A 57,671-nucleotide genomic window follows, 5' to 3' on the forward strand; every position below is an offset into this window, starting at 1 on the left:
AAACGGCGAACGAAACCGAACGCCGTTATGCGGCGTTTGCTCATTCCGCCAGAACCAGTACGCGGGAAACCAGCTTATCAATGCCACTTGCTGCTTCCGCAATGTTCTGTGCCAACATATACGCAGGCGTGGTAACAATCTTATTGTCTTCATCAACGACAATATCATCTACCGGACATGGCACATGCTCCGCGCCCATCTCTTCCAGCACTTCTGCGGTATCGATATCTGTACCGATAGTCAAACGCAGCGGGAAATTGAAGATTTTCGGCAACATTGCCGGTGCAATACACATAAAGCCAAGCGGTTTTCCGGCCTGATGCATTGCCAGCGCCAGCGCCTTTAACTCACGGTCTACGCTGCATTCACTGCCAAGACTAGCAAAGTTGCTTAAATTCTTTGCCGCGCCAAATCCACCCGGCACAATTAACGCATCAAGTTCGGCGGCATCAGCCTGTGCCAGAGGACGGATCTCACCACGCGTAATACGCGCCGCTTCAATCAACACATTGCGCGTTTCCGCCATTGCTTCACCGGTTAAATGGTTGATGACATCAACCTGCTGCTTATCTGGAGCAAAACAAACTGCCTGCGCGCCGCTGCGAGATATCGCTAATAACGTCAATACCGCTTCATGAATTTCAGAACCGTCATAGACGCCGCATCCGCTCAGAACTACGCCAATTTTCTTCATTGTGATCATCCTTTCGCAATTGACTGAAACACATTAATTTTTTTAATAAAAACGCTACGCATCACACATTTAACTGATTCATGTAACAAATCATTTAAGATTTGCTATCTTAACTGCATGCGGCCTGAAAAACAGTGCTGTGCCTTTGTTACTTATCATAAAAAATTACGGCGCAGCCAAGATTTCCCTGGTGTTGGCGCAGTATTCGCGCACCCCGGTTTAGCCGGGGTCATTTTTTAGCGGCTTTTGCCACCCACGCTTTCAGCACTTCTACGTCGTGACGCCACTCTTCTTTCATCTCTTCAATCCATTCACCAACATTATCTTCCCACGCAGGAAGATCGGGAGACTGAATTTGCTGCCCCAGCTGTTGTAGATGGCGTAACCCCACTGAGCCCGCTGCGCCTTTAATTTTATGTCCTTCCTCAACGATGCCTTTTTTGTCCTGTGCCGTCAGGTTCGACTCCAGTACGCTGACATAGCCCGGCATCATCTTCTCAAACACGGCCAACCCGTCGGTAATCAGCTTCGGTCCTACAAGTTCGAGATACTGTTCCAGCATGGGAATATCGAGCAATGCTTCTGATTTATCACTCTCTTCTGTCGTCACCGTGCTCTCCTCATCATCCTGGGTATCCCAGAATTTCTTGATCATCGCGGTTAGCGCCGGAACAGAAAGCGGCTTACTCAGCACATCATCCATTCCAGCATTGAGGTACTCTTGTTTGTCTTTCAGCACGTTGGCGGTTAAGGCCACCAGCGGTGGTAAATCTTCACGCGGATAACGCTTCGTCAGTTCGCGAGATATATCCAGCCCGGTCATATCTGGTAACTGAATATCCAGCAATACAAGGTCGTATTCGCCCGGCTTAAACATCTCCAGTGCTGCCTTACCAGACATAGCCACATCAACGCTGTTGCCCAGTTTTTCCAGCACCGAACGGGCAACGATGACGTTCAGCTCAATGTCTTCTACCAACAGCACATTCAGCGCCGGTAAAGGCATATCATCTTCATCAAACGCGTCATCCACTTCTTCCGCCACCGACGGCGCGTGGATCGTCAGGGTAAAGGTCGAGCCTTTACCTTGTTCGCTGGTGACTGTGATATCACCACCCATATTTTTCGCCAGTCGACGAGAAACCGCCAGGCCAATACCCGTACCGGTTGCAGGTTTGCCACCGTGGCTGTCTTTCACCTGGTAATACATGGCGAAAATTTTATCCAGTTCATTCTGTGGAATACCGATGCCGGAGTCTTCCACTTCAAAATGCAGCATGTCGCCTTCGTCATAACGTACGCGAACAGTCACCTGGCCCTTCTGGGTAAATTTCACAGCGTTACTGATTAAGTTCCACAGGATCTGGCGTAAGCGAGTCCCGTCGGTAATCACCTGATGCGGCAACGGCAGTGTTGGTTCAAGAACAAAGCGCAAGCCTTTTTGTTGCGCCTGCAGTGCGGAGAGGTTTTCCAGATCGGCCAGGAAACTGGTGAAATCAACCGGCTGGTTATCGAGCTGAACTTTACGTCGCTCCATCTTATCCATATCAATAATATCGTTGAAGATATTCCCCAAAGTGATGGCGGAAACATGGATAGTTTTGAGATATTTTTCCTGCTCGGCGGTGAGCTCTGTATCCAGCAGAATTCGGCTTAAGCCGACGATACCGTTCAGCGGCGTACGCAACTCATGACTGATGGTGGAGATAAAGGTTGTTTTGTCGCGGCTGGCGCGTTCTAGCGCATCCTGATAACGCTTACGCTCGGTAATGTCGCGGCCGAACCCCATCAAGCCGTGGCGTTTACCCACGCGGTCGTAGTACGGCACTTTACGGATTTCAAAGCAGGCTTTGCGTCCATCCGGATAATCCAGCCACTGTTCATAGGTCAGTGACACATTATGACGGAACACCTTCTCGTCGGTTTCAATGACTTTCGCTGCGGCTTCCGGCGAGTAAACGTCCGCAGGTTTCAAATGCACCAACTGTTTTTCGCTTTTCCCGGTCAGCAGTTCCATCGCACGGTTACAGCCGGAAAACTCTTTATCTTCGTTACGGTAAAAAACCAGATCGGGTGAAGCATCAAGGAAGGAACGTAAGAATGAAGATTGTTGCTCGAGCTGAATTTGCGTCTCTTCGCGCTCTTTGATTTCAATTTTTAGCTGACCGAAGGTTTCCTGCAATTCGACTTCTGCTTTTTCGCGAACGGCAATTTCCTGATTAAGCTGGGTGATATTATCTTTCAGCTGTACGTTGAGGCTTAGATCGCGCTCGCGCATCTCCTCCAGCTTTTGTACCAGGCGTGACAGGCGTTGCCGTGACTCCTCAAGTTGCTCAACGACTACTGAAAGAAAGTAGACCGCCCATGGCGTAATCAACAAACCAAAGAAAATAGAGCGGATAACATCAATGCTTTCGACCTGACCATGCAGCACCATGGTTACCGCCATTTGTACCACAATGGCAAGAACGACGAGGGCCAGCGCCAGCAACATTGAGAAGCGCACCAGACCTAACTTCATCATCAGGTCAACATAGTACTGCGCCAGCAGACGAATTTGCTTCATTAGGGGATTCCTTCACGACAACCTGCCCCAATAATACCCAATTCTGGCAGTTACGTTATAAATTGTGTGAGAAATGCGGAATTCCCCTCAATGGCCTACGCCGTTGGAGGTAGCCACGGACGTCCCAGCGCCGATCCCTGTACGCCATGTTCAGTAAGATAGCGATCCAACTCAACCATACCCGTCCAGCGATTTTCACACCATAGCGGTGCAAGTAGCGTCGGGCGACGGGCGCTGGCGGAAATGCGGTGGTAGATAACTTCCGGCGGCGTATGGCGAATCATTTCTCCGGCAGTGAGCGTGTAATCCTCCAGTTCAATACCGTTCAAACGCCCCGCTTCCCAGGCTTTCGCCATAATGCTGCCTTTCACAATATGCAGCGGATGCAGCTTTATGCCGTCCACGCCGGTTTCAACCACTCGCTCCAGCGTTTGCAAACATTCAGCCTGCCCTTCGCCAGGCAGCCCGACAATTAAGTGAGAACACACCTTCAGACCGCGCTGACGTGCCAGCTGGGTTGTACGCTGATAACAGGCAAAATCATGGCCGCGATTGATGCGATGCAGCGTTTTGTCGTGTGCGGTTTGCAGCCCCAGTTCCAGCCACACTTCATAGCCCTGGTCTTTATATTCACAAAGCAAATCAAGCACCGCATCTGGCACGCAGTCCGGGCGGGTACCAACACACAAACCAACGATATTGGCCTGGCTTACCGCCTGTTGATACATAGAACGCAGCACCTGAACTTCAGCAAAGGTGCTGGTATACGCCTGAAAGTAGGCCAGATAGCGTTTCGCGCGGTTAACTAAATTCGCCTGGTGCGCCAGTTGCTCGGCAATGGAACGATGCTGCTGCGCTTCGTCGGCAAACGAGGCAACATTACAGAACGTGCAGCCGCCGCGCCCGATGGTACCGTCACGGTTAGGGCAGCTAAAACCGCCGTGCAGCGTCAGTTTATGCACCTTTTGCCCGTAACGACGGGTAAGATCACCACCAAACATATTGACTAATTTCTGTAACTGCATAATCTGATAGACCGCGCCTTGAAAAGAGGCCAAAGCCTGCCATTTTTAGCTCAATTCGGCGATGACCTGGATCAATCGCCCTGCCCTGCTTTTATCAACTGCATAATCAATCACAATTAATGAAATTCCATGCAGAACAACATGAATTACTTTTGCTTATCTGGCATCGGATTTTTTTATCTCCTTATAGATTTTAGGCAAAAACAGTAGCATGAAACGCCATTGCCGATTAAAGCAGTATAAAATACTGGCTTCTCTGCCTGTTCAAGGCAGGATAAGGGCTATCACGCCTCTAAGGCAGTCAGGAACTGAATGTTTCCCTTATGAGCATCGCATTAAGCCCAAAGAACATATATTCTTTAATTTCAATTAATTAGCAAAGAATTTTGCGCCAAAGCACATTTCCAGACCAATAAGCTTGCCATTTGACCTGTATCAGCTTTCCCGATAAGTTGGAAATCCGCTGGAAGCTTTCTGGATGAGCAGCCTGCTCATCATATTTATGCAGTAATTGAGATCCCCTCTTCACCGTATTAACCGATGCGAAAAGGACAAAAAAGGGGGCGAATGCGAGGTAAGCGTATGACACGCAAACCCCGTCGCCACGCTCTTTCTGTGCCCGTGCGCAGCGGTTCGGAAGTGGGGTTCCCGCAGAGCCTGGGGAGGTTCACTGATATGTTGTACGATAAATCCCTTGAGAAGGATAACTGTGGTTTCGGCCTGATCGCCCACATAGAAGGCGAACCTAGCCACAAGGTAGTGCGTACTGCAATACACGCACTGGCCCGAATGCAGCACCGTGGCGCGATTCTCGCCGATGGTAAAACCGGTGACGGTTGCGGCCTGCTATTACAAAAACCGGATCGCTTTTTTCGCATCGTTGCGCAGGAGCGCGGCTGGCGTTTAGCAAAAAACTACGCCGTCGGGATGCTCTTTCTGAATAAAGATCCTGAACTCGCCGCTGCCGCACGCCGCATCGTTGAAGAAGAACTGCAACGCGAAACCTTGTCGATTGTCGGCTGGCGTGATGTCCCCACTAACGAAGGCGTGCTGGGTGAAATCGCCCTCTCTTCTCTGCCACGCATTGAGCAAATTTTCGTTAACGCTCCGGCTGGCTGGCGTCCGCGTGATATGGAGCGCCGTCTGTTTATCGCCCGCCGCCGCATTGAAAAGCGTCTCGAAGCCGACAAAGACTTCTACGTCTGTAGTCTGTCGAATCTGGTGAACATCTATAAAGGTCTGTGTATGCCGGCGGATCTGCCGCGCTTTTATCTGGATCTTGCGGACCTGCGTCTGGAATCAGCCATTTGCCTGTTCCACCAGCGCTTCTCCACTAACACCGTACCGCGCTGGCCGCTGGCGCAGCCGTTCCGCTATCTGGCGCATAACGGTGAAATCAACACCATCACAGGTAACCGCCAATGGGCGCGTGCGCGTACCTATAAATTCCAGACACCGCTGATCCCTGACCTGCACGACGCCGCGCCGTTCGTCAACGAAACCGGCTCTGACTCCAGCTCGATGGATAACATGCTGGAACTGTTGCTGGCTGGCGGGATGGATATCATCCGCGCTATGCGTCTGTTAGTGCCGCCCGCCTGGCAGAACAACCCGGATATGGACCCGGAACTGCGCGCGTTCTTCGACTTTAACTCCATGCATATGGAGCCGTGGGATGGTCCGGCGGGCATCGTGATGTCTGACGGTCGTTTTGCCGCCTGTAACCTCGACCGTAACGGTCTGCGTCCGGCGCGCTACGTCATCACCAAAGATAAGCTCATCACCTGCGCCTCTGAAGTCGGTATCTGGGATTACCAGCCTGACGAAGTGGTCGAAAAAGGCCGCGTCGGGCCAGGCGAACTGATGGTAATCGACACTCGCAGTGGGCGTATTCTGCACTCGGCAGAAACCGATGACGATCTGAAAAGCCGCCATCCATATAAAGAGTGGATGGAGAAAAACGTCCGCCGTCTGGTACCGTTTGAAGATCTGCCCGATGAAGAAGTGGGTAGCCGCGAACTGGACGACGACACGCTTGCCAGCTACCAGAAACAGTTTAACTACAGCGCGGAAGAGCTGGACTCTGTAATCCGTGTGCTGGGCGAAAACGGTCAGGAAGCCGTCGGTTCGATGGGCGACGACACTCCATTCGCCGTGCTCTCCAGTCAGCCGCGCATTATTTACGACTACTTCCGTCAGCAGTTTGCCCAGGTAACCAACCCGCCAATCGACCCGTTGCGCGAAGCGCATGTTATGTCACTCGCCACCAGTATCGGTCGTGAAATGAACGTCTTTTGCGAAGCAGAGGGCCAGGCGCACCGTTTAAGCTTTAAATCGCCGATTCTGCTCTACTCGGATTTCAAACAGCTCACGACGATGAAAGAGGAGCACTACCGCGCAGATACGCTGGATATCACCTTTGACGTCACCAAAACCACGCTCGAAGCGACGGTCAAAGAGCTGTGTGACAAAGCCGAAAAAATGGTACGTAGCGGCACTGTGCTGCTGGTGCTCTCCGACCGGAATATCGCTAAAGATCGCCTGCCGGTTCCGGCCCCGATGGCGGTTGGCGCGATCCAAACTCGTCTGGTCGATCAAAGCCTGCGTTGCGATGCCAACATCATCGTCGAAACCGCCAGCGCCCGCGATCCGCACCATTTCGCCGTGTTGCTGGGCTTCGGTGCGACGGCTATTTATCCGTACCTTGCCTATGAAACGCTGGGCCGTCTGGTAGACACTCAGGCGATTGCCAAAAATTATCGTACCGTGATGCTGAACTACCGTAACGGCATCAACAAAGGCTTGTACAAAATCATGTCCAAAATGGGCATCTCCACCATCGCCTCTTATCGCTGCTCGAAACTGTTTGAAGCGGTCGGTCTGCACGATGATGTCGTGGGCCTGTGCTTCCAGGGGGCGGTCAGCCGCATTGGCGGAGCAAGCTTTGAAGACTTCCAGCAGGATCTACTGAATCTCTCGAAACGTGCCTGGCTGGCGCGTAAGCCCATCAGCCAGGGCGGCCTGCTGAAATACGTGCACGGTGGCGAATACCACGCCTACAACCCGGACGTGGTGCGCACGCTGCAACAGGCGGTCCAGAGCGGCGAGTACAGCGACTATCAGGAATACGCGAAGCTGGTTAATGAGCGTCCGGCAACCACGCTGCGCGATCTGCTGGCAATTACGCCGGGTGAAAACGCGGTCAACATCGCTGATGTTGAACCGGCAAGCGAACTGTTTAAACGCTTTGATACCGCCGCGATGTCTATCGGCGCGTTAAGCCCGGAAGCCCACGAGGCGCTGGCGGAAGCGATGAACAGCATCGGCGGCAACTCGAACTCCGGTGAAGGCGGTGAAGATCCGGCGCGCTACGGCACCAACAAAGTGTCGCGCATCAAGCAGGTGGCTTCCGGTCGCTTTGGGGTTACTCCGGCGTATCTGGTCAATGCCGACGTCATTCAGATTAAAGTCGCTCAGGGCGCGAAGCCGGGCGAAGGCGGTCAGTTACCGGGCGATAAAGTCACGCCTTACATTGCCAAACTGCGCTATTCGGTGCCCGGAGTGACGCTGATCTCCCCGCCGCCGCACCACGATATCTACTCCATCGAGGACTTAGCGCAGCTCATTTTCGACCTCAAGCAGGTTAACCCGAAAGCGATGATCTCCGTGAAGCTGGTTTCCGAACCGGGCGTAGGCACCATCGCGACTGGCGTGGCAAAAGCTTATGCGGACTTGATCACCATCGCAGGCTATGACGGCGGCACCGGCGCAAGTCCGCTTTCATCGGTGAAATACGCAGGCTGCCCGTGGGAGCTGGGGCTTGTTGAAACACAACAGGCGCTGGTTGCCAACGGCTTGCGTCATAAAATCCGTTTGCAGGTCGATGGTGGCCTGAAAACGGGTGTCGATATTATCAAAGCGGCGATTCTTGGCGCGGAAAGTTTTGGCTTCGGCACCGGTCCGATGGTGGCGCTCGGCTGTAAATATCTGCGTATTTGCCACCTGAACAACTGCGCAACGGGTGTGGCAACTCAGGACGACAAACTGCGTAAGAATCACTATCACGGCCTGCCGTTCAAGGTGACGAATTACTTTGAGTTTATCGCCCGTGAAACCCGCGAGCTGATGGCACAGCTGGGCGTAACGCGTCTGGTGGATCTGATTGGTCGCACCGACCTGCTGAAAGAGCTGGACGGTTTCACCGCCAAACAGCAGAAACTGGCGCTGTCGAAGCTGCTGGAGACTGCCGAGCCACATGCAGGTAAGGCACTCTACTGCACCGAAAACAACCCGCCGTTTGATAACGGCCTGCTGAACGCGCAGTTGCTGCAACAGGCGAAACCGTTTGTCGATGAGCGCCAGAGCAAAACCTTCTGGTTCGATATTCGCAACACCGACCGTTCTGTCGGCGCGTCGCTCTCAGGCTATATCGCCCAGACGCACGGCGATCAGGGGCTGGCTGCCGATCCTATCAAAGCGTACTTCAACGGCACCGCAGGCCAGAGCTTCGGCGTGTGGAACGCAGGCGGCGTAGAGCTGTACCTGACCGGCGATGCCAACGACTACGTCGGTAAAGGCATGGCGGGCGGCTTAATCGCCATTCGTCCTCCGGTTGGCTCAGCCTTCCGCAGCCATGAAGCAAGCATTATCGGCAACACCTGCCTGTATGGCGCGACCGGTGGTCGTCTGTATGCCGCAGGCCGCGCGGGTGAACGTTTCGGCGTGCGTAACTCCGGTGCTATCACCGTGGTAGAAGGCATTGGCGATAACGGATGTGAATATATGACGGGCGGTATTGTCTGTATTCTGGGTAAAACCGGCGTTAACTTCGGTGCGGGTATGACCGGCGGCTTCGCTTACGTTCTCGATGAAAGTGGCGATTTCCGCAAACGCGTTAACCCGGAACTGGTCGAGGTCTTAAGCGTTGACGATCTGGCGATCCATGAAGAGCATCTGCGTGGTCTTATCACCGAGCATGTTCAGCATACTGGCTCTCAGCGCGGTGAAGAGATTCTGGCGAACTGGTCAACCTTCGCCACTAAATTTGCGCTGGTTAAACCGAAGTCCAGTGATGTAAAAGCACTGCTGGGTCACCGTAGTCGTAGCGCAGCAGAGTTGCGCGTGCAGGCGCAGTAAGGGGTAGCAACAATGAGTCAGAATGTTTATCAATTTATCGACCTGCAGCGCGTTGATCCGCCAAAGAAACCGCTGAAGATCCGCAAAATTGAGTTTGTTGAAATTTACGAGCCGTTTTCCGAAGGCCAGGCCAAAGCGCAGGCTGACCGCTGCCTGTCGTGCGGCAACCCATACTGCGAGTGGAAATGTCCGGTACACAACTACATCCCGAACTGGCTGAAGCTCGCCAATGAGGGGCGTATTTTTGAAGCGGCGGAACTGTCGCACCAGACCAACACCCTGCCGGAAGTGTGCGGACGTGTCTGCCCGCAGGATCGTCTGTGCGAAGGTTCCTGCACCCTGAACGATGAGTTTGGCGCAGTGACCATCGGCAACATTGAGCGCTATATCAACGATAAAGCGTTCGAGATGGGCTGGCGTCCGGATATGTCCGGCGTGAAACAGACCGGTAAAAAAGTGGCGATTATCGGCGCAGGCCCGGCAGGTCTGGCGTGTGCGGATGTCCTGACGCGCAACGGCGTAAAAGCGGTCGTCTTCGACCGTCACCCGGAAATTGGCGGCTTGCTGACCTTCGGTATTCCGGCCTTCAAGCTGGAAAAAGAGGTAATGACGCGCCGCCGTGAAATCTTCACCGGCATGGGTATTGAATTCAAACTCAATACCGAAGTGGGCCGCGACGTACAGCTGGACGATCTGCTGAGTGATTACGATGCCGTGTTCCTTGGCGTCGGGACTTATCAGTCAATGCGCGGCGGGCTGGAAAACGAAGACGCCGATGGCGTGTACGCAGCGCTGCCGTTCCTTATCGCCAACACCAAACAGTTAATGGGCTTTGGTGAAACTCGTGAAGAACCGTTCGTCAGCATGGAAGGTAAACGCGTGGTGGTCCTTGGCGGTGGCGATACCGCGATGGACTGCGTGCGCACGTCTGTACGCCAGGGGGCGAAGCACGTTACCTGTGCCTATCGTCGTGATGAAGAGAACATGCCGGGTTCCCGCCGCGAAGTGAAAAACGCGCGGGAAGAAGGTGTTGAGTTCAAATTCAACGTCCAGCCACTGGGTATAGAAGTGAATGGCAACGGTAAAGTCAGCGGTGTGAAAATGGTGCGTACCAAAATGGGCGAACCGGATGCCAAAGGCCGTCGCCGCGCGGAGATTGTGGCAGGGTCAGAACATATCGTTCCGGCAGATGCGGTGATCATGGCGTTTGGTTTCCGTCCACACAACATGGAATGGCTGGCAAAACACAGCGTCGAGCTGGATTCACAAGGCCGCATCATCGCCCCGGAAGGCAGCGACAACGCTTTCCAGACCAGCAACCCGAAAATCTTTGCTGGCGGCGATATCGTCCGCGGTTCGGATTTGGTGGTAACCGCCATTGCTGAAGGCCGTAAGGCGGCAGACGGTATTATGAACTGGCTGGAAGTTTAAGCTCTGTCACAGCGCCACCTCCTCAGAAAAGAGTCGGCGCTGAAATTCTCCTTTCTTTCTGGAAAGCGCCTCGCATAATCTGAAGAAAACCAATGTAATACGCCCACCTGGATTGTTACCGGCAGAGGTCCGGCGTATAGCTGATTCCATTATTCAACACAGCGCCATATAAAGGGACAGATAATGGAATCGCTCTCAGAAGGAACCACAGCAGGCTACCAGCAAATCCACGACGGTATTATTCACCTGGTCGATAGCGCCCGGACGGAAACGGTACGTAGTGTTAACGCGTTAATGACCGCGACGTACTGGGAAATTGGCCGACGGATTGTCGAATTTGAACAAGGTGGCGAGGCCAGGGCTGCGTATGGTGCGCAGCTAATCAAGCGACTATCAAAGGATTTATGTCTAAGGTATAAGCGTGGGTTCTCTGCAAAAAACTTACGCCAAATGAGGCTTTTTTACCTCTTTTTTCAACATGTTGAAATTCGCCAGACAGTGTCTGGCGAATTAACACCATTGGGAATTCCGCAGACACCGTCTGCAGAATTCCCATCGGCAAAGATTTGGCAGACGCTGTCTGCCAAATCTTTCCCTCTGCCCTGGTCCACCTACGTCCGTCTACTTTCCGTTAAAAACGCTGACGCCCGTAGCTTTTATGAAAAAGAGACGCTCCGCTGTGGCTGGTCTGTTCGCCAGCTAGAGCGGCAAATTGCGACCCAGTTTTATGAGCGGACACTACTGTCACATGACAAATCAGCCATGCTGCAACAACACGCTCCTGCCGAGACGCATATTCTTCCGCAGCAGGCGATACGCGATCCCTTTGTGCTCGAATTTCTGGAATTAAAAGATGAATACTCAGAATCCGATTTTGAGGAGGCGCTGATCAACCACCTGATGGATTTCATGCTGGAACTTGGGGATGATTTTGCCTTTGTCGGTCGACAACGAAGGTTACGCATTGATGACAACTGGTTTCGGGTCGATCTGTTGTTTTTCCACCGCCGTTTACGCTGCCTGCTAATCGTCGATCTAAAAGTGGGCAAATTTAGCTATAGCGATGCCGGACAAATGAATATGTATCTCAACTACGCCAAAGAGCACTGGACGCTACCGGATGAAAATCCGCCCATCGGTCTGGTTCTCTGTGCAGAGAAAGGAGCCGGAGAAGCACATTATGCTCTGGCAGGTTTGCCTAACACCGTTCTGGCAAGTGAATATAAGATGCAGCTACCTGATGAAAAACGACTCGCGGATGAACTCGTTCGAACACAGGCGGTGCTAGAGGAAGGCTATAGAGGCCGTTAATTTTAGCGGTTTCGAATTCTGCAGACGATGTCTGCAGAATCTTTAAAACGAACTAAGTTTTAAGCCATTAAATCAGCCTTAACCTTCACCACAACCTTTTTAATCTCACCAGGTTCGCCAACAATGCATCCTGGTTTATGCGGTTCTCCTGGCATAAACACGGCGAACATTCCCGGTTTTAAGATGATGGTTTGCTCGTTTTCAATGGTACTGCAAAGCTGGTAATCATCTTCATGGTGGAACTCTTCACACTGGCGCGCAGTGCCTGCCATGCCAAACAGAATCCGTTCCTCACCGTTTAATAACAGCTGGATATCAATGTATTGTTCGTGCAATTCCGCTTTTTTCTCGACGGGCGATTGAGTGTTAAACGTCATGACATTCATAAAAATATTGTCGCCCTGTAATTCGTAACGACCCGGCGCTTTTTCTTGCGGTCTGGCAGCTAATGCCAGCGTTAACGCGTCCTGTAACGCAGGATGTAACCCAGCAGACGGTAATGACTGTACTTCACCCATCATCATAATTTTTCTCCCTGGGCCAACAGCGCAGCCCCAAGTAAACCTGCATCATGGCGGTAGTGCGCCGCCAGTAAATCAACATGAAATGCCGCTGGCTCCTGCGCCAGATACGTTTCCACCAGCGCCAGATACCCTTCTGCCAGACCAACGCTGCCACCGACCACTACGCACTGGCAATCAGTTGTGGCTTTAATATCAGCGATCAGCCTTGCCAGCACGCGTGCGGAGCGATGAATCAGTTGCTGCGCCTGCTCGTCGCCCTGCCCGGCGCGCGTGAAAATGGTTTTCGCATCCGCGCCAGCCAACTCCCCCTGAGCTGCCGCTGCAATGCCGCGACCAGAAGCAATCGCTTCCACGCAACCTGTGCGTCCACAGCCACAGACTGGACCATGCGGATCGGCAAGCGTATGCCCGATATGTCCCGCCAGACCACCAGGGCCGGTAAGCAGTTTGCCGCTGCTCACTACACCGCCGCCGACACCAGTGGAAACGGTGATAAACACCATCTCGGTTATATCCCCTTCCAGCGCCTGATACTCCGCCCATGCTGCGGCCTGCGCATCATTAATGGCAATGGTCGGCAAATCGGTAAGTTGTTCCAGTGTTTTGACTAACGGAAAGTGTAGCAATCCACCGAGATTATGCGGATTCAGCGCCAGCAGGCTGCCATCGCGGATTATCCCGGTTGAAGCGATGGCAACTTGTTGCGCATGAGCGTGTAACGGGGAGACTAATGCGGATAAGGCATCACGCAGCGCCTGCGGAGTCTGGCTGGCAGGCGTAGGTAGTTCACGGCGATCGCGGATCTGCCCGTCAGCGCCAATCAGCGCGGCGGCAAGTTTAGTACCGCCGATATCAATCGCCAGTGTGGTCATAGCACCGCCTTTTTCATCGCTGTGTTGTACCACTGACAAATGTGTTCAAGACGTGTGATTGCAGAACCGACCGTCACCGCCCACGCGCCGTGGCGCATCGCATCCGCCGCCTGAGCAGGCGTGTTGTAACGCCCTTCGGCAATCACCCGACATCCGGCGTCGCTCAATGTTTTCACCAGCGCCAGATCCGGCTCTTCTGGCGTTTCAGGCGTGGTATAGCCAGAAAGCGTAGTACCAATAATCTCGGCGCCCAGCTTTTGGCATGCCAGGCCGTCTTCCGGCGTTGAGCAGTCGGTCATCGCCAGTAAACCGTGATGATGGATACGTGCCAGCAGCGTTTCAACAGGCACCGGACGCTGTCGGTCGGTGCCGTCAATCGCGATAATGTCCGCGCCCGCCTGCGCCAGCGCATCGACATCTTCAATATAGGCCGTGATGCGTACCGGAGAATCCTCCAGATCGCGTTTCACAATTCCAATAATCGGCACGCTCACCACCGCACGCGTGGCTTGCAGATTTGCCACACCTTCGATGCGAATGGCAACCGCGCCCGCCTGCTCTGCCGCTAATGCCATGGCTGCGACGATTTCGGGTTTATCGAGCGGGCTGTCAGGAACCGGCTGGCAGGAGACAATCAGGCCACCGTTAGCAGCGATTTTTTGATCCAGTTGTGCAAGTAACGACATACTTCTTCCCTTAGCAAAAGGCCCGGCACATGGCCGGGCAACAGGATTAACTTTTGGTTTTGACTAAATCGTTTTTGGCGCTGCCAAACGGCACGGCACCGCTAAATGGTTTGCCGTCGATAGCGTCATGAGTACGCAATGCTTCCGGGCGCAGCCAACGCTGAACACGAGAAGGCATATCCAGCCCAATCAGCAGGATCACCACGAACGTCAGACTGAACGAAAGCGATCCCAGTGCCGTGCCCAGATCCAGACGTTGAGCAATCAGCGCACCAATGATCGGCGCCAGTGCGCCGCCAAGTGCACCAACGTTGTAGGTAAAACCCAGGCCCGCCGCACGCTGATCGGTATCGAAATAACCACCAATCAGTTTCGGTAAGATCCCGGAGATCCCCTGACCGAGCATTTGCTGGAAGAACAGCAACAGACCAAGTACCCAGACGTTTGCACCGCCAATCGCAAATACCGGAATAATCAGCAATTGCGAGGCTAACAGGCTACAAACGTAGGCTTTGCGCGTTCCCAGCCAGTCACCGAGGAAGCCGCCGACACAGCAACCCACCGCCGCCCCAAAGCCGCTAAAGAACAGCACATTGGCGACAGTATGCGGATCATAAGCAAGATCGGTTTTCAGATACGTTGGCAGCAGTGCCTGAATCGGCCACGAGTAGAGGAAAGCAAATAACACAACCACCATCAGCATTACGCCCGTTGGCCAGCGTTTGCCCGTACTCTGTACCATAAAGCTGATAAAGATTGCGGCGCATAACAGCCCGAGAACAGCGACGATTGCGGCATTTTGCAGGTTACCGGCGAAGCAGAACCACAGCGCAGTAGCCGCCGCCAGCGTCATCACGATATTGGCGATGCGATGTTCACCACGGTAGAGAATATCCACCATCGTGCGCACCGGTGCTTTGCCCCCGTGTTTCTCTTTCCAGTCTTCCGCTTCCGGGATGTTTTTCCGCAGCCAGAGAGCAAAGATGATCGGTAAGATGCCGATGAAAAACAGCGCACGCCAGCCCCAGACCGGAACCACCAGGCTGTAGACCTGAGCGGCAACGACGGCCCCCACAGAGAAGCCTGAAATCAGAAAACCACTGGCTTTGTTACGCAGCTGTTTTGGCCAGCTTTCAATGACATAGGTGGCGCTGGAACCGTATTCACCCGCCATCCCCATGCCTATCACCAGACGAGCGATAAACATAGTGATGTAGCCAGGCGCAAAGCCGCAGGCCAGCGTCCCGACCGAGAAGAGAACGATACTGGTGACCATTGCCAGACGACGCCCGTAGCGGTCGCCCATAGCGCCAAGCATCAGGCCGCCGAACCAGCGAGAGATGAAGGCAGCGGAAATCAGACTTGCCGCCTGTACCGTTGTCAGCCCGAATTCACCTTGTACTTCAGTGAGTACCAGGGCAATTAAAACGAAATCAAAACCATCAAGCAGATATCCCAACCAGGCAGCGGAAAATGCGCGCCATTGCGCACGATTGAGATGGCGATACCACGGGATATTCTGGGTTGTAGTACTCATTGTGAGTCTCCCGCGGTGGGCAATGCCCACACGCTTTGGTATGAAAATTGTAGGGTACAGATGCGCTTAGTTCCCCTCACCCGGTAGGGGCGAGCGAGGGGAAAAAACTCACCCGCGCTCTTGCATCAACTGCTGAGCAAGCGCCTTCAGTTCTGGCAGATATTTTTCATCTACCGGACCAAACGGTTTACGGCACAGCGGAACAGACACCACATCCATATAGTGCAGGACGGTTTTCAGGCCGCGGAATACGCCGGTTTTAATGAGCAAATCAATGACTTTGTTGCACTCAGTTTGCAGCTTCTGCGCGGTCTGGATATCGCCTTCTTTCAGCGCCTTCACGATACCCTGATAACGCCAACCCATGATGTTGTAAGTACTGCCGATACCGCCGTCTGCGCCCGCCAGCAGGCCGGAAGCGAAGATTTCGTCGTAACCGTTATAGAGCACCAGATCCGGGTGTTCGCGACGGATCTGTTCCATCTGATAGAGATCGCCAGAGGTCTGTTTCAGCGCACCTACGCCAGGTAACGTAACCAGTGTATTGATCTGATCCAGAGTCAGTTTTACCCCGCTCAGTGCCGGAATGTTGTACACCACCATCGGCAAACCATCCGCCGAGTCAATGATTGACCGATAGTGATCGCAGTGTTCTTCAAAGCTGAAAGGATAGTAGAACGGCGTAACGGCGGAGACGGCATCGAAGCCATAACGTTTGGCTGAAGCCGCAAGCTGTTGGCTTTCAGCAGTACTGACGCAACCTACGTGAGCGATTAATTTAATCTTACCTTTCGCCTCTTCGGCGACGATTTCCATTACCTGTTCACGCTCGGAAAGGCTCTGCACAAAGGCTTCGCCTGTCGAACCACCCACGTACAAACCGTCGATGCCCTGCTGAATATTGAACTGAACCAGGCGGCGCAGACTCGCTTTATCCAGTGCTTGTTGTTGATCAAAAGGAGTCAGGAGTGCGGCCATCACGCCACGTAAATTCGTTGCCATAAATACCTCTGAAGTGATGCTGTCTGTTGAAACGATATACCTTTATACCTGTTATACCAGATCAAATAAGCAACACATCATACAGAACGCTTATAATGCGATCTGCTTCACTAAAGTGGCATTATTTCTTTTTGTGAGTGGTTTGGCCGAAGGCGTGCCAAGTGGCAGAAACGCTGTTGAGATGTGATTGCAACGCGCGATCGGCTTCGTCGGGATCGTGGCGACGGATCGCGTCAACGATCGCAATATGTTGTTGATAGCTGACGTTGTTATGCTCATGCAATGCCTGATCGGCGACCGTTGGGCGCGCGGCGATCAACCAGTCGAGCAAGGCAACGTGGATTGCCTTAAAGATCGGATTACCCGGGATCTCCGCCAGTACGCGGTGGAAATCAACGTCTGAACGAATGAACGCGGCATTGTTATCCAGCGACTGACTGTTGATTTCCAGGGCTTTTGCCAGCAAATCGATTTGTTCATCGGTGGCATGTTCAGCCGCATAGCGCACCAGGCTGGACTCAAAGAACAGACGTAACTGTTCGAAATGGGCTATCCCTCCTGGATGAGAAAGGAAATCTTTCGCCATACCGGACAACTCGCCGATGATGGTGTCCGCAGAAGGACGCGAGACGCGAGCGCGCTCACCGTTATTTATTTGCACCAGACCTTTACGCTTTAACGCCGCCAGTGCTTCACGCACCGAAGGACGCCCGACGTTAAAGAACGCCATGAGTTCGCGCTCAGACGGCAACTGCTCCCCTTCGCCAAACTCGCGGCGGCGGATCATCTGCTCCAGCTCTTCTTCCACCATTTCGGAGAGTTTTTTACGCGCCAGCGGACGGCTACGCAAGTTGCGACCAATTGCAGGTGAAGAATCTTCGTTTTGCGAATCAAATGCGTTCATAAGGCCCATTCTTTAAGGTCAGTGTGATTAACATCATCAATGACATCCTATCACAGGAATGAAAGCAGGGTGAAACGAAGGGTTTTACTCTTCGTACACCATCATTATCGTAATTAATTTAATAATTAACTTTTGCGAAAAATAAATATAACGCAGATAAAAACATCCCAGCTAAATTATTTACAAGAATATTCATAGACATTATGAATATTATGAATGTGTTCTTGCGAAATAATCATAAATATATATTTTATAATGAAAAACTCTCTTTATTACGATTAAAAAATTCGACATCAACACCATAAATAGCCTTGTAAAAAATATAACATCATTGTTTTCAATCTGCCGTTAATGGGATTGACCATATTCTTTTGACACGGAGTTGAACAATGTTCGGCATAATTATTTCTGTCATCGTGTTAATAACGATGGGCTATTTGATCCTTAAAAATTACAAACCACAGGTGGTGCTGGCCGCAGCGGGTATCTTCCTGATGATGTGTGGTGTCTGGTTAGGGTTTGGGGGTGTACTCGACCCCGCCAAAAGCAGCGGCTATCTGATTGTTGATATTTATAATGAAATCCTGCGCATGCTGTCCAACCGCATTGCCGGGTTGGGGCTGTCGATTATGGCGGTGGGCGGTTATGCCCGCTACATGGAGCGCATAGGAGCCAGTCGGGCGATGGTGAGCTTGTTAAGCCGCCCGTTAAAGCTCATTCGCTCACCGTATCTCATACTGTCGGCAACTTACGTCATCGGTCAAATCATGGCGCAGTTTATTACCAGCGCCTCCGGTCTGGGTATGTTACTGATGGTCACGTTATTTCCGACGCTGGTGAGTCTGGGAGTAAGTCGCCTCTCTGCGGTGGCGGTTATAGCGACCACGATGTCCATTGAGTGGGGAATTCTGGAAACGAACTCCATTTTTGCCGCCCAGGTAGCGGGAATGAAAATCGCCACTTACTTCTTCCACTATCAGCTACCGGTCGCCTCTTGTGTCATTCTCTCAGTGGCAATCTCCCACTTTTTCGTGCAACGCGCTTTTGACAAAAAAGATAAAAATATCAATCACGAACAGGCGGAGCAAAAGGATCTCAACAATGTCCCACCGCTCTATTACGCCATTTTACCGGTGATGCCGTTAATCCTGATGCTCGGCTCGCTGTTCCTCGCCCACGTCGGGCTGATGCAGTCAGAACTGCATCTGGTGGTGGTGATGTTACTGAGTTTGACGGTGACGATGTTTGTTGAGTTCTTCCGCAAGCATAACTTGCGCGAAACAATGGACGATGTGCAGGCGTTTTTTGACGGCATGGGTACGCAGTTTGCCAACGTGGTAACGCTGGTGGTCGCGGGTGAAATATTTGCGAAAGGCTTAACGACGATTGGCACCGTTGATGCGGTTATCAAAGGCGCCGAGCATTCTGGCCTTGGTGGCATTGGCGTGATGATTATTATGGCGCTGGTAATTGCCATTTGTGCCATTGTGATGGGCTCCGGCAATGCGCCATTTATGTCATTTGCCAGCCTTATTCCGAATATCGCAGCTGGACTGCACGTACCCGCGGTAGTGATGATTATGCCGATGCACTTTGCCACAACGCTGGCGCGTGCAGTTTCGCCGATTACTGCGGTAGTGGTAGTAACTTCAGGAATAGCAGGCGTTTCGCCCTTTGAAGTGGTGAAGCGGACTGCGATCCCAATGGCAGTCGGATTCGTGGTGAATATGATCGCCACAATTACGCTATTTTATTAAGCCCTTAAAACGACAAAACAGGCCACCTGGGCCTGTTTTTGTTTTACTTCACAACACGTAATGCCGGGCGACCACCACGTGGCGGTTGCGGCGGTTCATCATCAGGATGATTATCATCATCGCGATCTGGCTTATCGCCATCAATGACCGACATAACGGTTTCATTATCTGCCGATACATCTTCATCATTCATGATGCTGGCATCTTCGTCGTAGGCAGCTTCAGGCTCGAACATTGTGCCTGCGCCATTTTCACGGGCGTAGATAGCCAGCACAGCAGCCAGCGGTACTGAAACTTGCCGCGGGATACCGCCAAAGCGCGCGTTAAAGCGCACTTCATCATTCGCCAGTTCCAGGTTGCCGACCGCACGCGGAGCAATGTTGAGTACGATTTGCCCGTCACGTGCATATTCCATAGGAACCTGCACGCCAGGGAGCGTCACATCCACCACCAGGTGCGGCGTGAGCTGGTTATCCAGCAACCACTCATAGAATGCACGCAGCAGATAGGGACGACGTGGTGTTAGCTGTGACAAATCCATACAGATTAACTCCGGCCCAGACGCATTTCACGTTCAGCTTCGGTTAAGGAAGCAAGGAAAGAGTCACGCTCAAAGACGCGGGTCATATAGCCTTTCAGCTCTTTCGCACCCGGGCCGCTGAACTCGATGCCCAGTTGCGGCAGACGCCACAGCAGCGGAGCAAGGTAGCAATCGACCAGGCTGAACTCATCGCTCAGGAAGTACGGCTTCTGACCGAAGACCGGCGCAATCGCCAGCAGTTCTTCGCGCAGTTGCTTACGTGCGGCATCCGCTTCAGAGGCTGAACCGTTGATGATGGTGTTCATCAGCGTGTACCAGTCTTTTTCGATGCGGTGCATGTACAGGCGGCTTTCACCGCGAGCTACCGGGTAAACAGGCATCAGTGGCGGATGCGGGAAACGCTCATCCAGGTATTCCATAATGATGCGAGATTCCCACAGGGTCAGCTCACGATCCACCAGGGTCGGAACGCTCTGATTCGGGTTGAGGTCAATCAGATCCTGAGGCGGATTGTCCTTTTCCACGTGTTCGATCTCGAAACTTACACCTTTTTCAGCCAGCACGATGCGGACCTGATGGCTATAGATGTCAGTAGGACCGGAAAACAGCGTCATTACCGAACGTTTGTTGGCAGCGACAGCCATGAAAACCTCCAGGTATAGTCAGAATTTTTACTGCTACCAGCCACCAGGTGGCCAGTCAGAAGTTGTGTTACCCAGTAAGGAACGACTCTCTTTGTTCGAAAAACAAACAAAAAATGAGCAATACCCGACATTTGGGCAGAAAATTGGATGATAGTTTACCAGATTTTGCGACCTTTGTGGTGAGTCGATGCCGGAAATGGGGAAAAAGAGATGTTCCTTAGTCTGAAATGCTTGACTTAATCCCCACCAGAAATGTTGTTTACCTCTTTTACGCCGTTGCTATCGGTGCGCCCCAGCCATCAAAACTACCGCCATGCTTTTCAGCCAAATCGGTAAGCTGGCATGTAATCTCGGTCATATGCCATTGTTCAGGAGCATCAGTGTTAGTAAATGACGCCATATACCCTGGTTGTTGGTCGTTCATCCGAATGCTCACCAGCGTAATGCCATATGGCAATTTCGTCACGTCCTCCGCAAAGGCGCGTGCAGCAGCTTCTGTCGGCAATGTCGCGTAGTAATCAATGGTGCGTGGAAGAGTCAAATCGTCACCATGTTCCAGCAGCCCACGGCATACGCGGGAATCGTGTATCCAGTTCCAGTCATATTTCGACGGGTACAGGAACTGGCGATAGTAATTTCCGTTATCGTTTTTACTCATACTATAGCTGCAAGAGACTTCTGGGCCACCCGCGAGCAATTTATCCAGCGTTCTTTCCCAGTCCAGTTCTTTTTCCGACTGGAAAACAAAATCGCGCCAGCCTTCTTGTGTTACCACCCCCACCAACCAAATCGGTAATGCCTTGCCCCTCTCCTCAAGCCAGTCCTCGATACGATTTAAACGTTGTGTTTCATCAGGCTGCGGTAAACCGTTTTCATAACAATGGGTATAACGCACACGAAAGAACCAGGTGTGGTTAAGTCGATCAAATCTTTCGTCCTGAATGGCGCCGATATCAACACGTATGCCCGTGACATGGTCATCCACTGTTGTAATAAAGAACTCCCATTTATTCGACAACGTTAAAGATTCTTTCTTGTTAAACAATGCATTAAATAATCCCATCGCGATATCCTTTTCTACAGTACGTGGAAAATACTATTAAAAAGAGAATAATGCTGAAGAGAGAGGGAAAAGAGGCTGGAATCGGACTTTAGCCATAAAAAAACCCGCCGAAGCGGGTTTTTTTCGCAAATTGTATTCTGCCGAAGCAGAAAGCAATTAACGTTTGGAGAACTGCGGACGACGACGTGCTTTACGCAGACCGACTTTCTTACGTTCAACCTGACGAGCGTCACGAGTAACGAAGCCAGCTTTACGCAGTTCAGAACGCAGGGATTCGTCGTACTCCATCAGAGCGCGGGTGATACCGTGACGGATCGCACCAGCCTGACCAGAGATACCACCACCTTTAACAGTGATGTACAGATCCAGTTTCTCAACCATGTCGACCAGTTCCAGCGGCTGACGAACTACCATGCGGGCAGTTTCACGACCGAAGTACTGTTCCAGAGAACGTTGGTTGATAACGATTTTACCGTTGCCCGGTTTGATGAAAACGCGAGCTGCGGAACTTTTGCGGCGACCAGTGCCGTAGTATTGATTTTCAGCCATTGCCTATAATCCCGATTAGATGTCAAGAACTTGCGGTTGCTGTGCCGCGTGGTTGTGCTCGTTACCCGCGTAAACTTTCAGTTTACGGAACATAGCACGACCCAGCGGGCCTTTTGGCAACATGCCTTTAACCGCGATTTCAATCACACGCTCAGGACGGCGAGCAATCATCTCTTCAAAGGTCGCTTGTTTGATACCACCGATGTGACCGGTGTGGTGATAGTACACTTTGTCAGTACGCTTGTTGCCGGTTACAGCAACTTTGTCAGCGTTCAGAACGATGATGTAATCACCGGTATCTACGTGCGGAGTGTATTCCGCTTTGTGCTTACCGCGCAGGCGACGAGCCAGTTCAGTAGCCAGACGGCCCAGAGTTTTACCGGTCGCGTCAACAACATACCAGTCGCGTTTTACGGTTTCTGGTTTAGCTGTAAAAGTTTTCATTAAAAGCTTACCCAATAAATAGTTACACGTTGGTGAACACCCAAACGTCTTCAATTGTTGAGGTTCACACGACAAAGTCCGGCAAACCTACCCCTTCGAATAGCCTATGCCAGCACACAAAAAGTTTCGGGAAAAAAAACTTTCTTGTAACGTGGGGTCGCAGGATTATAGAGAAGTCGGGGTCAAAGATCGACCCCTTTTTGTGATTTATGGCAGGTTTTACCCCGCCAAATGCTCGCGCTTCAAATACTCTTCGCTCTGCATCTCTTGTAGACGTGACAGGCAACGCTGGAACTCAAACTTCAGCCGCTCGCCCTGATAAATTTCATACAAAGACACTTCTGCGCTCACCACTAATTTGACATGGCGCTCGTAAAACTCATCCACCAGCGCAATAAAACGTCGCGCTTCGCTCTCCATCAACCGCGTCATGACTGGCACATCAAACAACATCACTGTGTGAAACAGGCGTGAGAGCGCTATATAGTCATGCTGGCTGCGGGCATCGACACACAAGGTGGTAAAAGAGACGGCAAGCGTCTGATTCTCAACGCCCATTGTCGCCAGCGGTCGATGGTTAATTTCTAACGTCGGTGAATTTTCGCGTTTCGCCCCCGCCAGCACCAACCAAAGTTTATCCATTTGCGCACGGGTTTCATCATTGAGCGGCGACAACCATAAATGCGCCTGGGTAAGCGTTCGTAGTCGATAATCGACGCCTGCATCGACATTCATTACATCGCAATACTGTTTAATGGCGTCGATAGCCGGCAGAAAACGCGCTCGTTGCAGGCCATTACGATAAAGCTCATCAGGTGGAATATTTGACGTTGCGACCAGCGTTATTCCGCGAGCGAACAGGGCTTTCATTAAACCGCCAAGCAACATGGCATCGGTAATATCCGAAACAAAAAATTCATCAAAACAGAGGACATCGGTTTCTGCTTTGAAGCGATCGGCAATAATTTCCAGCGGGTCAGTCTGCCCCTGTAATGCAGTCAGTTCTTCATGCACGCGCAGCATAAAACGGTGAAAGTGCAGGCGCTGTTTCCGCTCACCCGGCAAGCTTTGATAGAAAAGGTCCATCAGCCAGGTTTTCCCGCGTCCTACACCGCCCCACATATATAAGCCACGCACCGGCGTACTGCTTGCCTCTTCGCGCTTACCCCACAGTTTACCGACTCGCGCCATTAACCCACTCGCCCTCGCTGTGGGCGGCGTGCTGTTGATTAATTCCTGGTAGATAATCTCCAGCCGACTGACGGCCTCTTTTTGTACGTCGTCAGGTTGATGGCTGCCCTCATTGAGCGCCTTCAGGTATTGCGATGTCGGGGTAACGCTTTGCATGATGTTCTTGTTATTCCTTGAATAATCGGTGTGCCGTTGTTCACGGTTGGCGAAAAAAAGGCCGTTCTACACTACGCGATATGCAGTCGGGATTCCACTTCTGTGGAATTAACGGTTATAGTGGCATAATCAGCCGCAGGCATGGAGCCTGAAGCCAACACCCTACGGAAACAAAAGACAACGGGAGATGTTCATGACCTGGGAATATGCGCTAATTGGGTTAGTCGTCGGCATCATTATTGGTGCTGTGGCCATGCGTTTTGGTAATCGTAAACTACGCCAGCAACAGGCGTTGCAGTACGAACTGGAAAAAAATAAAGCTGAACTGGACGAGTATCGCGAAGAGTTGGTTAACCACTTTGCCCGCAGCGCGGAATTACTGGATACCATGGCGCATGACTATCGCCAGTTGTATCAACACATGGCGAAAAGCTCCAGCAGCCTGCTGCCGGAACTGTCCGCAGAAGCAAACCCGTTCCGTAATCGTCTGGCTGAGTCTGAAGCCAGCAACGATCAGGCACCGGTGCAGATGCCGCGTGACTATTCTGAAGGCGCATCTGGCCTGCTGCGCACTGGCGCAAAGCGCGACTAATTTATTTTGCGGGCGCAGCCATTGCGCCCTCCTCTTCTCTCCCTCCCCGACTATCATTTAATCTGGTGTCTCATTGTTAGCCGTCTGAAAATTCAATAACATCAAACTGTTTTGAATCTCTTTTTCTTATCATTCAGGTACGAGAGCAGGAATAATGAAAAAACAAACCCAGCTGTTGAGTGCATTAGCGTTAAGTGTCGGGTTAACTCTCTCGGCGCCGTTTCAGGCTGTCGCGTCGATTCCCGGCCAGGTTGCCGGTCAGGCGCCATTGCCCAGCCTGGCCCCGATGCTGGAAAAAGTGCTTCCCGCGGTGGTAAGCGTGCGAGTTGAAGGGACTGCCAGCCAGGAACAGAAAATCCCGGAAGAATTCAAAAAATTTTTTGGCGATGATTTACCGGATCAACCTGCGCAACCCTTTGAAGGTTTAGGCTCCGGTGTCATCATCAATGCCAATAAAGGTTATGTGCTGACCAACAATCACGTCATCAATCAGGCACAGAAAATCAGTATTCAGCTCAATGACGGACGCGAGTTTGATGCGAAGTTGATTGGCAGCGACGACCAGAGCGATATCGCCCTGCTACAAATTCAGAATCCGAGCAAATTAACGCAAATCGCCATTGCCGACTCCGACAAACTGCGCGTCGGTGATTTTGCCGTCGCTGTCGGTAACCCGTTTGGCCTTGGGCAAACCGCGACTTCAGGCATTGTTTCCGCATTAGGTCGCAGCGGGTTAAATCTCGAAGGTCTGGAAAACTTTATCCAGACCGATGCTTCCATTAACCGGGGTAACTCCGGCGGTGCGCTGTTAAACCTTAACGGCGAGTTGATTGGTATTAACACCGCAATTCTTGCCCCTGGCGGCGGTAGCGTCGGGATTGGTTTTGCTATCCCCAGCAATATGGCGCGTACCCTGGCGCAGCAACTTATCGACTTTGGTGAAATTAAACGCGGTCTGTTAGGCATTAAAGGTACCGAGATGAGTGCCGATATCGCCAAAGCGTTTAATTTAGATGTGCAACGTGGCGCGTTTGTCAGTGAAGTTCTGCCTGGTTCTGGCTCGGCGAAAGCGGGCGTGAAAGCAGGCGATATTATTACCAGCCTCAACGGCAAACCGCTCAATAGCTTCGCCGAGTTGCGTTCCCGCATCGCCACCACTGAACCTGGTACTAAAGTGAAGCTTGGTCTGTTACGTAACGGCAAGCCGCAGGAAGTGGAAGTGACGCTTGATACCAGCACATCTTCTTCAGCCAGTGCAGAGATGATTACACCGGCGCTGGAAGGCGCAACGTTGAGTGACAGTCAGCTAAAAGATGGCGGAAAAGGCATTAAGATCGACGAAGTTGTCAAAGACAGCCCCGCCGCTCAGGCAGGTTTACAGAAAGATGATGTAATTATTGGCGTGAACCGCAATCGGGTGAACTCGATTGCTGAGATGCGCAAAGTACTGGCAACCAAACCGGCAATTATTGCCCTGCAAATCATGCGCGGTAATGAGAGCATTTACCTGCTAATGCGTTAATGTCATAAACCGGGCATCAGGCTGACGTGTGATGTCCGGTTAACTCGTGATATGCTGCTGCCGTTCCCTTTTTTAATGACGCCTCCATCATGTTTGTGAAGCTCTTACGATCCGTTGCGATTGGATTAATTGTCGGCGCTATTTTGCTGGTTGCCATGCCTTCGCTGCGCAGCATTAACCCGCTTTCCACACCGCAATTCGACAGTGCTGACGAGACGCCTGCCAGTTATAATCTGGCGGTCCGCCGCGCCGCGCCAGCTGTGGTAAATGTCTATAACCGTGGTTTGAACACATCCTCACACAACCAGCTTGAGATCCGTACGCTAGGGTCAGGTGTGATCATGGATCAACGTGGTTATATCATTACCAATAAACATGTAATCAACGACGCCGATCAGATCATCGTCGCCTTACAGGATGGTCGTGTTTTTGAAGCGTTGCTGGTTGGCTCTGATTCACTGACCGATCTGGCGGTGCTCAAAATTAATGCCACTGGCGGTTTACCCACCATTCCAATCAATTCTCGTCGCATACCGCACATTGGCGATGTAGTGCTGGCGATCGGTAACCCGTACAACCTCGGGCAAACCATTACCCAGGGGATTATCAGCGCCACGGGTCGCATCGGCCTGAACCCGACCGGGCGGCAAAACTTTCTGCAAACCGATGCATCCATTAACCACGGCAACTCCGGCGGTGCACTGGTGAACTCGCTGGGCGAACTGATGGGCATCAACACACTGTCGTTTGATAAGAGTAACGATGGCGAAACTCCAGAAGGCATCGGTTTTGCCATTCCCTTCCAGTTGGCAACCAAAATTATGGATAAGCTAATCCGCGATGGACGTGTTATTCGTGGCTATATCGGTATTGGCGGCCGCGAAATCGCACCATTACACGCGCAAGGTGGTGGTATCGATCAACTGCAAGGGATTGTGGTTAATGAAGTGTCACCTGATGGCCCGGCGGCTAATGCCGGTATCCAGGTCAACGATCTGATTATCTCGGTGGACAACAAACCTGCAATCTCCGCTCTGGAGACAATGGATCAAGTGGCAGAAATTCGACCAGGTTCGGTGATTCCGGTGGTGGTGATGCGTGACGATAAAAAACTGACATTGCAGGTCACTATTCAGGAATATCCAGCGACCAATTAAGTCGTGCGCTCAAAAAAAAAAACCGGAGACGTTGCTCCGGTTTTTTATTATTCGTTAATCAATTACTTATTAACGAACTCTTCGCCCAGGGCGATATCTTTCTTCAGCGTATCCAGCATTCCTTCCAGCGCGTTCTGTTCAAATGCGCTCAGAGTACCGATGGATTTACGCTCTTCTACGCCATTTTTACCCAGCAGAAGCGGTTGAGAGAAGAAACGAGCATACTGGCCGTCACCTTCAACGTAGGCACATTCAACGACACCTTTTTCGCCTTGCAACGCACGAACCAGAGACAGGCCGAAGCGTGCAGCTGCCTGGCCCATGGACAGGGTTGCAGACCCGCCACCGGCTTTCGCTTCAACCACTTCCGTACCCGCGTTCTGGATACGTTTGGTCAGATCAGCAACTTCCTGCTCGGTAAAGCTTACGCCAGGAACTTGAAACAGCAGCGGCAGAATGGTAACGCCAGAGTGACCGCCAATAACCGGAACTTCAACTTCACCCGGCTGTTTGCCTTTCAGTTCAGCGACAAACGTATTAGAACGAATGATATCCAGCGTGGTGACGCCAAACAGTTTGTTCTTGTCATACACCCCCGCTTTTTTCAGCACTTCCGCAGCGATTGCTACCGTGGTGTTTACCGGGTTTGTAATGATACCGATGCACGCTTTCGGGCAGGTTGTCGCAATTTGCTGTACCAGATTCTTCACGATACCGGCGTTAACGTTAAACAGGTCGGAACGATCCATCCCTGGTTTACGCGCTACACCTGCGGAGATTAGAACCACATCAGCGCCTTCCAACGCAGGGGTCGCATCTTCACCAGAAAAACCTTTGATTTTCACAGCAGTAGGGATATGGCTCAGGTCGACGGCCACACCGGGAGTGACTGGAGCGATATCATACAGGGAGAGTTCTGAACCTGAAGGCAGTTGGGTTTTTAACAGTAATGCAAGCGCCTGGCCAATACCGCCAGCAGCGCCGAGGACTGCGACTTTCATCCTAAACTCCTTATTATATTGATAAACTAAGATATGTTGCTCCGCTGCCGCGACCTTAATCCACAAATTAACAGTTTACAATGACCACTTCTCAAGAATGTGTAGTCACGCAAATTTGGCGTTTATGCATTTAATTGACGTAATCAGGAACCTAACTTACGTAATTAACAGCCGCTTATGCATCAGAGCAACATTCCAACAGGTGGTGACAATATACCCTACCGTTCAGCCAAAACAACATCAATTTGATAACAATTAATTTACTTTTAAGCAGAATTTGCGCGCCGTGACGCAGGCATGTTTCTCAATCACGAAATTTGATAAAATCCCGCTCTTTCATAACATTATTTCAGCCTTCTCCAGGGCAGACTGTTTGCATAAAAATTCATCTGTATGCACAATAATGTTGTATCAACCACCATATCGGGTGACTTATGCGAAGCTCGTCTAAGCAAGAAGAATTAGTTAAAGCGTTTAAAGCGTTACTTAAAGAAGAGAAATTTAGCTCCCAGGGCGAAATCGTCGCCGCATTGCAGGAGCAAGGCTTTGACAATATTAATCAGTCTAAAGTCTCGCGGATGTTGACCAAATTTGGTGCTGTACGTACCCGCAATGCAAAGATGGAAATGGTTTACTGCCTGCCAGCTGAACTGGGCGTACCAACCACCTCCAGTCCGTTGAAGAATCTGGTGCTGGATATCGACTACAACGACGCTGTTGTTGTAATACATACCAGTCCTGGCGCGGCGCAGTTGATTGCGCGTCTGCTGGACTCTCTGGGCAAAGCAGAAGGTATTCTTGGCACCATCGCAGGTGATGACACCATCTTTACCACCCCTGCTAAAGGTTTCACCGTCAAAGACCTGTACGAAGCGATTTTAGAGCTGTTCGACCAGGAGCTTTAATCTCTGCCCCGTCGCTTCTGGCGGCGGGGAAAATATTGCATTCTCCATTCATCGCCCTGCTTTCCCCTGCCATTCATTTAACGAATAGTGCGTTTTATAGCGACAAAACATTCACACAACGAATACACAGAGCAAAAAACGCACATTTTGCAAAAAACACATATCTTATTGAAATAAATGTTATTTCCACTAAACGCCCGTATTTTTAATTCACTTTTGTTATAAAAATTAATCTTTTTAACAATTCTCCCTCAATAGAAACAGTTAGCGTGGTATTAATTAGCTCAATAATTAGTGTATACTTAATTTTGTGATATGGGTCACGAAACAAAGGCCCAGCTAAAAGATTATGTCGAGGTAAAAATCATGAAAATCAAAACCACTGTTGCTGCATTAAGTGTGCTCTCTGTTCTCTCTTTCGGTGCTTTCGCTGCCGATTCCATTGATGCTGCACAAGCACAAAATCGTGAAGCCATCGGCACCGTGTCCGTCAGCGGTGTAGCATCTTCTCCAATGGATATGCGTGAAATGCTGAACAAAAAAGCGGAAGAGAAAGGCGCGACTGCTTACCAGATTACCGAAGCGCGTAGCGGCGATACCTGGCACGCCACAGCTGAACTGTACAAATAAACCCTCATCGTCTTGTCCGACGACATTGCCCCCGGTTTGGGGGCTTTTTTTTGCGCTAGTGACGAACATTGAAACGCAAATGCCCTTCCAGCTCTTCCTCCGCCTCATCAAACAGCAATATTAACGCGCCAAAACGCCGACGCGTTTTTTCTCCCAGATGAACAAATTCGATCTCCAGCGGTAGCGGCAGAACATCGTTCATTAATACATCCCACAGTGAGTCGAGATCGCGCACTTTATCTTTCGCCAGACCAAAGGTTTGGCGAAAGTCGCGATAAAAGTCCTCCTGACTCTCAATCTCATCAAAATCAAAGCTATAGATATTCATCTGTTGCCACCGTCACGTTTCGCGGCGAGTTCTGCCGTTCATCGCTAAGTATAGACATGAAAAAACCGACGCTTTTGGCATCGGTTTCTGATTACTGACAAAGTGCACTTTGTTCATGCCGGATGCGGCGTGAACGCCTTATTCGGCCTACCAGGGGGGGGCAAATTCAATATAGGCCTGATAAGCGTAGCGCATCAGACAATTTGGAGTATGTCAGCAATCTCAACCGACACCTTTTGGCGTCGGCTTTGACTTAATTATCGGTTAGCGCGTGCTGGTATTTATGCAGCATACCGGTAAGCCGATGCACCGGTTCCGTGACCTGCGGCGGCGCTTGCCAGATGCGTAGTTTTTCCTGGTAGATATCCAGTTCTTCCAGCAACTGACCGAAGTAACGACGGCGTTTGTCATCGCTGCGGGCAGAAATCACGTGGTCCGCTGTGCGGCGCATTTGTCGGTGAAATGCCGATAAATCATCGTTCACGGGTATCGGCGCATCACGCAATCGCTGGTGAGCGATAATCATCGTTAACGCCAGGCGAAACTTCGGCAAATCGCCGGGAAATTTATTCATCAGCAAAAACAACTGCTGATAAAGCGCTGGCAGATGGTTCTCTTTACGCCGGGCGACATTGGTGGTCATCGCGGAAACAGCGGCAGAAACAAACTGATTAAGCAGCACGCGTCCTGTCCTGTCGCGCGATTTATCCCGCACCAGTAGAATGACGATGAACGCCAGCACACAGCCCACGATTTGCCCCAGCGCGCTATCGAGAAACTGACTGAACTGAAAGGTCATCGGGTTATCCAACACGATAATATTAATCGTACTGGCCAGCGCGCCCATCGATCCCAACCGCCGTTTCTGCACTTCAATACCAAGGAAAAATCCCAGCACCGCCAGGCTAAGGCACAGCAGCAACATACTCTGTTGGGTATTGGGGATAATCACCAAAAAATAGAGCAGTCCTAACGGTAGCGCCGCTACCGTGCCGTAGATAAAGTCGATCGCCACCATGCGTGGATTAGGTAAACGCATTGCCAGCGACGTTACGACGGCAATCATCACCATTGCGCCACTGCCGGAGGTCCATCCGGTCCACAGCCAGAACAAAGTCCCCAGCATGCAGGACAGCGTGGTACGCCAGAAGTTGACCATTGCATGATGACGCTCGGCGGATTCTACTTTTACTTCCGGCTCGCCTTGCAGGATCTCTTCTTCAGTGGCGTTAATTTTGGTGTTACTGATAACGCCTCGCTTGAGCAACTGATAACGCGTTGCCGCCGCAACCCAGCTATAAATAGTGATGGGTGTTTCACGTTCCCCGGTCCAGGCAATCACTCGCCGCAGGCGTTTTAGCTGCTTATGGACGTCCTGCGCAGTTTCTACCGGCGTGTCAAAAAATTCGCGGAAGGTATCAGTGATCAACTCCGGGCGCGAGTTCTGAATGAGATAAGTTTCGCAGGACTGGGTTACCAGCGTCAGCGACAGCGTGTTGATCGCTTTTAAACGCCGATTGGCACGCGCCCAGCGGGAAGATTCCATGTTCAGATTGCTACGCATCCCTTGCAGCGCCGTGGTGCGGCGAACCAGGTCGCCCCAGGCCTTATCAACAATCTCGCCATCACCATGTTTGATGCATAATTGCATTAGTTGATATTGCGCCACCAGCAAACTTTCCAGCTCTCGATCCACTTCTTGTTTGATCGATCGTGGAGAAAAGAGCAGATCCGCCACAATAGCACACACAATACCAATGACGATTTCACTACAACGTTCAACGGCAAACTGCGGCGTCAGCAGCGGTTCTGGCTGAATGGTGATCACAATGATCAGCGCTGTATAACCGGCAAGCCCCCACGCATAGGAGTTCTCTACTCGTACCAGCGAGGAGAGCCAGGTACAAAAACCGGCCCAGATACAGCACACCAGAATCATCAACAATGGCGCACGGATCATCGCAATAATGATCACCAACCCGGCAATACAACCGATAAATGTACCGATGATGCGTAAAAAACCGCGATAGCGGATGGCGCCAGAGTACGGTTCGCCACCGGCGGCAAAGGCAGGACCGGCGGCAACAATCGCCGCGGTCAGAACAGCCCAGCGTGGTGTTTCAAGCTGAAAATGAAAGCCAACAAACAGCGCCAGCACAATGGCGGTCGCCAGTTTTACCGCGAAGCGAATATGTTGGTTAGCAATGGAGAAAATACCCATCGTGATTAACCAAACTCACGCAGGCGATGGGCCATTTTACGGAAGAACGAATCCTGGCTTTCATCGCGATCTTGTTTACCCGTAACCACCACAGTAGCGGTAGTCCCCGCAGGCCAGATGTTATCTTGCTGGTTGTCGAGACGAATACGTACCGGGACACGTTGCGCCAGACGCACCCATTCAAGGTTGGAATCGATGGTCGCCATCCCTTTGTCGTCACGCGTACTGCTGGCGTTAGTGACCCCAGCGGCAACACTATCGACAGTCCCTTTCAGCACTTTATTGCTACCAAGCGGCGTGATTTCTGCGCGATACCCAGAACGTACCCCTTCCAGCTTGGTTTCTTCCATATAGGCCAGCACATAGAAGGAGTTCTGTTTCACCAGCGCTACAGCCGTTGAACCACGCGTAATAAATTCACCGGTATAGACGTTGAGGTTGGTTACCCAGCCATCTGCTGGTGCGCGGATCACGGTACGTTCAAGATCCAGTTTTGCCAGATCGCGGGTTGCCTGAGCTTTCGCTAACTGATGCAGGACCGTTTGCAGCACGTTATTGGCCTGGTCTATCTCTTCGCGAGACATCGCCTGTATGCCGAGACGGTTGCGACGTCCAGCTTCCTGACGTTTTTCCTGCGCCAGTACCTGATAATAGGCAACATCAGCTTCCGCTTCTTCGAGGGCCTTTTGGTAGCGTGGCTGGTCGATGGTGAACAGTACCTGTCCTTTTTTAACCAGCTGGTTATCATGAACATTCACTTGGGTGATGAGTCCGGAGACATCCGGCGCAATCGCGACCACATCGGCGCTAAAGCGCGCGTCACGCGTCCACGGAGATTCGGTGTAATAGACCCAGGCATTAAAAATTGCGATGAAGGCCAGAATGACTAATACGACCGTGATGGCCGTACGGGAGAATTTTCTTATTAGTGTTTTCACTTCAACCTCAAACGAACAGTCGCGATATCAAATAAAACAAACAGCAATAGAGCGCGGTGTTGAACAGCGCCGGATGCCAGACGAAGTCGTAGATACCTGTTGGCACAAGGACCCGGCGCACCAGCCAGAAAATCGCCAGTGATAAAAGCAATTCGAAAAATATCGGTGGGAAGGACAGCCCAAACACCACGATAACGGGAAACAGACTCATGTTGACCTTGGTTGTATAGAGAGAGCAGGTGTTATTATTTTCAGCATCTGTCGCCGCAGAGAAGGGCATAGAAAGCCGGGCGAGAGCAACATTGCTGTAGATTGATATTTAATATATTAGCGTAACTGTTATGCTGTTATCTATATTATGTGATCTAAATCACTTTTAAGTCAGAGTGAATAATGGAACGACTAAAACGCATGTCGGTTTTCGCCAAAGTGGTTGAATTTGGTTCGTTTACCGCCGCCGCCCGACAGCTTCAAATGAGCGTTTCATCTATCAGTCAGACGGTGTCTAAACTGGAAGATGAGTTGCAGGTAAAGTTGTTAAACCGCAGCACACGCAGCATTGGCCTGACCGAAGCAGGTAGAATTTACTACCAGGGCTGCCGTCGGATGCTCCATGAAGTGCAGGATGTCCATGAGCAACTGTATGCCTTCAATAACACGCCTATCGGGACGCTGCGCATTGGCTGTTCTTCAACTATGGCTCAAAATGTTCTCGCTGGGCTGACGGCAAAAATGTTGAAAGAGTACCCTGGTTTAAGCGTCAATCTGGTTACCGGAATTCCTGCACCCGACCTGATTGCCGACGGCCTGGATGTCGTGATCCGCGTCGGCGCGTTGCAGGATTCCAGCCTATTTTCCCGCCGTCTGGGGGCGATGCCGATGGTGGTGTGCGCCGCTAAAAGCTATCTCACACAGTATGGCGTACCGGAAAAACCCGCCGATCTAAGTAGCCATTCATGGCTTGAGTACAGCGTGCGTCCGGACAATGAATTTGAACTGATCGCGCCAGAAGGGATCTCGACTCGCCTCATCCCACAAGGACGGTTTGTCACTAACGATCCAATGACGCTGGTGCGCTGGTTAACGGCAGGCGCTGGGATCGCGTATGTCCCGCTGATGTGGGTGATCAATGAGATCAATCGTGGGGAGCTGGAGATCCTGCTGCCGCGTTATCAGTCGGATCCACGCCCGGTTTATGCACTGTATACCGAAAAAGATAAGCTGCCACTGAAGGTGCAGGTCGTGATCAACTCACTGACGGATTATTTTGTCGAGGTCGGTAAGTTGTTTCAGGAGATGCACGGGCGCGGGAAAGAGAAGTAATTCATGTGCGTGCCGGATAAGGCGTTTACGCCGCATCCGGCAACCAATGCCTGATGCGACGCTTACCGGCCTGGATAGATTACGCGGTACCGCCAACGGTCAGGTTGTCGACTTTAAGCGTCGGCTGGCCCACGCCAACTGGCAAGCTCTGCCCTTCTTTACCACAGACACCCACGCCGTTATCCAGTTTCAGGTCGTTGCCCACCATCGAAATTTGCTGCATGGTTTCGATACCGGAACCAATCAGCGTTGCGCCTTTCACCGGTTTCGTCACTTTGCCGTTTTCAATCAGATACGCTTCTGAGGTGGAGAAGACAAATTTGCCGGAGGTGATATCCACCTGACCGCCGCCGAAGTTCGGCGCATAGATGCCATACTCGACGGATTCAATGATTTCCTGCGGCGTCGATTTACCTGGCAGCATGTAGGTGTTGGTCATACGCGGCATGGGCAGGTGAGCATAGGATTCACGACGACCATTACCGGTCGGCGCCATACCCATTAAGCGAGCGTTGAGTTTATCCTGCATGTAACCTTTCAGGATCCCATTTTCAATCAGCACGTTGTACTGACCCGGCGTACCTTCGTCATCAATCGCCACCGAACCACGGCGATCAACCATCGTGCCATCATCCACTACCGTACACAGTTCAGATGCTACCAGCTCGCCGACCTGGCCACTAAAGACCGAAGTGCCACGGCGGTTGAAGTCGCCTTCCAGACCGTGACCTACCGCTTCATGTAACAGCACGCCCGGCCAACCTGCGCCAAGTACTACCGGCATGGTGCCCGCAGGCGCGGCAACGGCAGAAAGATTGACCAGCGCCATACGCACTGCTTCTTTCGCCCATGCATCCGCACGGACTTCACCGTCGAGATCGGCAAGGAAAAATTCATAACCAAAACGACCGCCGCCGCCGCTGGCACCGCGTTCGCGTTTACCATCTTCTTCGACCAGAACGCTTACTGAGAGGCGCACCAGTGGACGCACATCTGCCGCCAGGGTGCCGTCGGTGGCCGCAACCAGAATTAATTCATAGACGCCACTGAGGCTGGCAGTCACTTCCTGTACGCGTTTGTCGGCCTCACGGGCAACTTTATCGACGCGACGTAAAATATCCAGTTTCTCCTCGCGACTCATGCTTTGCAGCGGATCAAGCGAGGTATACAGCGGGCTATGCTCTACCGCGCCCAACGTCTGTACTTTGCCATCGCCACTGTCACGGACAATGGTACGCGCCGCTTGTGCGCTCTGTTCCAGGGCCAGCAGGCTGATTTGGTCGGCGTAAGCAAAACCGGTTTTTTCACCGCTGACTGCACGCACGCCAACGCCCTGATCGATGTTGTAAGAACCATCTTTGATAATGCGATCTTCTAAAACCCAGGATTCGTGATAGCTCGACTGAAAATAGAGATCGCCGTAATCGAGGCGACGTTCGGCCAGTTGACCGAGAATCGCGAACAAATCCTGATGTTTCAGGCCGTTCGCCGCTAGCAATTGTTCACTTACCAGGTTCAGACTCATCGTTTTTGTTACTCGTTAGTTACTTCGGTAGAGGATTTTTTACGGCTGCCGGATGCGGCGTAAACGCCTTATCCGACCTGCGGTTATGTTCCGGTTTGTAGGCCTGATAAGACGCACAGCGTCGCATCAGGCAACGGCTGCCGGATGCGGCGTGAACGCCTTATCCGGCCTACGGTTATGTTCCGGCTCGTTGGCCTGATAAGACGCATCGCATCAGGCAACGGCTGTCGGATGCGGCGTAAACGCCTTATCCGGCCTGCGGTTATGTTCCGGTTTGTAGGCCTGATAAGACGCACAGCGTCGCATCAGGCAACGGCTGCCGGATGCGGCGTAAACGCCTTATCCGACCTACGGTTATGTTCCGGTTTGTAGGCCTGATAAGACGCATCGCATCAGGCAACGGCTGCCGGATGCGGCGTAAACGCCTTATCCGGCCTACGGTTATGTTCCGTTTGTAGGCCTGATAAGACGCACAGCGTCGCATCAGGCAACGGCTGCCGGATGCGGCGTGAACGCCTTATCCGGCCTACGGTTATGTTCCGGCTCGTTGGCCTTTGGCAACGATTATCTAATGAGATTGGGGCAATTACGCGCCATCGTCAAATCATTGCGCTTTTTCTTTACGCGGTTGGCGCAATACTTCGTTGATTTGCGGAGCGTCCAGCGGACCAGAAATGTGGTAGCGCAAAATGGAGACTTTGCTCCACAGCGGCCCCAGCACTTTACTGGCAGCAAACACCGCCGCACCGACAATGGGGTTAACCGCAAAGGCCGCAGCCACACCCACCGTCGCGGAAATTTCTGGTGCGACAACCGCCTCCATATTCAGATCGCGGCGTACCAGATTTACCGACCCTTTCATGGCGATATCCGCTTCCAGACCATCCACCAGCGTGTCATCAGTGTGCATAACACCGTCTTTAATCCACGCCGTGCTGCGAATGGAGTCAAAATAGAAACCTTCGCCAAAGGTATCCCTGAAATCAAAGCGCAGCTTACGCATCAGAGCATCGACGCTCAATAAGCGCAGCAATTGCCCGGCATGTCCGGTGCTGATGTCGGTAATTTCACCTTTGCCCAGTTGAGTATGGATGATGCCATTCAACGTTGCCTCATCCGGCTGCCACGGCGCTTTCCGCCAGTGTAAATCGTAATCCACATTAAATGACGACTGGCGTATTGGCGTCGTGACACCAAAAAATTCAGCAGCGGCATCAATTTTCTGCCCGCGTAATTTTCCTTTCAGCGAGGTACGTTCATTCCCCGGATTGTTAACCCATTCACCCTCGGCAGTAAGCCGCGAGAAACCGGTATCAATCAGTCCATTAGCCAACGTTAACGTATCGCCAGAAATGGTGATATCGCTGTCGATGCGACCGAATTTTTGCCCCCAGAACCAGCACTCTGCGCAACGTATTTGCGCATCCGGCCAACCACGGAAGCTAATGCGCTCCGTAGTTGGGAAAGGTGACGACGGCGTGGAGTCACCACTGGTTTTCGCCACGCTGGGGTTGTAATAGAGATATTTAATCGTCGCCAGCCACGGCGCGTTATTGCGCATTGCCAGCGTAGCGTTGATTTCACGTCCTTGCGCCTCGACCTGAGTGCCATTTGCCATCGGTTGCGAAACAATACTCAGGTTATTCCATTGCTGATTTCCCAACGACAACGCTGGCGTACGCAACGTAATGTGCTGGGGAAAACTCACCGCACTACCGACTTTATCCGTCGCGCCTTTCTGGAAAAGCGCCAGCCACTCGGCACCATCCATCGGTGGCATATTTAACTCAACACCGCTTTGTTCCGGTAACGGCGGAAGCGTTTTACTGTCTGCCGCCCAGATAGCGCGATCGAGCGTCAGCTTTTGACCGAGCAACCAGCGGCTGTTGAAATGGTTATCCGCGCCAGCCCGTCCGGTTAATTCAAAGCTATTGAGGTTGCCATCGACCTTGATGTTAACCGGCAGCGATTCACCAGCGGGTTTGGCTAACGGCGAAGGTAAGTGACTACTCACATTCTTCAGATCACCGTTCAGTTCTACGTTATACGTTGCGCCAGCATGATAAGGCAGCTCAATGCCCACTTTACCATTCCACGCCACGCTGCCGCTTAACGCTTCATTCACCGCTTCAGGCAGAACGTCAGTTTTCGCTGGCTGCCAGTTACCGTTGAGGTTTACCGCGACCTGGTAGGCTTTCGCCCCTTCTTTGGTGGAAAAATCCACGTTCAGTGGCTGATTAAACCAACTTGCTGTCAGTGGTTCGCTTTGCAGATCGCCATTGATAAAGCTGAATTTACCGCTCAAATTTTTCAGTGTGCTATCAAGTGGTTTGATAAACAGACTGTTATTACGCAGCGTCACTTCGCCTTTCGCTGTAACCAGTTCGCCGTTCAGTGGGATATCGAGATGTAAGCGAGCATTCACATCGCCGTCGAGCTGGAGTTCTTGCAGGGTTGCTCCCAGAGAGTCTTTCAGCGGCGTCTCATCAAAGTAAGGACCAACAGCTTTGCCCGGACCTTTAATGTCAGCATCAATCAGCAATTTTTCTTTCGAGTAGTCAGGGATCACTGCGGTGAGATTACTCGCGCGCACGCCGCCCAGATTGACGCCATCGGTTTTCATCCATAAACCGTCGTTTATGAAGTCCAGTTCAATATCGAGATTAGTTAACGCTGGCCAGTCCGGCTGGAAGGCAAACTTCGCGTTACGCAGCGGCACCAGCACCTCAAACTGACCTTCGTTGTGTTTATAGGGGAAAAGTTGCGGATTGCCGCCATAAACCAGCGTCGCGTTATCCGCTTCACCGCCCTGAATTGCGCCACTTAAGTAATCGACTAACTCTTTCCCCATCAGATTTTCTGGGAAATAGCGCCACGCTTGTGAACCATCATCGGTACTGATACCAGCCAGAATGCCCAGCCAGGGTTCATCATTAGTCGGTTGCAGGTAGCGGAAACCGCCGCGTGCATGGACGGCTTTGGCTTTAACATCTATGTTGCGGCCATCAAGCTGGAAACCTTTGTCGTTATTCAGCCAGCTTAGGGTCACCTTACCGTCAGCAATTTCCAGCGGTGCGCGGAAAACTGTTTCGTAAGGCATTTTCGCCTGTTTCATGGACGCGGTCAGTAAACCATTTTCTACACTACCGGAAAGCGTCCCGGAGAAATGTTCCGCGCCCGGCAGTAATTTCCATTGCTTCCAGGCCAGATCGCTCCACGATGCCTGAAAGCGAGTCTTGTCTGCTGCCTGAAGCGGGATATCCAGCGCCAGGGTGTTGATCTTGCCGCTCGGTTGCGTAGACCGCCAGATGTCGCCCAGCGCAGGTGAAAGTTTTGCTGCCAGCGGACGAATACCTTCCAGCCCCGCCAGTTCCAGATTGCTGGCGCGAATCCGCAGTTCGTCACTGCGTTTATTGTCTTTGCCGCCAACATCCTGTTCCGGTATCCAGGCTAGCGTCAATGCCCCACTCGGCCAGCGTTTGCCATCCATCGTGATGCGGGTATCAGGAATAGAAAACTGCCAGCCGGGATGTTCACGCGTAATGTGTGCGGTGAGATTATCTACCGCCAGTGAATGCGTTTGCTTCTCGCCCAACCAGCTGGCACCGCCCTGTTTCAGCCAGACGTCACCGCCAGTTACATCGCCTTTGTCGATCGTCATCCAGCCTTCGAGGGAGAACTGTGCCGTTTCCAGCGCAATATTGTCCTGCATCCATTTACCCAGCCACGGCTTCAGGTCAATATCATCAGCCTGCAACCAGACGCGACCGTTGCTTAACAGCCCTTCGTCATCACGCAGATCCATACGAACTTGCATCACGCCGTGCTGCCCGGTGAGGCTGGAGAGACTTACCTGGCCTTCCGCACGGTGTCGACGCGGATTGTTAAGCCAGGTGAGTTGCGGGATCGCCAGTTCGGCGCGCTGACCGGATGGCGTGAGGAAACTGACTTCGCTGTCGCGGAGATCGAAGTGATCAAACTGACGAAGAAACAGGTCGCTGATGTGGCTGGCTTCCAGACCATCATTACCACCACCGCTGGTGATGGGCGTATTGGTGCGGAAACGCAGTTGCCAGAAAGTCAGATCGCGAAACTGCCAGCGCATATGCAGCAGGCTCTGCCAGACATCCAGCGCCAGAGTGACGCGTTTGACAGAAAACTCACCGCCATCTTTCAGCTCCGCGCGAATGTCGCGCGCTTCAAGCGTGGGGCCAAAATTCTGCCAGCTGGCGGAAAGCTGGCTGGCTTCTACCGGCATGCCGGTAGCGGATTCAATTTTATTGAGGATTTCTGGACGCCAGGCATCAAGATGCGGCAAAGCAATACGCAGGCCGCTGACCAGCAGCGCAGCGATCACAACGAGCGCGGCTCCAGTAAGCAGTAAAATCCCCGGCAATCGCCTCACCCGTCACTCCTTGTCTGCTAAAAATGTGACTCAAAAAACATTGCCGGATGGCGGCCCAGCATTTGTTTACATCATGACGACGTCAAACTGCTCTTGGTTGTAGAGCGGTTCGATTTGTACTTTAACCTGCTTACCCACAAAAATTTCCACTTCCGCCAGCGAGTGCGACTCTTCGCCTTTCAAGGCCTCGGCAACTGCCGGAGAAGCATAGACCAGGAAACGGTCAGAGTCGTAAGCATGGTGCACGCGAACAATCTCGCGCATGATTTCATAGCACACGGTTTCCACGGTTTTCACCGTTCCGCGACCGTGGCAAGTTGGGCATTCGTTACACAATACATGTTCAATGCTTTCGCGGGTGCGTTTACGCGTCATTTCCACCAGCCCCAGCGCAGAGAAGCCGTTAACGCTGGTTTTCACCCGGTCTTTGCTCAACGCCTGCTCCAGCGAATGCAGTACCCGACGACGGTGATCTTCATTATTCATGTCGATGAAATCAATAATGATAATTCCGCCCAGGTTACGCAACCGTAACTGGCGAGCAATGGCCTGCGTCGCCTCAATATTGGTATTGAAGATGGTGTCGTCCAGATTGCGATGACCGACAAACGCCCCGGTATTGATGTCCACGGTAGTCATCGCTTCGGTCTGGTCGATAATCAGATAACCGCCAGACTTCAACTCAACTTTGCGTTCCAGCGCCCGCTGAATCTCGTTTTCAACGTCAAAGAGATCGAAAATCGGCTGGCACCCCGTGTAATGCTCCAGCTTGCTGGTCATCTCGGGAATGTACTCCGAGGTGAACTCAAGTAATGCTTCGTAAGTCAGCCGTGAGTCAACGCGAATGCGGTCCAGCTCGGCATCGGCAAAATCACGCAGCACACGCTGCGCCAGCGCCAGTTCACCGTACAGTTGATAACGCGTCTGTGGGCGCTTTTTACGCTCCATGACTTTGGTCCAGACACGCTTCAGATAAGCGGCATCGGAGGCTAGTTCAGCTTCGCCTACACCTTCTGCCGCGGTACGGATGATAAATCCGCCCTGCTCGTCGCAATACTCGGCGACCACTTTTTTCAGGCGATCACGCTCGGATTCACTTTCGATGCGTTGGGAAACACCAACGTGGGACGCCCCTGGCATAAATACCAGATAACGGGAAGGCAGCGTGATGTCTGTGGTCAGGCGCGCGCCTTTAGTACCCAGAGGATCTTTCACTACCTGTACCATCAGATCTTGCCCCTGACGGACCAGTTCCGAAATGTCGCGCACCGTGAACTGCTTTTGTTCTTCACCCGCCACACATTCGGTGTGCGGCATGATGTCAGAAGCGTGTAGAAACGCAGCTTTATCCAGCCCAATATCTACAAAAGCCGCCTGCATACCCGGAAGTACGCGACTTACACGACCCTTGTAGATATTGCCTACTATTCCGCGTCGCGCCTCACGTTCAATATGAATTTCCTGCAGAATACCGCCATCAATATACGCCACTCGTGTTTCCGAAGGCGTTACGTTTACCAACAATTCAGCCGTCATGTTTATCCCTTTTCTCACGCAGTGCGTTAAAATTACTCAATAATTCACACGTTTCAACCAGCGGTAAGCCGACTACGGCGTGATAGCTGCCATTTATCTTCCTGACAAAACAACCACCAAGCCCCTGAATACCGTATGCACCTGCTTTATCTAACGGTTCACCGCTGGCGACATAGCCCGCGATATCTTCATCTGTTAACGTTCTGAAAGTCACATCGGTGACCACCAGGCAATCGAGAATGTGCTGACTGTCGGCCAACGCCACTGCCGTCATTACCTGATGGGTCTGCCCCGATAATTTGCGCAACATCTGCGCCGCATGATCTGCATCACGCGGTTTCTCCAGTACTTCGCCGTTCAGAATCACAATGGTATCCGCACCCAACACAGGGAGATCCTGCGCCGTTTGCGCGACGCCCGCCTGAGCCTTCTCGCGCGCCAGACGCACAACGTATTGCTGCGCGCTCTCCTGCGGAAAGCGTTGTTCCTCAATGCCCGTAACGATACGTTCGAAGGAAACGCCAAGTTGCGCAAGTAACTCCTGCCGACGCGGAGAACCGGAAGCTAAATACAGAGAAGTCATAGAAACCTTTATTGCACTGCAAACTGCTGACGAATTTTGCGCATCAGCATGAAAATCCACGGCCAGAGCACGCCATTGACAACACTACTCCAGAACACTTCCGGTCTGAAAGAGACGTTGATCACTAAAAACTCTGCCCAGAAAACAATAATATCCACAACCAACGAAAGCAACATGACGACCAGCGCCTGCTGCCACAATGCCAGATTACGGAAAAGCTGGAATTTCAGCGCGACCAGATAAGCAATGATACTCATCGACAACGCCCGTACACCGAGCGTGGAGCCACTGATCAGATCCAGTATGGCACCCATCACAAAACCTGTGCCCACATTTACGCGATGGGGCAAGGCGAGGCTCCAATACAATAAGATGAGCAAAACCCAGTTAGGCCGGAAAACGATAAGATTATCCGGCCAGGGCATAATTTGCAGTAATAACGCAATGAGGAAAGAGAGCCAGATAACCCAGCGCCCCTGGCTACGATAGCTCGCCACTATTGCCCTCCTGGCGTACGCGCAGGTGGTTGAGTACCACTCTGCGGCGGCGTAGCCCTTTGTGGAGAGCGGTCAGCGGCAGTACCTGTTGCAGGTTGCTGCGGGCTTGGCTGGGTAATTCCCGTTGCCGGTTCAGGCAGTTTTGGCCCCATTGCATCTGGCGAAGGCAACACCTGCGGCATCATTTGCATCAGGCGTTCATTAGCAACGCGATGCACCTCTTCCGGCGTCATCGGGTTGGCCCCGTTACGATCCGCCCCCCACAACAGAAGCAGATAACGTAAACGTTGCAGTCCCGCAGTCGGACGCGCCTGAATCACGGTATATGCGCGCTGGGTATCGAGTTTCACGGAAGAGACAACCGCCACCGGATAACCTTCCGGGAAACGACCGCCCAGACCTGAAGTCACCAATACATCACCAACACGAATATCAGTATTCGCTGGCAGGTGCTCAAGCTGTAAATCATCAGTACAGCCATTACCCGCCGCGATAACGCGGATATCATTACGCAGCACCTGAATCGGCAGCGCATGGGTCGCGTCGCAGATCAGCAGTACGCGGCTGGTCAGTTTTGCGACCGCCACCACCTGGCCGACCACACCTTTATCGCTAATGACTGGCTGGCCTTCGTAAACACCGTTGACACTGCCTTTGTCAATAACAACCTGATCGCTGTACGGATCGTTAACAGTAGAGATAACCTGGGTCACCATCTTCTGCTCGTCCTGACGCAATGGAGAACCCAGAAGCTCACGCAAGCGCGCGTTCTCCTGTTTATATTGTCCCAACATCAGCAGATCGCTGTTTTTCAGCAGCAACTCCTGACGTAACGCCCGGTTTTCAAGTTCTAGTTGGTCACGCGAGGCCAGCGTCTGCGATACGCCATCCAGCAATTCACGAGGAGCATTGGAAATAAAGTAGAAAGGACTGACAGCGGTATCCATATAGGTACGGATTTGACTGAAAGTCCCCAGGCGGCTGTCGGCAATAATAATGCCGAGCGCCACCAGCACCGCCAGAATAAGGCGAATCTGTAGCGACGGGCCACGGCTAAAAATTGGCTTCATAAGTTATGCGTATTCTCGTATCAGACCAGGCAGGATAAACAAACGCTTCCCCTGCCTGCATCCGATTACTCTTCGCTGAACAGGTCGCCGCCGTGCATGTCGATCATTTCCAGCGCCTTGCCGCCACCGCGCGCCACACAGGTCAGCGGATCTTCAGCAACAACGACTGGAATGCCGGTTTCTTCCATTAATAAACGGTCAAGGTTACGCAGCAATGCGCCACCGCCAGTGAGCACCATTCCGCGCTCAGAGATGTCGGAAGCCAGTTCCGGCGGACACTGTTCCAGCGCAACCATCACTGCGCTAACGATGCCGGTCAGCGGCTCTTGTAGCGCTTCGAGGATTTCGTTGGAGTTCAGCGTAAAGCCGCGCGGAACGCCTTCAGCCAGATTACGACCACGAACTTCAATTTCACGCACTTCATCGCCCGGATAAGCCGAACCGATTTCGTGTTTAATACGCTCTGCTGTCGCTTCACCGATTAAGGAGCCGTAGTTACGACGAACATAGTTGATAATGGCTTCGTCGAAGCGGTCACCGCCGATGCGTACAGAAGAGGAGTAAACCACGCCATTCAGCGAGATTACGGCAACTTCAGTAGTACCACCGCCGATATCAACCACCATGGAACCGGTCGCTTCAGAAACCGGCAGACCGGCGCCAATTGCTGCGGCCATCGGCTCTTCAATCAGGAACACTTCACGGGCGCCAGCGCCCTGCGCGGATTCACGAATTGCGCGGCGTTCAACCTGGGTTGCGCCAACCGGCACACAGACCAGAACGCGCGGGCTTGGGCGCATAAAGCTGTTGCTGTGCACTTGCTTAATGAAGTGCTGGAGCATTTTTTCAGTCACGAAGAAGTCAGCGATTACGCCATCTTTCATTGGGCGAATAGCAGCAATATTGCCCGGCGTACGGCCCAGCATCTGCTTCGCGTCATGACCAACTGCAGCCACGCTTTTTGGTGAACCGGCACGATCCTGACGAATGGCCACAACGGAAGGCTCATTCAATACGATGCCTTGTCCTTTTACATAAATGAGGGTATTCGCAGTACCCAAGTCAATGGACAAGTCATTGGAAAACATGCCACGAAATTTTTTCAACATACTAAGGGATAATCCTGAAAGCTGGGGCGGAAAAGAAAATCCGCTTACTTTACCAACCACACGCAGCAGCGACAAGGCGCAAAAATCATCTGCTACGGTGAAAATTAGTGCAGTTCGTTTCCTTTGTTACAAATCTCTGCCTGAGTCCAGATAAGGCTAAATGCGTCAACAGCATTCCTCGCCTGTTTGCAACTGCGTAAGGTCATTCATCTGCATATGTGCTGCAACAATCTGGCGAGCAGATAAGCACACTCCCACGAAACGCAGCGCGCGTTATTCTACGTGAAAACGGATCAAACGGCAGGTTAAACCGAGTATCTTTGTGAATATTTTTTCACGTTAGTATCAAGTGGCTGTGAGGACGCGAAAAAATCCCCCTGGCCACCCAAAACCCCGCGCTGAATCAGGGTCTGCCACTCGCTTCGCGAACGTACCCCAGTCGCGTAAACCTGGGTGTTGGTCCCGGAACAGGCTTCTACCATGCTCTGAACCAACAATTGGTTTTCCGTTCGCTTCTCAATATTTCTTACCAGCCCCGGATGAAGCTTGAGTAATTCGACATTAAGTTCTTTGATCCAACTGGTACTTACCAGCGTCAATCCAGCCTGGTTCACGGCAACTCGAACCCCTAAAGCATTCACCAAACGAATGACAGGTTGCAAGCGACCGATATGTTGACCAACATCAGCCTCTGCAAGTTCAATAATTATGCGTTTTCGTTGCGATTTTTCACACTGCATCAACGTATCGCGCAGCCAACGCTGGAAACGCGGGCGGATCAACGACTCAACGGTCACCTGAATCGCCAGATTTTCTTGCGGCCAATAGCGTAACAGCGGGATGAGACGACTGATTTGCAGGCGGTCATACTCTTCCGATAAACCAAACTGCAATACCATCGGCATATATTCCGCCGAGCTTACCTCTTCATTACCATCAAAGATGCGACACATAATTTCGCGATGATGAACCTGCCCCTCCCGGGTGACCGCAGGTTTTTGATAAAGCCTGGGCCCACCACGACTCAACATTTGTTCGATTAGCGTACGCCAGCGAACGTTGCCGCGCCCTTTTTCTGGTAATGAGTCATCGTAAATCGCCCAGCTATTACCCCCCTGTAATCCCGCATTACGCGTGGCGGATTCGGCATGATCCATCACTTGTTCTGTTTCCTGGCCGCTACGCCAGGCACAGATGCCGATATGAATCATATCTTCACGATCGAGCATTTTATTGCTCGGTAAGGTATCAACCGCTTTGATCAACTGCCCGGCAATGCTCTCCGCCTCTTTTAAAGTCCGATGCGGCAACAGCGCGGCAAAATCGCTACGGTGATAGCGCGCCAGCAGTGCGCCTGGATAGCGCATCATAAATGTCGACAGCAGATTCGTCAGAGTGAAGAGCTGTTCTTCGGCCTGGCTGTGTCCCCACGTGTCGCTCAACATATTGAAATCAGGTAGACGGATCATCATCACGATCCCGTGAGTCCCTACCTTCTCTTGATCTTCCAGTAATGTAGCCAACTGGTTGTCGAAAAAGAGACGGTTATTGAGGCCGGTTTTGATGTCCTGCGCGGCGTAAGAGCGAATCAGCGTATCAAGACGGCTGTGCTGTTCACGCGCATTCTGAATTTCTGAAAGCAGCATATCCAGCGCACTGCTGGTCCCTGGCGGCCATTCATAGATGGAGCCAAGCACATTCGGCCCACGCTCCCCGTTTAAGATACGCGCCGAGCGAGTTTCCAGTAGTTCTTGCCCGGCAAGTTGCCGCTGCAACCAGCGTACTGCAAGGAAGAGCATAATAATGATAAAACCAATTGCCCCAGTGAGCGGCGCGGTGGTCATCAGCGAGTGAAAATAGTTTCCCATCGGGTCCTGATAAACCAGATGTAGCGACATTCCTGGATGTTTAACTAACGGAACGGTCAGTTCGCGAAACAGATCGCTGGTGCCAACAGGGCGGTAACTCCCCTGGCGGGAAAGGGTATAAACCTGTTTGTTATTGTGTAACAGGTCCACGCGAACGATATCTGCTGACATCATCAGTTCACTGATTTGTGGCCTCAGCGAGCTGAAATCAGACGACACCAAATGCGTATCGATCGCCGTCGCCACCGCCTGAACGCGATGGCTAAACTTATACTGAATCGCGTTATAGAAACTTAACGAGCAGCCCATCAGAGTCACAAAGATCGTTAACCCGGTGAGCAGCGTGACAAAGGCCGAAAATTTCGTCGTTAATCTCATCCTTGTGTTAACTCCGATAGTGAGGAAGCGGGCATACTAGCAAATCAGATTTATCTCGCAATTTATTGCGCTTCATCGACTTTGCTTTTCAATTAGCGAGTATAGTCTTCAGAAATTATTTTCCAATCCATCATGCACATGAGGACTTCTTATGCAGGCGTTACTTTTAGAACAGCAGGACGGTAAAACCCTCGCATCTGTACAGACTCTGGACGCAAGTCGCCTGCCGGAAGGCGATGTGACGGTCGATGTCCACTGGTCGAGCCTGAATTATAAAGATGCACTGGCAATAACCGGTAAAGGAAAAATAATCCGCAATTTTCCGATGATTCCTGGCATCGACTTTGCCGGAACCGTACGCGCCAGTGAAGATCCTCGTTTTCATACTGGTCAAGAAGTGTTACTCACGGGCTGGGGAGTTGGTGAAAATCATTGGGGCGGACTGGCAGAACAAGCGCGTGTGAAAGGCGACTGGTTGGTTGCCATGCCGCAAGGTCTGGACGCGCGTAAAGCGATGATTATTGGTACTGCTGGGTTTACCGCCATGCTGTGCGTGCTGGCCCTGGAAGATGCCGGTATTCGTCCACAAGATGGCGAGATTGTGGTAACGGGCGCCAGCGGCGGCGTTGGCAGTACTGCCGTGGCGCTGTTGCATAAGTTAGGTTATCAGGTGGTTGCTGTTTCCGGTCGCGAAAGTACCCATGAATATCTGAAAAGTTTAGGTGCCAGCCGAATTCTGCCGCGTGATGAATTTGCTGAATCCCGTCCACTGGAAAAACAAGTCTGGGCTGGGGCGATTGACACCGTCGGCGACAAAGTGCTGGCGAAAGTGCTGGCGCAAATGAATTACGGCGGCTGCGTGGCGGCCTGTGGTCTGGCGGGTGGTTTTACTCTGCCAACCACGGTCATGCCATTTATTTTGCGTAATGTCCGTTTGCAAGGGGTGGATTCAGTGATGACACCACCAGCACGCCGTGCGCAAGCCTGGCAGCGTCTGGTTGCCGATTTACCGGAATCATTCTATACCCAGGCGGCAAAAGAGATTTCACTGGCTGATGCACCTAAATTTGCCGAGGCCATTATTAACAATCAGATCCAGGGCCGTACGCTGGTAAAAATTAACTAAGCGTTAGTATAAAATAATTTACATATCGTTAACGAATTTTAGCAGCACTTTGACATTCTCCCTGCCATAGTAATCATGAGCATACCGGGAGTCTGTTATGAAAAAAATTCGTCAACTTACAGAAGCCGATGTCACTGCCGAATCGGCTTTTTTTATGCAACGTCGGCAAGTTTTGAAAGCATTAGGCATCAGCGCCGCCGCCCTCTCTTTACCAAATGCCGCCCACGCGGATTTGCTTGGCTGGTTCAAAGGGAACGATCGCCCGCCCGCGCCTGCCGGAAAACCCCTGGAGTTCAGCAAGCCTGCTGCCTGGCAAAATAACCTGCCACTGACGCCGGAAGATAAAGTTTCCGGCTACAACAATTTCTATGAATTTGGGCTGGATAAAGCCGATCCCGCCGCGAATGCTGGCAGCCTGAAAACCGATCCGTGGACGTTGAAAATCAGTGGTGAAGTCAGTAAACCGTTAACCCTCGACCACGATGCGCTAACCCGTCGATTCCCGTTAGAAGAGCGGATTTACCGGATGCGCTGCGTGGAAGCGTGGTCGATGGTGGTGCCGTGGATTGGTTTTCCGCTACATAAACTGCTGGCGCTGGCAGAGCCGACCAGCAACGCGAAGTACGTCGCTTTCGAAACAATTTATGCACCGGAACAAATGCCCGGCCAGCAGGACAGGTTTATCGGCGGCGGTCTGAAATATCCCTATGTAGAAGGATTACGTCTCGACGAAGCGATGCATCCGCTCACGCTGATGACCGTCGGCGTCTACGGCAAGGCGCTACCGCCGCAAAATGGCGCGCCGATACGCCTGATTGTGCCATGGAAATATGGCTTTAAAGGCATCAAGTCGATAGTGAGCATTAAGCTGACCCGAGAACGCCCACCAACCACCTGGAATCTTTCGGCCCCCAACGAATACGGCTTTTACGCCAACGTTAATCCGCATGTTGATCACCCTCGCTGGTCGCAGGCCACTGAGCGATTTATCGGTTCAGGTGGCATCCTGGATGTGCAACGCCAACCGACACTACTATTTAACGGCTACGCCGATGAAGTCGCGTCACTTTATCGCGGACTGGATCTACGGGAGAACTTCTAAGTGCGTTTGACTGCAAAACAGGTTACCTGGCTGAAATTTTGCCTGCATCTTGCCGGATTTTTGCCGTTTGTCTGGCTGGTTTGGGCAATCAATCATGGCGGGCTAAGTGCCGACCCGGTGAAAGATATTCAGCATTTTACCGGTCGGACTGCGCTGAAATTTTTATTGGCGACGTTGTTAATTACCCCGCTGGCGCGCTACGCTAAGCAGCCATTATTGATACGCACCCGCCGCCTGTTAGGTTTATGGTGTTTCGCCTGGGCGACGCTGCACTTAACCAGTTATGCATTGCTGGAACTTGGCGTGAACAACCTGGCGTTATTCGGTCAGGAATTAATCACCCGACCTTATTTAACTCTGGGTATTATCAGTTGGTTGATTTTGCTTGCTTTAGCATTCACGTCTACACAAGCGATGCAGCGAAAACTAGGCAAACACTGGCAACAGTTACATAACTTCGTCTATCTTGTCGCGATCCTGGCCCCCATACATTATCTGTGGTCAGTGAAGGTTATCTCACCGCAGCCGATCATCTACGCCGGGCTGGCATTACTGCTTTTAGCCTTACGTTATAAGAAGTTCCGTCAATGGTGGCGCTAATTTCGTGAACTGTGCGGCTTATTGCAAATTACGCGACGTTGAAAGTTATTTACATGTTAGCTGTTGATTATCTTCCCTGATAAGACCAGTATTTAGCTGCCATTTGCTACGAAATCGTTATAATGTGCGACCTCGTTCTCCCTGAGGCAGCTTTTAAGCTGCTGAAAAGGTGACAATGGCGCAACGAAGGTATATTTTGTTTTTTGCCGGAGGATAGCAGCAGATCGCTGCACAATGTCCGTCAAGTCTCACATTGACACTCTGGGGCAAAATAGACCGGCGTCCCGGCCCGCTGGAATTTACCGCTATGCATACAGCTGTCGGGGCATACGCTTTACAGACGGCGGTGAAACGCCTGTCACAATCACACTAAACAAAGAGTACGGAACCCACTCATGGATATTCGTAAGATTAAAAAACTGATCGAGCTGGTTGAAGAATCAGGCATCTCTGAACTGGAAATTTCTGAAGGCGAAGAGTCAGTACGCATCAGCCGTGCAGCACCTGCCGCAAGTTTCCCGATGATGCAACAAGCTTACGCTGCACCAATGATGCAGCAGCCAGCTCAATCTAACGCAGCCGCTCCGGCGACCGTTCCTTCCATGGAAGCGCCAGCAGCAGCGGAAATCAGTGGTCACATCGTACGTTCCCCGATGGTTGGTACTTTCTACCGCACCCCAAGCCCGGACGCGAAAGCGTTCATCGAAGTGGGTCAGAAAGTGAACGTGGGCGATACCCTGTGCATCGTTGAAGCCATGAAAATGATGAACCAGATCGAAGCAGACAAATCCGGTACTGTGAAAGCAATTCTGGTCGAAAGTGGACAACCGGTAGAATTTGACGAGCCGCTGGTCGTCATCGAGTAACGAGGCGAACATGCTGGATAAAATTGTTATTGCCAACCGCGGCGAGATTGCATTGCGTATTCTTCGTGCCTGTAAAGAACTGGGCATCAAGACTGTCGCTGTGCACTCAAGCGCGGATCGCGATCTAAAACACGTATTACTGGCAGATGAAACGGTCTGTATCGGCCCTGCTCCGTCAGTAAAAAGTTATCTGAACATCCCGGCAATCATCAGCGCCGCTGAAATCACCGGCGCAGTAGCAATCCATCCGGGTTACGGCTTCCTCTCCGAGAACGCCAATTTTGCCGAGCAGGTTGAACGCTCCGGCTTTATCTTCATCGGCCCGAAAGCAGAAACCATTCGCCTGATGGGCGACAAAGTATCCGCAATCGCCGCGATGAAAAAAGCAGGCGTTCCTTGCGTACCGGGTTCTGATGGCCCGCTGGGCGACGATATGGATAAAAACCGCGCCATTGCAAAACGCATTGGTTATCCGGTGATTATCAAAGCCTCCGGCGGCGGCGGCGGTCGTGGTATGCGCGTAGTGCGCGGCGACGCTGAACTGGCACAATCCATCTCCATGACCCGTGCGGAAGCGAAAGCCGCTTTCAGCAACGACATGGTTTACATGGAGAAATACCTGGAAAATCCTCGCCACGTCGAGATCCAGGTACTGGCAGACGGCCAGGGCAACGCTATCTATCTGGCGGAACGTGACTGCTCCATGCAGCGCCGCCACCAGAAAGTGGTCGAAGAAGCGCCAGCACCGGGCATTACCCCGGAACTGCGTCGCTACATCGGCGAACGTTGCGCTAAAGCGTGTGTTGATATCGGCTATCGCGGTGCAGGTACGTTTGAGTTCTTGTTCGAAAACGGCGAGTTCTATTTCATCGAAATGAACACCCGTATTCAGGTAGAACACCCGGTTACCGAAATGATCACTGGCGTTGACCTGATCAAAGAACAGCTACGTATCGCTGCCGGTCAACCGCTGTCGATCAAGCAAGAAGAAGTTCACGTTCGCGGCCATGCGGTAGAGTGCCGTATCAACGCCGAAGATCCGAACATCTTCCTGCCAAGCCCGGGCAAAATCACCCGTTTCCACGCGCCAGGCGGTTTTGGCGTGCGTTGGGAGTCTCATATCTACGCGGGCTACACCGTGCCGCCGTACTATGACTCAATGATCGGTAAGCTGATTTGCTACGGTGAAAACCGTGACGTGGCGATTGCTCGCATGAAGAATGCGCTGCAGGAGCTGATCATCGACGGTATCAAAACCAACGTTGATCTGCAGATCCGCATCATGAACGACGAGAACTTCCAGCATGGTGGCACTAACATCCACTATCTGGAGAAAAAACTCGGTCTTCAGGAAAAATAAGACTGCAAAAGCGTCAAAAGGCCGGATTTTCCGGCCTTTTTTATTACTGGGGATCGACAACCCCCATAAGGTACAATCCCCGCTTTCTTCACCCATCAGGGACAAAAAATGGACACTCGTTTTGTTCAGGCCCATAAAGAGGCGCGCTGGGCGCTGGGGCTGACCCTTTTGTATCTGGCGGTATGGTTAGTAGCCGCTTACTTACCTGGCGTTGCCCCCGGTTTTACCGGCTTTCCGCGCTGGTTTGAGATGGCCTGCATCCTGACGCCGCTGCTGTTTATTGGACTGTGCTGGGCGATGGTGAAATTTATCTATCGCGATATCCCGTTGGAGGATGACGATGCAGCTTGAAGTGATTCTACCGCTGGTCGCCTATCTGGTGGTGGTGTTCGGTATCTCTGTTTATGCGATGCGTAAACGGAGCACCGGCACCTTCCTTAATGAGTATTTCCTCGGCAGCCGCTCTATGGGCGGTATTGTGCTGGCGATGACGCTCACCGCGACCTATATCAGTGCCAGTTCGTTTATCGGCGGGCCAGGCGCTGCTTATAAATACGGCCTGGGTTGGGTATTGCTGGCGATGATTCAGCTTCCTGCAGTCTGGCTTTCGCTCGGTATACTCGGCAAGAAGTTCGCGATTCTTGCGCGCCGCTACAATGCGGTGACGCTGAACGATATGCTGTTTGCCCGCTACCAGAGTCGTCTTCTGGTGTGGTTGGCGAGTTTGAGTTTGCTGGTTGCGTTCGTTGGTGCGATGACCGTGCAATTTATTGGCGGTGCACGCCTGCTGGAAACCGCGGCGGGTATTCCTTATGAAACCGGGCTGCTGATTTTTGGTATCAGCATTGCGTTATATACCGCCTTTGGTGGCTTTCGCGCCAGCGTGCTGAACGACACCATGCAAGGGCTGGTGATGCTGATTGGCACCGTTGTGCTGCTTATTGGCGTAGTACATGCCGCTGGCGGCTTAAGCAACGCAGTACAGACCTTGCAAACCATCGATCCGCAACTGGTTACGCCACAAGGCGCTGACGATATTCTGTCGCCTGCCTTTATGACGTCGTTCTGGGTACTGGTGTGCTTTGCCGTTATTGGCCTGCCGCATACTGCGGTGCGCTGTATCTCTTATAAAGACAGCAAAGCAGTACACCGGGGGATCATCATCGGTACGATTGTAGTCGCAATCCTGATGTTTGGTATGCACCTGGCCGGAGCGTTAGGTCGGGCGGTAATCCCCGATCTCACCGTACCGGATCTGGTGATCCCGACGTTAATGGTAAAAGTGCTGCCACCGTTTGCTGCCGGGATCTTTCTGGCTGCACCTATGGCTGCGATCATGTCGACAATTAACGCCCAACTGCTGCAAAGTTCCGCTACGATCATTAAAGATCTCTATCTGAATATCCGTCCGGATCAAATGCAAAACGAGACGCGTCTGAAGCGGATGTCGGCGGTAATTACGTTAGTTCTCGGCGCGTTGCTGCTGCTTGCCGCCTGGAAGCCGCCAGAAATGATCATCTGGCTGAATTTGCTGGCCTTCGGTGGGCTGGAAGCCGTTTTCCTGTGGCCGCTGGTGCTGGGTCTTTACTGGGAACGCGCCAACGCCAAAGGCGCGCTAAGTGCGATGCTCGTTGGCGGCGTGCTGTATGCCGTACTCGCAACGCTGAATATTCAATACCTGGGCTTCCACCCTATCGTGCCCTCGTTACTACTAAGTTTGCTGGCTTTCCTGGTCGGAAACCGTTTCGGTACATCCGTCCCGCAAGCTACCGTTTTGACTACTGATAAATAAAGAGTTTTGCCATGCCTTGGATCCAACTGAAACTGAACACCACCGGCGCGAACGCGGAAGATCTTAGCGATGCGCTGATGGAAGCGGGTGCCGTTTCTATCACTTTTCAGGATACCCACGATACGCCAGTATTTGAGCCGCTGCCGGGCGAAACGCGCCTGTGGGGCGACACCGATGTGATTGGTCTGTTCGACGCTGAAACCGATATGAACGACGTGGTGGCGATTCTGGAAAACCATCCGCTGCTCGGCGCAGGCTTCGCGCATAAAATCGAACAACTGGAAGATAAAGACTGGGAGCGCGAATGGATGGACAATTTCCACCCGATGCGCTTTGGTGAACGACTGTGGATCTGCCCAAGCTGGCGTGATGTGCCGGACGAAAACGCCGTCAACGTGATGTTAGACCCAGGGCTGGCGTTTGGTACGGGTACCCATCCAACTACCTCTCTGTGCCTGCAATGGCTCGACAGCCTCGATTTAACTGGTAAAACAGTCATCGACTTTGGCTGTGGCTCCGGCATTCTGGCAATCGCGGCACTGAAACTGGGTGCAGCAAAAGCCATTGGTATTGATATCGATCCGCAGGCCATTCAGGCCAGCCGCGACAACGCCGAACGTAATGGCGTTTCTGAGCGTCTGGAACTCTACTTACCCAAAGATCAGCCTGAAGCGATGAAAGCCGACGTGGTGGTCGCTAACATCCTCGCAGGCCCGTTACGTGAACTGGCACCGTTAATCAGCGTCCTGCCGGTTTCAGGCGGTTTGCTGGGCCTTTCCGGTATTCTGGCAAGCCAGGCGGAGAGCGTTTGTGAAGCTTATGCCGACAGCTTCGTTCTGGACCCGGTCGTGGAAAAAGAAGAGTGGTGTCGCATTACTGGTCGTAAGAATTAACCGCCAGAATGCGGCATAGTGATGTAGAGAGAAGTGCGAGCAACGTCACAAAAGGCACGTAATTTTGCTGATTATTTAGGCAAATTTGCGTGCCAAAATTTTCATTCATAAAGAAAAATTGAGAACTTACTCAAATTTCTTTGAGTGCGAATTTTAATCACTTATTTCTAATGTGATGATTTTTATGATTAATTATTCCGACGAGTTCATTTTAAATGCAATTCTTTGATCCATCTCAGAGGATTGGTCAAAGTTTGGCCTTTCATCTCGTGCAAAAAATGCGTAATATACGCCGCCTTGCAGTCACAGTATGGTCATTTCTTAACTCATGCGCATCGGACAATATCAGCTCAGAAATCGCCTGATCGCAGCGCCCATGGCTGGCATTACAGACAGACCTTTTCGGACGTTGTGCTACGAGATGGGAGCCGGATTGACAGTATCCGAGATGATGTCTTCTAACCCTCAGGTTTGGGAAAGCGACAAATCTCGTTTACGGATGGTGCACATTGATGAACCCGGTATTCGCACCGTGCAAATTGCCGGTAGCGATCCGAAAGAAATGGCAGATGCAGCACGTATTAACGTGGAAAGCGGTGCCCAGATTATTGATATCAATATGGGTTGCCCGGCTAAAAAAGTGAATCGCAAGCTTGCAGGTTCAGCCCTCTTGCAGTACCCGGATGTCGTTAAATCGATCCTTACCGAGGTCGTCAATGCAGTGGACGTTCCTGTTACCCTGAAGATTCGCACCGGCTGGGCGCCGGAACACCGTAACTGCGAAGAGATTGCCCAACTGGCTGAAGACTGTGGCATTCAGGCTCTGACCATTCATGGCCGTACACGCGCCTGTTTGTTCAATGGAGAAGCTGAATACGACAGTATTCGGGCAGTTAAGCAGAAAGTTTCCATTCCGGTTATCGCGAATGGCGACATTACTGACCCGCTTAAAGCCAGAGCTGTGCTCGACTATACAGGGGCGGATGCTCTGATGATAGGCCGCGCAGCTCAGGGAAGACCCTGGATCTTTCGGGAAATCCAGCATTATCTGGACACTGGGGAGTTGCTGCCCCCGCTGCCTTTGGCAGAGGTTAAGCGCTTGCTTTGCGCGCACGTTCGGGAACTGCATGACTTTTATGGTCCGGCAAAAGGGTACCGAATTGCACGTAAACACGTTTCCTGGTATCTCCAGGAACACGCTCCAAATGACCAGTTTCGGCGCACATTCAACGCCATTGAGGATGCCAGCGAACAGCTGGAGGCGTTGGAGGCATACTTCGAAAATTTTGCGTAAACAGAAATAAAGAGCTGACAGAACTATGTTCGAACAACGCGTAAATTCTGACGTACTGACCGTTTCTACCGTTAACTCTCAGGATCAGGTAACCCAAAAACCCCTGCGTGACTCGGTTAAACAGGCACTGAAGAACTATTTTGCTCAACTGAACGGTCAGGATGTGAATGACCTCTATGAGCTGGTACTGGCTGAAGTAGAACAGCCCCTGTTGGACATGGTGATGCAATACACCCGTGGTAACCAGACCCGTGCTGCGCTGATGATGGGCATCAACCGTGGTACGCTGCGTAAAAAATTGAAAAAGTACGGCATGAACTAATTCAGGTTAGCTAATTGCTTGATTAAAAGGCGCTACTCGGCATGGGGAAGCGCCTTTTTTATAGGTGTCGCAAAGGGAGTGACCATGAGAACAGGATGTGAACCCACCAGGTTTGGCGACAATGCAAAGACCATTATCCACGGTGATGCATTAGCTGAACTTAAAAAGATACCCGCAGAAAGTGTTGATCTAATCTTTGCTGACCCGCCTTATAACATCGGTAAAAATTTCGATGGCCTGCTCGAAGCGTGGAAAGAAGATCTGTTTATTAACTGGCTATTTGAAGTGATTACAGAGTGCCACCGCGTTCTGAAAAAACAGGGCAGCATGTACATCATGAACAGCACGGAAAACATGCCCTTTATTGACCTCCAGTGCCGCCAGCTTTTTACCATCAAAAGTCGCATCGTCTGGTCGTATGACAGCTCCGGCGTTCAGGCCAAAAAATATTACGGCTCCATGTATGAACCCATCCTGATGATGGTGAAAGACGCAAAGCACTACACATTTAACAGCGATGCTATTCTGGTCGAAGCCAAAACCGGAGCACAGCGTGCATTAATCGACTATCGCAAAAATCCCCCACAACCTTACAATCATCAAAAAGTGCCAGGTAACGTCTGGGATTTTCCACGCGTACGTTATTTGATGGATGAATATGAAAACCATCCGACGCAAAAGCCTGAAGCTTTACT

Annotated in this window: 50 protein-coding genes (2 of these 50 running past the window's edge); 21 read left to right on the plus strand and 29 right to left on the minus strand. The window is 51.8% G+C overall.

What is annotated here, in order from left to right:
- The 4 genes from mtgA to D9736_RS21235 all read right to left on the minus strand — a co-directional run.
- A protein-coding gene (gene mtgA, locus D9736_RS21220) for a monofunctional biosynthetic peptidoglycan transglycosylase (protein ID WP_130259107.1) crosses the window boundary here: on the minus strand, positions 1–44 show its beginning. 685 nt of this gene lie to the left of the window's left edge; 44 of the gene's 729 nt are visible here — the first part of the coding sequence; the start codon lies at positions 42–44; the stop codon falls past the left edge of the window.
- Complete coding sequence (elbB, locus tag D9736_RS21225) at positions 41–694, minus strand: isoprenoid biosynthesis glyoxalase ElbB (protein WP_130259108.1); 654 nt, start codon at positions 692–694, stop codon at positions 41–43. The genes mtgA and elbB overlap by 4 nt, the downstream gene beginning before the upstream one ends.
- Before the next feature lie 229 nt (positions 695–923).
- The gene (arcB, locus tag D9736_RS21230) at positions 924–3,260 is read right to left on the minus strand and encodes an aerobic respiration two-component sensor histidine kinase ArcB (protein WP_130259109.1); all 2,337 of its coding nucleotides are present in this window, start codon (positions 3,258–3,260) and stop codon (positions 924–926) included.
- A 95-nt stretch (positions 3,261–3,355) separates the two neighbouring features.
- On the minus strand, positions 3,356–4,285 hold the full coding sequence (locus D9736_RS21235) for a TIGR01212 family radical SAM protein (RefSeq protein WP_064529852.1): 930 nt from the start codon (positions 4,283–4,285) through the stop codon (positions 3,356–3,358).
- A 675-nt stretch (positions 4,286–4,960) separates the two neighbouring features.
- Between D9736_RS21235 and gltB the strand changes: the two genes are divergently transcribed.
- From gltB to D9736_RS21250, 3 genes are all read left to right on the plus strand, one after another.
- On the plus strand, positions 4,961–9,421 hold the full coding sequence (gltB, locus tag D9736_RS21240; protein WP_130259110.1) for a glutamate synthase large subunit: 4,461 nt from the start codon (positions 4,961–4,963) through the stop codon (positions 9,419–9,421).
- A gap of 12 nt (positions 9,422–9,433) precedes the next feature.
- On the plus strand, positions 9,434–10,852 hold the full coding sequence (gene gltD, locus D9736_RS21245) for a glutamate synthase subunit GltD (RefSeq protein WP_130259111.1): 1,419 nt from the start codon (positions 9,434–9,436) through the stop codon (positions 10,850–10,852).
- Between the two features lie 183 nt (positions 10,853–11,035).
- Positions 11,036–12,163: a PDDEXK nuclease domain-containing protein gene (locus D9736_RS21250; RefSeq protein ID WP_130259112.1), complete on the plus strand. Its 1,128-nt coding sequence runs from the start codon at positions 11,036–11,038 to the stop codon at positions 12,161–12,163.
- Positions 12,164–12,222: 59 nt separating this feature from the next.
- Here D9736_RS21250 and nanQ read toward each other — a convergent pair whose 3' ends face one another.
- The 6 genes from nanQ to nanR all read right to left on the minus strand — a co-directional run bounded on the left by nanQ (position 12,223) and on the right by nanR (position 17,697).
- Positions 12,223–12,687, minus strand: a complete 465-nt coding sequence (gene nanQ, locus D9736_RS21255) for an N-acetylneuraminate anomerase (protein ID WP_130259113.1) — start codon at positions 12,685–12,687, stop codon at positions 12,223–12,225.
- Positions 12,684–13,559 carry an N-acetylmannosamine kinase gene (gene nanK / locus D9736_RS21260; protein ID WP_130259114.1) on the minus strand — a complete coding sequence of 292 codons (876 nt, stop codon included), beginning with the start codon at positions 13,557–13,559 and terminating at the stop codon, positions 12,684–12,686. Before nanK ends, nanQ begins: the two co-directional genes overlap by 4 nt.
- Positions 13,556–14,245 carry an N-acetylmannosamine-6-phosphate 2-epimerase gene (locus tag D9736_RS21265; RefSeq protein WP_130259115.1) on the minus strand — a complete coding sequence of 230 codons (690 nt, stop codon included), beginning with the start codon at positions 14,243–14,245 and terminating at the stop codon, positions 13,556–13,558. The genes nanK and D9736_RS21265 overlap by 4 nt, the downstream gene beginning before the upstream one ends.
- 46 nt (positions 14,246–14,291) lie before the next feature.
- Positions 14,292–15,782: a sialic acid transporter NanT gene (gene nanT, locus D9736_RS21270; RefSeq protein ID WP_130223752.1), complete on the minus strand. Its 1,491-nt coding sequence runs from the start codon at positions 15,780–15,782 to the stop codon at positions 14,292–14,294.
- Between the two features lie 108 nt (positions 15,783–15,890).
- Positions 15,891–16,784 (minus strand): N-acetylneuraminate lyase, encoded by an 894-nt coding sequence (nanA, locus tag D9736_RS21275; protein ID WP_130219177.1) that lies wholly within the window; start codon positions 16,782–16,784, stop codon positions 15,891–15,893.
- A 121-nt stretch (positions 16,785–16,905) separates the two neighbouring features.
- Positions 16,906–17,697 (minus strand): transcriptional regulator NanR, encoded by a 792-nt coding sequence (gene nanR, locus D9736_RS21280; protein WP_130204540.1) that lies wholly within the window; start codon positions 17,695–17,697, stop codon positions 16,906–16,908.
- A 380-nt stretch (positions 17,698–18,077) separates the two neighbouring features.
- Between nanR and dcuC the strand changes: the two genes are divergently transcribed.
- Positions 18,078–19,445, plus strand: coding sequence for an anaerobic C4-dicarboxylate transporter DcuC (dcuC, locus tag D9736_RS21285; RefSeq protein WP_130223750.1), 1,368 nt, complete (start codon positions 18,078–18,080; stop codon positions 19,443–19,445).
- A 43-nt stretch (positions 19,446–19,488) separates the two neighbouring features.
- Here the strand turns inward: dcuC and sspB are convergent, their stop codons facing one another.
- The 6 genes from sspB to zapE form a co-directional block, all read right to left on the minus strand.
- Positions 19,489–19,986 (minus strand): ClpXP protease specificity-enhancing factor, encoded by a 498-nt coding sequence (gene sspB / locus D9736_RS21290; RefSeq protein WP_064529500.1) that lies wholly within the window; start codon positions 19,984–19,986, stop codon positions 19,489–19,491.
- Between the two features lie 5 nt (positions 19,987–19,991).
- Positions 19,992–20,630: a stringent starvation protein SspA gene (sspA, locus tag D9736_RS21295; protein ID WP_000257293.1), complete on the minus strand. Its 639-nt coding sequence runs from the start codon at positions 20,628–20,630 to the stop codon at positions 19,992–19,994.
- Positions 20,631–20,898: 268 nt separating this feature from the next.
- The gene (locus tag D9736_RS21300; protein WP_130223748.1) at positions 20,899–21,693 is read right to left on the minus strand and encodes a DUF695 domain-containing protein; all 795 of its coding nucleotides are present in this window, start codon (positions 21,691–21,693) and stop codon (positions 20,899–20,901) included.
- A gap of 156 nt (positions 21,694–21,849) precedes the next feature.
- Positions 21,850–22,242 carry a 30S ribosomal protein S9 gene (rpsI, locus tag D9736_RS21305; protein WP_000829818.1) on the minus strand — a complete coding sequence of 131 codons (393 nt, stop codon included), beginning with the start codon at positions 22,240–22,242 and terminating at the stop codon, positions 21,850–21,852.
- Between the two features lie 15 nt (positions 22,243–22,257).
- Entirely contained in the window at positions 22,258–22,686 is a 429-nt protein-coding gene (rplM, locus tag D9736_RS21310; protein WP_000847559.1) for a 50S ribosomal protein L13, read from the minus strand.
- 219 nt (positions 22,687–22,905) lie between these two features.
- Positions 22,906–24,033 carry a cell division protein ZapE gene (zapE, locus tag D9736_RS21315; protein WP_130259116.1) on the minus strand — a complete coding sequence of 376 codons (1,128 nt, stop codon included), beginning with the start codon at positions 24,031–24,033 and terminating at the stop codon, positions 22,906–22,908.
- 193 nt (positions 24,034–24,226) lie between these two features.
- Here zapE and zapG point away from each other — a divergent pair, with 193 nt between their 5' ends.
- The 3 genes from zapG to degS all read left to right on the plus strand — a co-directional run bounded on the left by zapG (position 24,227) and on the right by degS (position 27,304).
- Complete coding sequence (gene zapG, locus D9736_RS21320; protein ID WP_010345273.1) at positions 24,227–24,625, plus strand: Z-ring associated protein ZapG; 399 nt, start codon at positions 24,227–24,229, stop codon at positions 24,623–24,625.
- Between the two features lie 154 nt (positions 24,626–24,779).
- A complete protein-coding gene (degQ, locus tag D9736_RS21330) occupies positions 24,780–26,147 on the plus strand; it encodes a serine endoprotease DegQ (RefSeq protein WP_130219168.1) in 1,368 nt (455 codons plus the stop codon).
- An 89-nt stretch (positions 26,148–26,236) separates the two neighbouring features.
- Positions 26,237–27,304 (plus strand): outer membrane-stress sensor serine endopeptidase DegS, encoded by a 1,068-nt coding sequence (gene degS, locus D9736_RS21335; protein ID WP_064529496.1) that lies wholly within the window; start codon positions 26,237–26,239, stop codon positions 27,302–27,304.
- 62 nt (positions 27,305–27,366) lie between these two features.
- On the opposite strand, the gene mdh is transcribed toward degS, so the two are convergent.
- Positions 27,367–28,305, minus strand: coding sequence for a malate dehydrogenase (gene mdh, locus D9736_RS21340; RefSeq protein WP_130259117.1), 939 nt, complete (start codon positions 28,303–28,305; stop codon positions 27,367–27,369).
- Positions 28,306–28,739: 434 nt separating this feature from the next.
- Here mdh and argR point away from each other — a divergent pair, with 434 nt between their 5' ends.
- The gene (gene argR, locus D9736_RS21345; RefSeq protein ID WP_064529494.1) at positions 28,740–29,210 is read left to right on the plus strand and encodes a transcriptional regulator ArgR; all 471 of its coding nucleotides are present in this window, start codon (positions 28,740–28,742) and stop codon (positions 29,208–29,210) included.
- 366 nt (positions 29,211–29,576) lie between these two features.
- Positions 29,577–29,840, plus strand: a complete 264-nt coding sequence (gene yhcN, locus D9736_RS21350; protein WP_000695690.1) for a peroxide/acid stress response protein YhcN — start codon at positions 29,577–29,579, stop codon at positions 29,838–29,840.
- 55 nt (positions 29,841–29,895) lie between these two features.
- Here the strand turns inward: yhcN and D9736_RS21355 are convergent, their stop codons facing one another.
- The 4 genes from D9736_RS21355 to aaeX form a co-directional block, all read right to left on the minus strand.
- Positions 29,896–30,168: a barstar family protein gene (locus D9736_RS21355; RefSeq protein ID WP_001028998.1), complete on the minus strand. Its 273-nt coding sequence runs from the start codon at positions 30,166–30,168 to the stop codon at positions 29,896–29,898.
- Between the two features lie 253 nt (positions 30,169–30,421).
- The gene (gene aaeB / locus D9736_RS21360; protein WP_130259118.1) at positions 30,422–32,389 is read right to left on the minus strand and encodes a p-hydroxybenzoic acid efflux pump subunit AaeB; all 1,968 of its coding nucleotides are present in this window, start codon (positions 32,387–32,389) and stop codon (positions 30,422–30,424) included.
- 5 nt (positions 32,390–32,394) lie between these two features.
- Positions 32,395–33,327, minus strand: coding sequence for a p-hydroxybenzoic acid efflux pump subunit AaeA (gene aaeA, locus D9736_RS21365; RefSeq protein ID WP_130223742.1), 933 nt, complete (start codon positions 33,325–33,327; stop codon positions 32,395–32,397).
- Between the two features lie 7 nt (positions 33,328–33,334).
- Entirely contained in the window at positions 33,335–33,538 is a 204-nt protein-coding gene (gene aaeX, locus D9736_RS21370) for a p-hydroxybenzoic acid efflux pump operon protein AaeX (RefSeq protein ID WP_000051841.1), read from the minus strand.
- A gap of 182 nt (positions 33,539–33,720) precedes the next feature.
- On the opposite strand from aaeX, the gene aaeR reads away from it, so the two are divergent.
- Entirely contained in the window at positions 33,721–34,650 is a 930-nt protein-coding gene (aaeR, locus tag D9736_RS21375; protein WP_130204526.1) for an HTH-type transcriptional activator AaeR, read from the plus strand.
- 79 nt (positions 34,651–34,729) lie between these two features.
- Here aaeR and tldD read toward each other — a convergent pair whose 3' ends face one another.
- The 8 genes from tldD to csrD all read right to left on the minus strand — a co-directional run bounded on the left by tldD (position 34,730) and on the right by csrD (position 47,621).
- Positions 34,730–36,175, minus strand: coding sequence for a metalloprotease TldD (gene tldD / locus D9736_RS21380; protein ID WP_130204524.1), 1,446 nt, complete (start codon positions 36,173–36,175; stop codon positions 34,730–34,732).
- A gap of 604 nt (positions 36,176–36,779) precedes the next feature.
- On the minus strand, positions 36,780–40,580 hold the full coding sequence (yhdP, locus tag D9736_RS21385; protein ID WP_130259119.1) for an AsmA2 domain-containing protein YhdP: 3,801 nt from the start codon (positions 40,578–40,580) through the stop codon (positions 36,780–36,782).
- Positions 40,581–40,646: 66 nt separating this feature from the next.
- Positions 40,647–42,116, minus strand: coding sequence for a ribonuclease G (rng, locus tag D9736_RS21390; protein WP_130259120.1), 1,470 nt, complete (start codon positions 42,114–42,116; stop codon positions 40,647–40,649).
- Complete coding sequence (gene yhdE, locus D9736_RS21395; protein WP_130219162.1) at positions 42,106–42,699, minus strand: nucleoside triphosphate pyrophosphatase YhdE; 594 nt, start codon at positions 42,697–42,699, stop codon at positions 42,106–42,108. Before yhdE ends, rng begins: the two co-directional genes overlap by 11 nt.
- An 8-nt stretch (positions 42,700–42,707) precedes the next feature.
- Complete coding sequence (mreD, locus tag D9736_RS21400) at positions 42,708–43,196, minus strand: rod shape-determining protein MreD (protein ID WP_130204518.1); 489 nt, start codon at positions 43,194–43,196, stop codon at positions 42,708–42,710.
- Positions 43,196–44,266, minus strand: a complete 1,071-nt coding sequence (gene mreC, locus D9736_RS21405; RefSeq protein WP_130204516.1) for a rod shape-determining protein MreC — start codon at positions 44,264–44,266, stop codon at positions 43,196–43,198. The genes mreD and mreC overlap by 1 nt, the downstream gene beginning before the upstream one ends.
- Before the next feature lie 65 nt (positions 44,267–44,331).
- Positions 44,332–45,375 carry a rod shape-determining protein MreB gene (mreB, locus tag D9736_RS21410; protein ID WP_000913396.1) on the minus strand — a complete coding sequence of 348 codons (1,044 nt, stop codon included), beginning with the start codon at positions 45,373–45,375 and terminating at the stop codon, positions 44,332–44,334.
- A gap of 305 nt (positions 45,376–45,680) precedes the next feature.
- The gene (csrD, locus tag D9736_RS21415; RefSeq protein ID WP_130223738.1) at positions 45,681–47,621 is read right to left on the minus strand and encodes an RNase E specificity factor CsrD; all 1,941 of its coding nucleotides are present in this window, start codon (positions 47,619–47,621) and stop codon (positions 45,681–45,683) included.
- Between the two features lie 151 nt (positions 47,622–47,772).
- On the opposite strand from csrD, the gene D9736_RS21420 reads away from it, so the two are divergent.
- From D9736_RS21420 to yhdJ, 11 genes are all read left to right on the plus strand, one after another.
- The gene (locus tag D9736_RS21420) at positions 47,773–48,747 is read left to right on the plus strand and encodes an MDR family oxidoreductase (protein ID WP_130259121.1); all 975 of its coding nucleotides are present in this window, start codon (positions 47,773–47,775) and stop codon (positions 48,745–48,747) included.
- Between the two features lie 97 nt (positions 48,748–48,844).
- The gene (msrP, locus tag D9736_RS21425) at positions 48,845–49,849 is read left to right on the plus strand and encodes a protein-methionine-sulfoxide reductase catalytic subunit MsrP (RefSeq protein ID WP_130259122.1); all 1,005 of its coding nucleotides are present in this window, start codon (positions 48,845–48,847) and stop codon (positions 49,847–49,849) included.
- Positions 49,850–50,449, plus strand: a complete 600-nt coding sequence (gene msrQ, locus D9736_RS21430) for a protein-methionine-sulfoxide reductase heme-binding subunit MsrQ (protein WP_130259123.1) — start codon at positions 49,850–49,852, stop codon at positions 50,447–50,449.
- Positions 50,450–50,844: 395 nt separating this feature from the next.
- The gene (gene accB / locus D9736_RS21435; protein WP_000354618.1) at positions 50,845–51,315 is read left to right on the plus strand and encodes an acetyl-CoA carboxylase biotin carboxyl carrier protein; all 471 of its coding nucleotides are present in this window, start codon (positions 50,845–50,847) and stop codon (positions 51,313–51,315) included.
- Positions 51,316–51,325: 10 nt separating this feature from the next.
- Positions 51,326–52,675 (plus strand): acetyl-CoA carboxylase biotin carboxylase subunit, encoded by a 1,350-nt coding sequence (gene accC, locus D9736_RS21440; RefSeq protein WP_130259124.1) that lies wholly within the window; start codon positions 51,326–51,328, stop codon positions 52,673–52,675.
- Positions 52,676–52,783: 108 nt separating this feature from the next.
- Positions 52,784–53,026 carry a YhdT family protein gene (locus D9736_RS21445; protein ID WP_000381170.1) on the plus strand — a complete coding sequence of 81 codons (243 nt, stop codon included), beginning with the start codon at positions 52,784–52,786 and terminating at the stop codon, positions 53,024–53,026.
- Positions 53,016–54,467 carry a sodium/pantothenate symporter gene (panF, locus tag D9736_RS21450; RefSeq protein WP_130259125.1) on the plus strand — a complete coding sequence of 484 codons (1,452 nt, stop codon included), beginning with the start codon at positions 53,016–53,018 and terminating at the stop codon, positions 54,465–54,467. Before D9736_RS21445 ends, panF begins: the two co-directional genes overlap by 11 nt.
- Positions 54,468–54,478: 11 nt before the next feature.
- Positions 54,479–55,360, plus strand: a complete 882-nt coding sequence (gene prmA, locus D9736_RS21455; protein ID WP_130259126.1) for a 50S ribosomal protein L11 methyltransferase — start codon at positions 54,479–54,481, stop codon at positions 55,358–55,360.
- 328 nt (positions 55,361–55,688) lie between these two features.
- Positions 55,689–56,654, plus strand: a complete 966-nt coding sequence (gene dusB, locus D9736_RS21460; RefSeq protein ID WP_001219652.1) for a tRNA dihydrouridine synthase DusB — start codon at positions 55,689–55,691, stop codon at positions 56,652–56,654.
- Positions 56,655–56,679: 25 nt separating this feature from the next.
- Positions 56,680–56,976 (plus strand): DNA-binding transcriptional regulator Fis, encoded by a 297-nt coding sequence (gene fis, locus D9736_RS21465; protein WP_000462905.1) that lies wholly within the window; start codon positions 56,680–56,682, stop codon positions 56,974–56,976.
- A gap of 84 nt (positions 56,977–57,060) precedes the next feature.
- Positions 57,061–57,671, plus strand: partial view of an adenine-specific DNA-methyltransferase gene (yhdJ, locus tag D9736_RS21470; protein WP_130259127.1) — the 5' portion only. 274 nt of this gene lie beyond the right edge of the window; 611 of the gene's 885 nt are visible here — the first part of the coding sequence; its start codon is at positions 57,061–57,063; the stop codon falls past the right edge of the window.

Source organism: Escherichia sp. E10V10 (assembly GCF_004211985.1).
Lineage (GTDB): Bacteria > Pseudomonadota > Gammaproteobacteria > Enterobacterales > Enterobacteriaceae > Escherichia.

Bases quoted from the DNA above. Each gene is read 5' to 3' on its own strand.
- mreC (WP_130204516.1), bottom strand. From the start codon at position 44,266: ATGAAGCCAATTTTTAGCCGTGGCCCGTCGCTACAGATTCGCCTTATT.
- argR (WP_064529494.1), top strand. From the start codon at position 28,740: ATGCGAAGCTCGTCTAAGCAAGAAGAATTAGTTAAAGCGTTTAAAGCG.
- prmA (WP_130259126.1), top strand. From the start codon at position 54,479: ATGCCTTGGATCCAACTGAAACTGAACACCACCGGCGCGAACGCGGAA.
- elbB (WP_130259108.1), bottom strand. From the start codon at position 694: ATGAAGAAAATTGGCGTAGTTCTGAGCGGATGCGGCGTCTATGACGGT.
- rplM (WP_000847559.1), bottom strand. From the start codon at position 22,686: ATGAAAACTTTTACAGCTAAACCAGAAACCGTAAAACGCGACTGGTAT.
- D9736_RS21355 (WP_001028998.1), bottom strand. From the start codon at position 30,168: ATGAATATCTATAGCTTTGATTTTGATGAGATTGAGAGTCAGGAGGAC.
- dusB (WP_001219652.1), top strand. From the start codon at position 55,689: ATGCGCATCGGACAATATCAGCTCAGAAATCGCCTGATCGCAGCGCCC.
- aaeB (WP_130259118.1), bottom strand. From the start codon at position 32,389: ATGGGTATTTTCTCCATTGCTAACCAACATATTCGCTTCGCGGTAAAA.
- msrP (WP_130259122.1), top strand. From the start codon at position 48,845: ATGAAAAAAATTCGTCAACTTACAGAAGCCGATGTCACTGCCGAATCG.
- zapG (WP_010345273.1), top strand. From the start codon at position 24,227: ATGACCTGGGAATATGCGCTAATTGGGTTAGTCGTCGGCATCATTATT.
- rng (WP_130259120.1), bottom strand. From the start codon at position 42,116: ATGACGGCTGAATTGTTGGTAAACGTAACGCCTTCGGAAACACGAGTG.
- rpsI (WP_000829818.1), bottom strand. From the start codon at position 22,242: ATGGCTGAAAATCAATACTACGGCACTGGTCGCCGCAAAAGTTCCGCA.
- nanA (WP_130219177.1), bottom strand. From the start codon at position 16,784: ATGGCAACGAATTTACGTGGCGTGATGGCCGCACTCCTGACTCCTTTT.
- sspB (WP_064529500.1), bottom strand. From the start codon at position 19,986: ATGGATTTGTCACAGCTAACACCACGTCGTCCCTATCTGCTGCGTGCA.
- yhcN (WP_000695690.1), top strand. From the start codon at position 29,577: ATGAAAATCAAAACCACTGTTGCTGCATTAAGTGTGCTCTCTGTTCTC.
- mdh (WP_130259117.1), bottom strand. From the start codon at position 28,305: ATGAAAGTCGCAGTCCTCGGCGCTGCTGGCGGTATTGGCCAGGCGCTT.
- nanR (WP_130204540.1), bottom strand. From the start codon at position 17,697: ATGGGCCTTATGAACGCATTTGATTCGCAAAACGAAGATTCTTCACCT.
- gltB (WP_130259110.1), top strand. From the start codon at position 4,961: ATGTTGTACGATAAATCCCTTGAGAAGGATAACTGTGGTTTCGGCCTG.
- dcuC (WP_130223750.1), top strand. From the start codon at position 18,078: ATGTTCGGCATAATTATTTCTGTCATCGTGTTAATAACGATGGGCTAT.
- fis (WP_000462905.1), top strand. From the start codon at position 56,680: ATGTTCGAACAACGCGTAAATTCTGACGTACTGACCGTTTCTACCGTT.
- degS (WP_064529496.1), top strand. From the start codon at position 26,237: ATGTTTGTGAAGCTCTTACGATCCGTTGCGATTGGATTAATTGTCGGC.
- csrD (WP_130223738.1), bottom strand. From the start codon at position 47,621: ATGAGATTAACGACGAAATTTTCGGCCTTTGTCACGCTGCTCACCGGG.
- mreB (WP_000913396.1), bottom strand. From the start codon at position 45,375: ATGTTGAAAAAATTTCGTGGCATGTTTTCCAATGACTTGTCCATTGAC.
- D9736_RS21445 (WP_000381170.1), top strand. From the start codon at position 52,784: ATGGACACTCGTTTTGTTCAGGCCCATAAAGAGGCGCGCTGGGCGCTG.
- accC (WP_130259124.1), top strand. From the start codon at position 51,326: ATGCTGGATAAAATTGTTATTGCCAACCGCGGCGAGATTGCATTGCGT.
- aaeR (WP_130204526.1), top strand. From the start codon at position 33,721: ATGGAACGACTAAAACGCATGTCGGTTTTCGCCAAAGTGGTTGAATTT.
- yhdE (WP_130219162.1), bottom strand. From the start codon at position 42,699: ATGACTTCTCTGTATTTAGCTTCCGGTTCTCCGCGTCGGCAGGAGTTA.
- D9736_RS21300 (WP_130223748.1), bottom strand. From the start codon at position 21,693: ATGGGATTATTTAATGCATTGTTTAACAAGAAAGAATCTTTAACGTTG.
- gltD (WP_130259111.1), top strand. From the start codon at position 9,434: ATGAGTCAGAATGTTTATCAATTTATCGACCTGCAGCGCGTTGATCCG.
- degQ (WP_130219168.1), top strand. From the start codon at position 24,780: ATGAAAAAACAAACCCAGCTGTTGAGTGCATTAGCGTTAAGTGTCGGG.
- sspA (WP_000257293.1), bottom strand. From the start codon at position 20,630: ATGGCTGTCGCTGCCAACAAACGTTCGGTAATGACGCTGTTTTCCGGT.
- aaeX (WP_000051841.1), bottom strand. From the start codon at position 33,538: ATGAGTCTGTTTCCCGTTATCGTGGTGTTTGGGCTGTCCTTCCCACCG.
- nanQ (WP_130259113.1), bottom strand. From the start codon at position 12,687: ATGATGATGGGTGAAGTACAGTCATTACCGTCTGCTGGGTTACATCCT.
- nanK (WP_130259114.1), bottom strand. From the start codon at position 13,559: ATGACCACACTGGCGATTGATATCGGCGGTACTAAACTTGCCGCCGCG.
- accB (WP_000354618.1), top strand. From the start codon at position 50,845: ATGGATATTCGTAAGATTAAAAAACTGATCGAGCTGGTTGAAGAATCA.
- D9736_RS21265 (WP_130259115.1), bottom strand. From the start codon at position 14,245: ATGTCGTTACTTGCACAACTGGATCAAAAAATCGCTGCTAACGGTGGC.
- tldD (WP_130204524.1), bottom strand. From the start codon at position 36,175: ATGAGTCTGAACCTGGTAAGTGAACAATTGCTAGCGGCGAACGGCCTG.
- panF (WP_130259125.1), top strand. From the start codon at position 53,016: ATGCAGCTTGAAGTGATTCTACCGCTGGTCGCCTATCTGGTGGTGGTG.
- D9736_RS21235 (WP_064529852.1), bottom strand. From the start codon at position 4,285: ATGCAGTTACAGAAATTAGTCAATATGTTTGGTGGTGATCTTACCCGT.
- D9736_RS21420 (WP_130259121.1), top strand. From the start codon at position 47,773: ATGCAGGCGTTACTTTTAGAACAGCAGGACGGTAAAACCCTCGCATCT.
- D9736_RS21250 (WP_130259112.1), top strand. From the start codon at position 11,036: ATGGAATCGCTCTCAGAAGGAACCACAGCAGGCTACCAGCAAATCCAC.
- zapE (WP_130259116.1), bottom strand. From the start codon at position 24,033: ATGCAAAGCGTTACCCCGACATCGCAATACCTGAAGGCGCTCAATGAG.
- arcB (WP_130259109.1), bottom strand. From the start codon at position 3,260: ATGAAGCAAATTCGTCTGCTGGCGCAGTACTATGTTGACCTGATGATG.
- nanT (WP_130223752.1), bottom strand. From the start codon at position 15,782: ATGAGTACTACAACCCAGAATATCCCGTGGTATCGCCATCTCAATCGT.